The sequence below is a fragment of the Saliniramus fredricksonii genome, assembly GCF_900094735.1.
In the GTDB taxonomy this organism is placed as follows: Bacteria; Pseudomonadota; Alphaproteobacteria; order Rhizobiales; family Beijerinckiaceae; genus Saliniramus; species Saliniramus fredricksonii.
The window spans coordinates 170507-226729 of sequence record NZ_FMBM01000001.1; the positions used below are offsets into that span (position 1 = coordinate 170507).

Annotated in this window: 53 protein-coding genes and 1 tRNA gene (2 of these 54 only partly in view); 27 read left to right on the forward strand and 27 right to left on the reverse strand. The window is 64.5% G+C overall.

The features are described from left to right. From ftsH to serA, 7 genes are all read left to right on the forward strand, one after another. A protein-coding gene (gene ftsH, locus GA0071312_RS00815; RefSeq protein WP_074444079.1) for an ATP-dependent zinc metalloprotease FtsH crosses the window boundary here: on the forward strand, window positions 1–771 show its end. 1167 nt of this gene lie to the left of the window's left edge; only the last 771 of its 1938 coding nucleotides appear in the window; its start codon lies beyond the left edge, outside the window; it ends in the stop codon at window positions 769–771. A 243-nt stretch (window positions 772–1014) separates the two neighbouring features. After that, a complete protein-coding gene (gene glmM / locus GA0071312_RS00820; protein ID WP_074444080.1) occupies window positions 1015–2355 on the forward strand; it encodes a phosphoglucosamine mutase in 1341 nt (446 codons plus the stop codon). 199 nt (window positions 2356–2554) lie between these two features. After that, entirely contained in the window at window positions 2555–3448 is an 894-nt protein-coding gene (locus GA0071312_RS00825) for an outer membrane protein (RefSeq protein ID WP_165603928.1), read from the forward strand. A 214-nt stretch (window positions 3449–3662) separates the two neighbouring features. Then, window positions 3663–4397, forward strand: a complete 735-nt coding sequence (locus GA0071312_RS00830) for an outer membrane protein (protein ID WP_083204185.1) — start codon at window positions 3663–3665, stop codon at window positions 4395–4397. A gap of 110 nt (window positions 4398–4507) precedes the next feature. Then, window positions 4508–5338 (forward strand): outer membrane protein, encoded by an 831-nt coding sequence (locus tag GA0071312_RS00835; protein ID WP_074443231.1) that lies wholly within the window; start codon window positions 4508–4510, stop codon window positions 5336–5338. 178 nt (window positions 5339–5516) lie between these two features. Beyond that, window positions 5517–6695 carry a phosphoserine transaminase gene (locus GA0071312_RS00840; protein WP_074443232.1) on the forward strand — a complete coding sequence of 393 codons (1179 nt, stop codon included), beginning with the start codon at window positions 5517–5519 and terminating at the stop codon, window positions 6693–6695. 146 nt (window positions 6696–6841) lie between these two features. Beyond that, entirely contained in the window at window positions 6842–8434 is a 1593-nt protein-coding gene (gene serA, locus GA0071312_RS00845; RefSeq protein WP_083204189.1) for a phosphoglycerate dehydrogenase, read from the forward strand. Between the two features lie 83 nt (window positions 8435–8517). On the opposite strand, the gene argJ is transcribed toward serA, so the two are convergent. Continuing rightward, window positions 8518–9759 carry a bifunctional glutamate N-acetyltransferase/amino-acid acetyltransferase ArgJ gene (gene argJ / locus GA0071312_RS00850; protein ID WP_074443234.1) on the reverse strand — a complete coding sequence of 414 codons (1242 nt, stop codon included), beginning with the start codon at window positions 9757–9759 and terminating at the stop codon, window positions 8518–8520. A gap of 343 nt (window positions 9760–10102) precedes the next feature. Between argJ and GA0071312_RS00855 the strand changes: the two genes are divergently transcribed. From GA0071312_RS00855 to GA0071312_RS00880, 6 genes are all read left to right on the forward strand, one after another. Then, window positions 10103–10465, forward strand: a complete 363-nt coding sequence (locus GA0071312_RS00855; protein ID WP_238947041.1) for a carboxymuconolactone decarboxylase family protein — start codon at window positions 10103–10105, stop codon at window positions 10463–10465. Between the two features lie 118 nt (window positions 10466–10583). Beyond that, window positions 10584–12326: a cation:proton antiporter gene (locus GA0071312_RS00860; protein ID WP_238947042.1), complete on the forward strand. Its 1743-nt coding sequence runs from the start codon at window positions 10584–10586 to the stop codon at window positions 12324–12326. An 87-nt stretch (window positions 12327–12413) separates the two neighbouring features. Next, window positions 12414–13250 (forward strand): urease accessory protein UreD, encoded by an 837-nt coding sequence (locus GA0071312_RS00865; protein WP_083204190.1) that lies wholly within the window; start codon window positions 12414–12416, stop codon window positions 13248–13250. A gap of 11 nt (window positions 13251–13261) precedes the next feature. After that, entirely contained in the window at window positions 13262–13882 is a 621-nt protein-coding gene (locus tag GA0071312_RS00870; RefSeq protein ID WP_074443237.1) for an urease subunit gamma, read from the forward strand. A 115-nt stretch (window positions 13883–13997) separates the two neighbouring features. Beyond that, complete coding sequence (locus GA0071312_RS00875; protein WP_074443238.1) at window positions 13998–14759, forward strand: SDR family NAD(P)-dependent oxidoreductase; 762 nt, start codon at window positions 13998–14000, stop codon at window positions 14757–14759. A 19-nt stretch (window positions 14760–14778) separates the two neighbouring features. Then, window positions 14779–15987, forward strand: coding sequence for an acyl-CoA dehydrogenase family protein (locus GA0071312_RS00880; RefSeq protein ID WP_074443239.1), 1209 nt, complete (start codon window positions 14779–14781; stop codon window positions 15985–15987). A gap of 6 nt (window positions 15988–15993) precedes the next feature. Here the strand turns inward: GA0071312_RS00880 and GA0071312_RS00885 are convergent, their stop codons facing one another. Next, a complete protein-coding gene (locus GA0071312_RS00885) occupies window positions 15994–16584 on the reverse strand; it encodes a LysE family translocator (RefSeq protein ID WP_074444083.1) in 591 nt (196 codons plus the stop codon). 229 nt (window positions 16585–16813) lie between these two features. Continuing rightward, window positions 16814–17335, reverse strand: a complete 522-nt coding sequence (locus GA0071312_RS00890) for a DUF4760 domain-containing protein (protein ID WP_074443240.1) — start codon at window positions 17333–17335, stop codon at window positions 16814–16816. 385 nt (window positions 17336–17720) lie between these two features. Here GA0071312_RS00890 and GA0071312_RS00895 point away from each other — a divergent pair, with 385 nt between their 5' ends. Beyond that, complete coding sequence (locus GA0071312_RS00895) at window positions 17721–18653, forward strand: glycine--tRNA ligase subunit alpha (protein WP_074443241.1); 933 nt, start codon at window positions 17721–17723, stop codon at window positions 18651–18653. Window positions 18654–18785: 132 nt separating this feature from the next. On the opposite strand, the gene GA0071312_RS00900 is transcribed toward GA0071312_RS00895, so the two are convergent. The 6 genes from GA0071312_RS00900 to GA0071312_RS00925 all read right to left on the reverse strand — a co-directional run bounded on the left by GA0071312_RS00900 (window position 18786) and on the right by GA0071312_RS00925 (window position 24396). Then, window positions 18786–19211, reverse strand: a complete 426-nt coding sequence (locus GA0071312_RS00900) for a DUF3830 family protein (protein ID WP_074443242.1) — start codon at window positions 19209–19211, stop codon at window positions 18786–18788. Window positions 19212–19268: 57 nt separating this feature from the next. Beyond that, window positions 19269–20714 (reverse strand): dihydroorotase, encoded by a 1446-nt coding sequence (locus tag GA0071312_RS00905; RefSeq protein WP_074443243.1) that lies wholly within the window; start codon window positions 20712–20714, stop codon window positions 19269–19271. Window positions 20715–20793: 79 nt separating this feature from the next. Further along, window positions 20794–21573, reverse strand: coding sequence for an ABC transporter permease (locus GA0071312_RS00910; RefSeq protein ID WP_074443244.1), 780 nt, complete (start codon window positions 21571–21573; stop codon window positions 20794–20796). Between the two features lie 2 nt (window positions 21574–21575). Next, entirely contained in the window at window positions 21576–22493 is a 918-nt protein-coding gene (locus tag GA0071312_RS00915) for an ABC transporter ATP-binding protein (protein WP_083204192.1), read from the reverse strand. 58 nt (window positions 22494–22551) lie between these two features. Beyond that, entirely contained in the window at window positions 22552–23343 is a 792-nt protein-coding gene (locus tag GA0071312_RS00920) for an SDR family NAD(P)-dependent oxidoreductase (RefSeq protein WP_074443245.1), read from the reverse strand. A 9-nt stretch (window positions 23344–23352) separates the two neighbouring features. Further along, window positions 23353–24396, reverse strand: a complete 1044-nt coding sequence (locus GA0071312_RS00925) for an ABC transporter substrate-binding protein (protein WP_074443246.1) — start codon at window positions 24394–24396, stop codon at window positions 23353–23355. A 237-nt stretch (window positions 24397–24633) separates the two neighbouring features. On the opposite strand from GA0071312_RS00925, the gene GA0071312_RS00930 reads away from it, so the two are divergent. After that, window positions 24634–25554 carry a LysR family transcriptional regulator gene (locus GA0071312_RS00930; RefSeq protein WP_074443247.1) on the forward strand — a complete coding sequence of 307 codons (921 nt, stop codon included), beginning with the start codon at window positions 24634–24636 and terminating at the stop codon, window positions 25552–25554. A 277-nt stretch (window positions 25555–25831) separates the two neighbouring features. Beyond that, window positions 25832–26341, forward strand: a complete 510-nt coding sequence (locus GA0071312_RS00935; RefSeq protein WP_074443248.1) for a thioesterase family protein — start codon at window positions 25832–25834, stop codon at window positions 26339–26341. Window positions 26342–26372: 31 nt separating this feature from the next. On the opposite strand, the gene GA0071312_RS00940 is transcribed toward GA0071312_RS00935, so the two are convergent. The 4 genes from GA0071312_RS00940 to GA0071312_RS00955 all read right to left on the reverse strand — a co-directional run bounded on the left by GA0071312_RS00940 (window position 26373) and on the right by GA0071312_RS00955 (window position 31799). Beyond that, the gene (locus GA0071312_RS00940; RefSeq protein WP_074443249.1) at window positions 26373–27875 is read right to left on the reverse strand and encodes an MFS transporter; all 1503 of its coding nucleotides are present in this window, start codon (window positions 27873–27875) and stop codon (window positions 26373–26375) included. 104 nt (window positions 27876–27979) lie between these two features. Next, entirely contained in the window at window positions 27980–29677 is a 1698-nt protein-coding gene (locus tag GA0071312_RS00945) for a histidine kinase N-terminal 7TM domain-containing protein (RefSeq protein WP_074443250.1), read from the reverse strand. 71 nt (window positions 29678–29748) lie between these two features. Beyond that, window positions 29749–31116 carry a M23 family metallopeptidase gene (locus tag GA0071312_RS00950; RefSeq protein ID WP_074443251.1) on the reverse strand — a complete coding sequence of 456 codons (1368 nt, stop codon included), beginning with the start codon at window positions 31114–31116 and terminating at the stop codon, window positions 29749–29751. A gap of 218 nt (window positions 31117–31334) precedes the next feature. Continuing rightward, the gene (locus tag GA0071312_RS00955) at window positions 31335–31799 is read right to left on the reverse strand and encodes a peroxiredoxin (protein ID WP_074443252.1); all 465 of its coding nucleotides are present in this window, start codon (window positions 31797–31799) and stop codon (window positions 31335–31337) included. A gap of 194 nt (window positions 31800–31993) precedes the next feature. Between GA0071312_RS00955 and GA0071312_RS00960 the strand changes: the two genes are divergently transcribed. Further along, window positions 31994–35536: an AsmA-like C-terminal region-containing protein gene (locus GA0071312_RS00960; RefSeq protein ID WP_131817663.1), complete on the forward strand. Its 3543-nt coding sequence runs from the start codon at window positions 31994–31996 to the stop codon at window positions 35534–35536. A gap of 4 nt (window positions 35537–35540) precedes the next feature. Here GA0071312_RS00960 and pssA read toward each other — a convergent pair whose 3' ends face one another. Next, window positions 35541–36404, reverse strand: a complete 864-nt coding sequence (pssA, locus tag GA0071312_RS00965) for a CDP-diacylglycerol--serine O-phosphatidyltransferase (protein ID WP_074443254.1) — start codon at window positions 36402–36404, stop codon at window positions 35541–35543. A gap of 44 nt (window positions 36405–36448) precedes the next feature. Beyond that, complete coding sequence (locus GA0071312_RS00970) at window positions 36449–37459, reverse strand: phosphatidylserine decarboxylase (protein ID WP_338056780.1); 1011 nt, start codon at window positions 37457–37459, stop codon at window positions 36449–36451. 63 nt (window positions 37460–37522) lie between these two features. Between GA0071312_RS00970 and GA0071312_RS00975 the strand changes: the two genes are divergently transcribed. Beyond that, window positions 37523–38107 (forward strand): L,D-transpeptidase, encoded by a 585-nt coding sequence (locus GA0071312_RS00975; protein ID WP_074444085.1) that lies wholly within the window; start codon window positions 37523–37525, stop codon window positions 38105–38107. Between the two features lie 135 nt (window positions 38108–38242). Here GA0071312_RS00975 and GA0071312_RS00980 read toward each other — a convergent pair whose 3' ends face one another. From GA0071312_RS00980 to GA0071312_RS00995, 4 genes are all read right to left on the reverse strand, one after another. Continuing rightward, on the reverse strand, window positions 38243–39229 hold the full coding sequence (locus GA0071312_RS00980; RefSeq protein ID WP_074443256.1) for a PDDEXK family nuclease: 987 nt from the start codon (window positions 39227–39229) through the stop codon (window positions 38243–38245). Window positions 39230–39379: 150 nt separating this feature from the next. Then, window positions 39380–40282: a cation diffusion facilitator family transporter gene (locus tag GA0071312_RS00985; RefSeq protein WP_074443257.1), complete on the reverse strand. Its 903-nt coding sequence runs from the start codon at window positions 40280–40282 to the stop codon at window positions 39380–39382. Window positions 40283–40331: 49 nt separating this feature from the next. Beyond that, the gene (locus tag GA0071312_RS00990; RefSeq protein ID WP_074443258.1) at window positions 40332–40919 is read right to left on the reverse strand and encodes an NAD(P)H-dependent oxidoreductase; all 588 of its coding nucleotides are present in this window, start codon (window positions 40917–40919) and stop codon (window positions 40332–40334) included. 138 nt (window positions 40920–41057) lie between these two features. After that, window positions 41058–41142: transfer RNA gene (locus GA0071312_RS00995), tRNA-Leu, on the reverse strand. Between the two features lie 195 nt (window positions 41143–41337). On the opposite strand from GA0071312_RS00995, the gene GA0071312_RS01000 reads away from it, so the two are divergent. Genes GA0071312_RS01000 through GA0071312_RS01010 form a run of 3 tightly spaced genes read left to right on the forward strand, consistent with a single transcriptional unit; the run spans window position 41338 to window position 42819 of the window. Beyond that, the gene (locus GA0071312_RS01000; protein ID WP_074443259.1) at window positions 41338–41919 is read left to right on the forward strand and encodes a YqaA family protein; all 582 of its coding nucleotides are present in this window, start codon (window positions 41338–41340) and stop codon (window positions 41917–41919) included. Between the two features lie 10 nt (window positions 41920–41929). Then, the gene (locus tag GA0071312_RS01005; protein WP_238947044.1) at window positions 41930–42451 is read left to right on the forward strand and encodes a disulfide bond formation protein B; all 522 of its coding nucleotides are present in this window, start codon (window positions 41930–41932) and stop codon (window positions 42449–42451) included. A gap of 41 nt (window positions 42452–42492) precedes the next feature. Next, complete coding sequence (locus GA0071312_RS01010; protein WP_074443260.1) at window positions 42493–42819, forward strand: hypothetical protein; 327 nt, start codon at window positions 42493–42495, stop codon at window positions 42817–42819. Between the two features lie 20 nt (window positions 42820–42839). On the opposite strand, the gene GA0071312_RS01015 is transcribed toward GA0071312_RS01010, so the two are convergent. Continuing rightward, entirely contained in the window at window positions 42840–43298 is a 459-nt protein-coding gene (locus GA0071312_RS01015) for a hypothetical protein (protein WP_074443261.1), read from the reverse strand. Between the two features lie 156 nt (window positions 43299–43454). Between GA0071312_RS01015 and GA0071312_RS01020 the strand changes: the two genes are divergently transcribed. Next, a complete protein-coding gene (locus GA0071312_RS01020; RefSeq protein ID WP_074444087.1) occupies window positions 43455–44423 on the forward strand; it encodes an L-threonylcarbamoyladenylate synthase in 969 nt (322 codons plus the stop codon). A 7-nt stretch (window positions 44424–44430) separates the two neighbouring features. On the opposite strand, the gene wrbA is transcribed toward GA0071312_RS01020, so the two are convergent. Beyond that, the gene (gene wrbA / locus GA0071312_RS01025) at window positions 44431–45030 is read right to left on the reverse strand and encodes an NAD(P)H:quinone oxidoreductase (protein ID WP_074443262.1); all 600 of its coding nucleotides are present in this window, start codon (window positions 45028–45030) and stop codon (window positions 44431–44433) included. 102 nt (window positions 45031–45132) lie between these two features. Between wrbA and GA0071312_RS01030 the strand changes: the two genes are divergently transcribed. Beyond that, window positions 45133–46059, forward strand: coding sequence for a LysR family transcriptional regulator (locus tag GA0071312_RS01030; protein ID WP_074443263.1), 927 nt, complete (start codon window positions 45133–45135; stop codon window positions 46057–46059). An 80-nt stretch (window positions 46060–46139) separates the two neighbouring features. Here the strand turns inward: GA0071312_RS01030 and GA0071312_RS01035 are convergent, their stop codons facing one another. The 3 genes from GA0071312_RS01035 to GA0071312_RS01045 form a co-directional block, all read right to left on the reverse strand. Next, window positions 46140–46781: an N-carbamoylsarcosine amidohydrolase gene (locus GA0071312_RS01035; RefSeq protein ID WP_074443264.1), complete on the reverse strand. Its 642-nt coding sequence runs from the start codon at window positions 46779–46781 to the stop codon at window positions 46140–46142. Between the two features lie 52 nt (window positions 46782–46833). Continuing rightward, window positions 46834–47766 carry a hydroxymethylglutaryl-CoA lyase gene (locus GA0071312_RS01040; RefSeq protein ID WP_074443265.1) on the reverse strand — a complete coding sequence of 311 codons (933 nt, stop codon included), beginning with the start codon at window positions 47764–47766 and terminating at the stop codon, window positions 46834–46836. A 139-nt stretch (window positions 47767–47905) separates the two neighbouring features. Next, the gene (locus tag GA0071312_RS01045) at window positions 47906–49207 is read right to left on the reverse strand and encodes a UDP-glucose dehydrogenase family protein (protein WP_074443266.1); all 1302 of its coding nucleotides are present in this window, start codon (window positions 49205–49207) and stop codon (window positions 47906–47908) included. A 633-nt stretch (window positions 49208–49840) separates the two neighbouring features. Here GA0071312_RS01045 and GA0071312_RS01050 point away from each other — a divergent pair. Further along, entirely contained in the window at window positions 49841–50911 is a 1071-nt protein-coding gene (locus GA0071312_RS01050; protein WP_074443267.1) for a fatty acid desaturase, read from the forward strand. 23 nt (window positions 50912–50934) lie between these two features. Here GA0071312_RS01050 and GA0071312_RS01055 read toward each other — a convergent pair whose 3' ends face one another. Together GA0071312_RS01055 and GA0071312_RS01060 are read right to left on the reverse strand one after the other, a co-directional pair. Next, complete coding sequence (locus GA0071312_RS01055) at window positions 50935–51966, reverse strand: NADP-dependent oxidoreductase (protein WP_074443268.1); 1032 nt, start codon at window positions 51964–51966, stop codon at window positions 50935–50937. 152 nt (window positions 51967–52118) lie between these two features. After that, window positions 52119–52838, reverse strand: coding sequence for a FadR/GntR family transcriptional regulator (locus tag GA0071312_RS01060; protein WP_074443269.1), 720 nt, complete (start codon window positions 52836–52838; stop codon window positions 52119–52121). 352 nt (window positions 52839–53190) lie between these two features. Between GA0071312_RS01060 and GA0071312_RS01065 the strand changes: the two genes are divergently transcribed. Both GA0071312_RS01065 and GA0071312_RS01070 read left to right on the forward strand, forming a co-directional pair. Beyond that, window positions 53191–54213 carry a Gfo/Idh/MocA family protein gene (locus GA0071312_RS01065; RefSeq protein ID WP_074443270.1) on the forward strand — a complete coding sequence of 341 codons (1023 nt, stop codon included), beginning with the start codon at window positions 53191–53193 and terminating at the stop codon, window positions 54211–54213. Window positions 54214–54344: 131 nt separating this feature from the next. Further along, a complete protein-coding gene (locus GA0071312_RS01070; RefSeq protein WP_074443271.1) occupies window positions 54345–55178 on the forward strand; it encodes a hypothetical protein in 834 nt (277 codons plus the stop codon). A gap of 25 nt (window positions 55179–55203) precedes the next feature. Here the strand turns inward: GA0071312_RS01070 and GA0071312_RS01075 are convergent, their stop codons facing one another. Further along, a complete protein-coding gene (locus GA0071312_RS01075) occupies window positions 55204–55662 on the reverse strand; it encodes a hypothetical protein (protein WP_074443272.1) in 459 nt (152 codons plus the stop codon). Window positions 55663–55933: 271 nt separating this feature from the next. Here GA0071312_RS01075 and GA0071312_RS01080 point away from each other — a divergent pair, with 271 nt between their 5' ends. Beyond that, window positions 55934–56223: the 5' portion of a phytoene desaturase family protein gene (locus GA0071312_RS01080; protein ID WP_083204199.1), read on the forward strand. Its footprint extends 1339 nt past the window's final position; the window shows 290 of its 1629 coding nt (coding positions 1–290); the start codon lies at window positions 55934–55936; the stop codon falls past the right edge of the window.

The following is a 56223-nucleotide window of genomic DNA, read 5'->3' on the forward strand; positions in this document are numbered from 1 at the left end:
GAGGATGCCAAGGACAAGGTGATGATGGGCGCCGAGCGCAAATCCATGGCCATGTCCGAGGAAGAGAAGAAGCTGACCGCCTATCACGAGGCCGGGCACGCCATCGTCGGGCTCTATGTTCCTGCCGGCATCCCCGTCCACAAGGCGACGATCATTCCGCGCGGACGTGCGCTCGGCATGGTGAAGTTCCTGCCCGAGGGCGATCGGTATTCCATGAAATACAAGGAATACACCTCCCAGCTCGCAGTCGCCATGGGCGGTCGCGTGGCCGAGGAGCTGATCTTCGGCAAGGACAACATCACCTCCGGCGCCACCGGCGACATCCAGCAGGCGACGAAGATCGCCAAGGCAATGGTTACCCAGATGGGCTATTCCGACGAGCTCGGCCTCGTCGATTACGGCTCCGGGCAGGATGAGCCCTTCGTCGGCATGTCGATGGGCAAGCAGAACACCACCTCCGAGGAGACCGCGCGCAAGATCGACGCGGAGGTGCGCCGTCTCGTCGATACGGGCTATCACGATGCCAAGAAGGTTCTCACCGAGCATTACGACGAGTTCGTCACCATCGCGGAAGCGCTGCTCGAATTCGAAACGCTCAGCGGTGAGGAGCTGATCGGCCTGCGTGAGGGCAAGCGCCCGGTGCGTGAGGTTCCCGAAACGCCGCTCCCGGCACGTGGCTCGATCGTGCCCAGCGCTGGTGGCAAAAAGAAGCCGCGTCCACGCGGCGAGCCCGATACCGGCGATCCGGGCATCGAGCCGCAGCCGACCTGAGGCAGGACAGATTTCGGAAGCAGGACACATTGTGCTTCCACGAGAGACCGCCTTGCGACAATGCCCGCCATCGGCGGGCATTGTCATTTACGCTCGGTCAGTTCTTTGCGCGTAATATTTCAACAGACAATGTGAACGACCACGGACATCGTCACCGCCCGTGCAACTTGACGCTCCCCGAGGTGCGGGGTAGCTGCAACGAGCGGACGGAAACCGGCTTTGATCAATCGGGGGTATGTGACCTTGCGCCAGTATTTCGGAACGGACGGTATTCGCGGACGGGCAAACAGCACCATCACGCCCGAACTCGCCATGCGCGTCGGCCAGGCTGCGGGACTTGTTTTCAATCGCGGCGACTACCGCCATCGTGTGGTCATCGGCAAGGATACGCGTCTTTCCGGCTACATGATCGAGAACGCCCTCGTGGCCGGTTTCACCTCGGTCGGCATGGATACGCTGCTGCTCGGCCCGATGCCGACCCCGGCCGTGGCCATGCTGACGCGGTCCATGCGTGCCGATCTCGGCGTGATGATCTCGGCTTCGCACAATCCCTTCGAGGATAACGGCATCAAGCTGTTCGGTCCCGACGGTTTCAAGCTCTCCGATACGACCGAGAAGCGCATCGAGAAATTCATCAATGCCGATCTTGCCAAGCGCCTCGCCACGGCCTCGCAACTCGGGCGGGCGCGGCGCGTCGAGGGTGTACAGGCACGCTATGTCGAATTCGCCAAGCGCACCCTGCCGCGCGGACTCGATCTGGACGGGCTGCGCATCGTGCTCGATTGCGCCAACGGCGCTGCCTACAAGGTTGCGCCGGATGCGCTCTGGGAGCTCGGCGCGGAGGTCTTCGCCATCGGTGTCGAACCGGACGGCATGAATATCAACCGCGAAGTCGGCTCGACTGCGCCCGAAGCGCTCCAGGCCAAGGTGCGCGAATTGCGCGCCGATATCGGCATCGCCCTCGACGGGGATGCCGACCGGGTGATCATCGTCGACGAAAAAGGCCATCTGGTTGATGGCGACCAGCTGATGGCGGCGATCGCGCGCAGCTGGCGGGAGGACGAGCGGCTGTCGAAACCCGGTATCGTGGCGACCGTGATGTCCAATCTCGGGCTTGAGCGCTATCTCGCGGGGCTGGGCCTCGAGACGATCCGCACCGCCGTCGGTGATCGCTATGTGCTCGAACACATGCGGGCGCATGGCTACAATCTCGGCGGCGAGCAATCCGGGCACATCATCATGTCGGATTATGCGACGACGGGCGACGGCCTCGTCGCCGCATTGCAATTGCTGAGCGTGGTCAAGCGCAGCGAGAAGCCGGTATCCGAGGCCTGCCACTCTTTCGATCCCCTGCCGCAGGTCCTCAAGAACGTGCGCTATGCGGGCGGCGATCCGCTCGGTGACGCGCGCGTCAACAATGCGATCGAGGCCGGGCGCAAGAGCCTGGATGGCAATGGCCGTCTGGTCATCCGCGCCTCCGGCACGGAGCCGGTGATTCGGGTGATGGGGGAAGGCGACGACGCCGATCTCGTCACGCGTGTGGTCGATGATATCGTCGGGGTGATCAGCCGGGTCGCGGCCTGAAAAAGTTTACAACTTCAGAATGTTATACCCATGCATGTCTCGGAATAACACGGGCCGGTCGGTCGTCAAGAAAAGATTATTAGGCCTAAGATTTAACTTTAAGTCGTATTTAACAAATCGCGTTCATTCTTCGGGAAGTCTTACCAACGCGCGCTGCTTCGTGCTGCCTGCGTTCGATGCTCGAAGAGGACAGTCTGTCATGCGTGAAGTTCGGCTTTCAGCCTTTGCCGGAACCGCCCTTGCCGGGATCGCGCTCGCCGGAGCGACCCTGCTTGCCGGCGGATCAGCGACCCTTGCCGCCGATCTTCCGGCGCCTCCTCCGGTCTATGAGCCGCCACCCCCGCCCGTCGCCATCGGCGGTGGCTGGTATCTGCGCGGCGATGTCGGGGTGACGCAGCAACATCTGAAAGATCTCACCAACGAGGATCTGGATGCGCGTGTGATCAATGACGGCAACAAGATCGACTTTATCAAGCAATCCTTCAATCCGGCGGCAACGATCGGCGTCGGTGTCGGTTACCAGGTGAACAACTGGTTTCGTGCGGATGTGACCGGTGAATACCGTACGCGCTCACGCTACAGTGCCACCGAGCAGATCCTTCGTCCGGATGGCACCAGGGCTGCCGATGGCGTGAACTATTTCGACGCCTCCAAGACCGAATGGGTCGGCCTCGCCAATGCGTATCTCGACCTTGGAACCTGGGGCGGGCTGACACCTTATGTCGGAGCCGGTATCGGTTTTGCACGGGTGCGCGTCGGCGATTTCCGGGATGTGAACCTCACACCGGGGAATCCCACCGTTGCAACGGCCCCCGCCGGAGCGCGCACGAATTTCGCTTGGGCGTTGCATACCGGCTTTGCCTATCAGTTCAGCGACACCATGAAGATGGATGTCGGTTATCGCTACCTGAACATGGGCAAGGGCGAGACCGGGGGCCCGGCGCGCGACCAGAATGGCGGCGGCACGTCACAGACACCCTGGGTGTTCAACAACCTGCACGCGCACGACATCCGTGTCGGCCTGCGCTGGATGCTCGATGCGCCGCAGGCCCAGCCGGCTCATTGGGATGAGCCGGTTATTCGCAAACATTGATCGGCGGTGATCTTGGAGAACCGCATGATCATGATCACCATCCGCATTTTGCAAACGGCGCCTCAGGGCGCCGTTTTTCGTTTTCCGGTGCACAATTGAAAAATGCAATTTTCCGTTAAGCTTAATCATCACTTAACGATCGCCGGCGATAGTCGACATCAGAAATCGCGTGACCTGCGCGAATCGATTCGTTGTCACAGCCGAGGACTTCGTCATGTCGAGGGTAATGCCGATCGCGGCGGCCATCATGGTCGGTTTCGCCGCCAATACCGCACAGGCAGCTGATCTGCCGCCACTTCCCGATCTCGACCAACCGCTCATCAGCGACCGCCCGCTCGGCGCCGGCTGGTATCTGCGCGGCGATGTGGGGATCGGTTCGACCGGGCTGGGCTCTGCCGTCAGCAACGATGCGCCGGGCACGCGCGAACATACCAATCGGCGTATGGGAACAGGCATGAGCCTCGGGGCCGGTGCCGGCTACCAGTTCAACTCCTGGCTGCGGGCCGATCTCACCATCGATCACCGCTTCGATGCCCGCTATCGCGGGCAGACTCGCCGCGGCACGGCAGACTGGCATCATCAGGGCCAGATATCGGCCACGACGATGCTGGCCAATGCCTATCTCGATCTCGGCACCTGGCATGCTTTCACGCCGTATATCGGCGCTGGCCTCGGCTTCTCGGCCAAGCGCCTGAACCAGTACCAAATCACCTCCGGCGGCACCACGGTCGCAAGCTTGAAGAACCGCAACCGCAATGATTTCGCCTGGGCGCTGATGGCTGGGGTCGCGGTCGATACCGGGGCCAATACGAGCCTTGATCTCGGTTACCGCTATCTGAACCTGCGTCATGCCAATACCGGCATCACGTCGGGATTCGGCGGCGTCTCGCTGCGCAGCCTCGAATCGCATGAGTTCCGCGTCGGCCTGAGATGGCACTTCGGAGATTAATGCAATTTTCAGATGCTGGTAAGTGGATGTTAAGGTTAACAGACCAGTATCAAGTCAGAAATCAGCATGACACCGCGTATTCGACGTGGCGCCTTCAAAGAGGAAAGACGATGCGGGCCAGATACTACATCTCGACGGCACTCCTCGCCGCACTCATCGCCCCGGCGGCACCGGCCATGGCCGCCGATGTCTTCGGCCCGCTGCGCGGCACACAATATGGCGGCCCGGCGATGAAGCCGGTCGTTGCGTGGGAAGGCGCGTATTTCGGCGGCACCGCCGGCGCGACGACGGGCAACGCGTTGTTCAGTGGCTCATTGAGCGATTCTGTCGGCTTTATCCTACGCAATACGACGATCAATAACTTGCTGGGTGTTGATCAATGGCTTGCCCCTCGTACAGGAGCGATGAATTCCGGCAATTTCGGGCTGTTTGCGGGTTTCAACTATCAGATTGACGAAGCTGTCCTCGGATTCGAGGCCGACTATTCCCGCGTCAAGCTCTCGACCTCCGGTCGTGATGCCATGGGACGCAGCACGGAGAGCAACGGTATTCGATACATTGCACGCACAAACGGCGAAGTCTCCGTCGAGGTTCGCGATCTCATGACCTTGCGCGGCCGCGCGGGATATACGATGGGGAGCTTTCTGCCATTCGTAACCGGTGGCCTTGCATTGGCAAACTACACAACTTTTAGCAGCGCCACTGTCGATACGGAAGAGACCATTGTTGCAACGGGCGTCGTCATCGGCGATCTCGACGAAACCGAGACCCGCCGCAAGCGTCGAACCGGCATCGGCCTTGCCGGCGGTGCCGGTGTCGACGTCTCCGTTACGGAGAATCTGTTCCTTCGTGGTGAATGGCAGTATCTGCATTTCCCCGATCTGAACGGTGCAAACGTCAACCTGCACAATTTCCGCGCCGGCGCCGCCGTGAAATTCTGAAATTGCCGCAAAGCCTTATTGGTATTGCCTTCGCGGCGCGTCGCAACCCCGGCGCGCCGTATCGCTTGCCACCCTTCCCCAGCGCGAGGCTGTTGACGCAAGCTGGCAACGCCGTCATACCCGTTGGCGGGACACCTCCCCCCAACGGGAGGCGCCCATCTGAGAGGATGGAGTCACAATGACCAATCAGACCAAGCCGGCTGCGCCCGTGCGCGCGCCTTTCTTTTCATCCGGCCCCTGCGCCAAGCGCCCCGGATGGACCCCCGCAGCCCTTTCCGATGCCGCCCTCGGGCGCTCGCATCGCGCCAGGATCGGCAAGGCGAAGCTCGCCGAGGCGATCGCGCTGACCCGCGAGGTTTTGCAGGTTCCCGATGATTACCGCATCGGTATCGTCCCCGCTTCCGATACCGGCGCCGTCGAAATGGCCATGTGGACCATGCTCGGCGCCCGCGGCGTCGACATGGTCGCCTGGGAGAGCTTCGGCGAAGGCTGGGTGACGGATGCGATCAAGCAGCTCAAGCTGGACGACGCGCAGGTGATCAAGGCCGATTACGGCGATCTGCCGGATCTGGCGAAGCTCGATACGAAGAACCGCGACGTGGTCTTCACCTGGAACGGCACCACATCGGGCGTGCGCGTGCCGAATGCCGACTGGATCGCGGCAGATCGTGATGCCATCACCATCTGTGACGCGACCTCGGCGGCGTTTGCGCAGAAGCTCGACTGGGACAAGCTCGATGTCGTCACCTTCTCCTGGCAGAAGGTGCTCGGTGGGGAAGCCGCGCACGGCATGCTGATCCTGTCGCCCCGCGCCGTTGCGCGGCTGGAGAGCTACACGCCGGACCGCCCGCTGCCCAAGATTTTCCGCCTGACCAAGGGCGGCAAGCTGAATGAGGGCATCTTCAAGGGCGAGACCATCAACACGCCCTCCATGCTCGCCGTCGAGGATTATCTCGATGCGCTGGAATGGGCCAGGTCGCTCGGCGGTCTCGATGCCCTCGTGGCGCGCGCCGATGCCAATGCCCGGGTGATCCATGACTGGGTGGCGAAGACCCCGTGGGTCGCCAATCTCGCCCGCGACCCCGCCACCGCCTCCAATACCAGCGTCTGCCTCACCATCGCCGATCCGGACGTGCTTGCCGCCGGCGAGGAAGCCGTGACGAAGGTCGCCAAGGGTATCGTCTCCACGCTCGAATCCGAGGGCATGGCCTTCGATATCGGCGCCTATCGCGATGCGCCGGCGGGCCTGCGTATCTGGTGCGGCGCCACGGTGGAGACGAGCGATCTCGAAGCGCTCACACCCTGGCTCGACTGGGCCTTCGCGCTGGAAAAGGCGAAGCTCGCACAGGCTGCGTGAGTTTTTACGTTTTGCGCTTCGCGCGACACCCCGCCGCTACCCCTCCCCTTAGGGGAGGGATTAAGGGTGGGGTGACACGGCGCAAACGCCCGACATCTCCGAATTTCCGCGCATCACCGATGCGCCGCATCACAAGGACAACGCTCATGAGCAAGCCTCGCGTTCTCATTTCCGACGCCCTCTCTCCCGCCGCCGTGGAGATCTTCAAACAGCGCGGCATCGAGGTGGATTTCCAGCCCGATCTGGGCAAGGACAAGGACAAGCTCGCCGCCATCATCGGCGATTACGACGGTCTCGCCATTCGCTCTGCCACCAAGGTCACGCCGAAGATTCTCGAAAACGCCAGCCGGCTGAAGGTGGTTGGGCGCGCCGGGATCGGCGTCGACAATGTCGATCTCCCGGCAGCGACCGCGCGCGGCGTGATCGTGATGAACACGCCCTTCGGCAATTCCATCACCACTGCCGAGCACGCCATCGCCATGATGTTCGCGCTCGCCCGCCAGATCCCGCAGGCCGACGCCTCCACCCAGGCCGGCAAGTGGGAGAAGAACCGCTTCATGGGTACCGAGATCACCGCCAAGACGCTCGGCCTGATCGGCTGCGGCAATATCGGCGCGATCGTGGCCAACCGTGCCAACGGCCTGCACATGCATGTCGTGGCCTATGATCCGTTCCTGAGCGCGGACCGGGCGCGCGAGCTCAATGTTGAGAAGGTCGAGCTCGACGAATTGCTGACACGTGCCGATTTCATCACGCTGCACACGCCGCTGACCGACAAGACCCGCAACATCCTCTCCGGCGATGCGATCGCGAAGACGAAGCCGGGCGTGCGCATCATCAACTGCGCCCGCGGCGGTCTGGTGGACGAGGTGGCCCTGCGCGCCGCCCTCGATTCCGGCCACGTCGCCGGTGCCGCCTTCGATGTCTTCGTGGAGGAGCCGGCAAAGGAGAACCCGCTCTTCGGCCATCCCAATGTGGTCTGCACCCCGCATCTGGGTGCGGCGACGGCGGAAGCGCAGGAGAATGTCGCATTGCAGGTGGCTGAGCAGATGTCGAACTACCTGATCTCCGGCGCCATCGAGAACGCCATCAACTTCCCCTCGATCACCGCCGACGAAGCCCCGCGCCTGCGCCCCTTCGTGGCGCTTGCCGAGAAGCTCGGCTCCTTCCTCGGCCAGCTCACCGAAGCCGAGATCAGGGGCATCCGGATCGAATATGAGGGCGATGTCGCCGCCATGAACACCAAGGCGCTCACCTCCGCCGCCGTGACCGGGGCGCTGCGTCCGTTCCTGCCCGAGATCAACATGGTCTCCGCGCCGCTGGTGGCGCGCGAACGCGGCATCATGGTCGAGGAATTGAAGCGTGACAACGAGCAGAGCGATTACGACAGCTTCATCCGCATCACCATCGATGCGAAGGACATGCCACGGCATGCCGGCGGCACGGTCTTCCATGACGGCAAGCCGCGCGTGGTCGAGATCCGGGGCATCGACGTCGATGCGGAATTCGCCCCGCACATGCTCTATGTGCGCAATGCCGACCAGCCGGGCTTCATCGGCTCCTTCGGCTCGCTGCTGGGCGATTCGGGCGTGAACATCGCCACGTTCAGTCTCGGTCGCGACGCGCCGGGAGGGGACGCGATCTGCTTCGTCGCCATCGACCAGCCGGCGGGCAAGGATGTGCTCGACAAGATCGAGGCCCTGCCGCAGGTCAAGCGCGCCCGCGCGGTGAATTTCTGAGGCGCCTCAGCCCATCGGCGCAAACGAAAGCCCGGTCCCGCGACCGGGCTTTTTGCATTTCGCGATCCTGTGCGGGCCGCGCCTCAGGAGCGATAATCAGCGTTGATGGCGATGTATTCCTTGGTCAGATCGCAGGTCCAGACCCGGGCGCGGCCCTCACCGAGGCCGATATCGACACGGATGCCGATATCCTGCTCGCGCATCACCGCCGCAACCTTCTCCTCGATATAGGCCGGGTCGCGCTCGCCATCGGTGGCGACGCGGATATCACCGAAATGGATCGCCAGACGATCCCTGTCCGCCGGTTCGCCCGCCTTGCCGACAGCCATGACGATGCGGCCCCAATTGGCGTCCTCACCCGCGATCGCCGTCTTGACCAGAGGCGAATTGGCGATCGCCATGGCGATCCTGCGGGCCGAATCGTCGCTGATGGCACCTGCGACATCGATGGTGACGAATTTTGAGGCGCCCTCCCCGTCGCGGACAACCCATTGCGCCAGCTCGACCAGAAGATCCTCCAGCGCCTGCCGGAAGGCTGCGAGTTGGGGATCAGCTGCATCCGAGATCATCGGCGCGCCGCGTTTCGCCGCCTCGCCGGTGGCAAACAGCATCAGCGTGTCGGAGGTGGAGGTGTCGCCATCGACCGTGACGCAGTTGAAGGAGCGATCGGCGCCGTTGGCGATCAGTGCCTGGAGCGCTTCCTGCGCGATCGGCGCATCCGTGAAGACGAAGGCCAGCATCGTCGCCATGTCCGGAGCGATCATGCCCGAGCCCTTGGCGATGCCGTTGAGGGCCACCTCGCAATCGCCGATCATCACCTTGCGGGTGGCGTATTTCGGGAAGGTGTCGGTCGTCATGATGGCACGCGCCGCCGCATCCCAGGCATCTGGCACGGCGCGGGCGGCGCAATCCTGGAGCACGCCCTCGAACTTGTCGGCTGCGAGCGGCTCGCCGATGACTCCGGTGGAGGCGATGAACACGTCATGCGGTTCGCAGCCGGCGGCGCGGGCCGCGATATCGGCGGTCTGCGCCACGGCGGCGGCGCCCTTGACCCCCGTAAAGGCATTGGCATTGCCGGAATTCACCACGAGCGCCCGGGCCCCGCCGCGCCCGAGATTGGCACGGCACCATTCCACCGGCGCCGAGGGGCATTTCGAGCGCGTGAACACGCCTGCCGCCTGCGTACCTTCACACAAGCCGACAAAGAGCACATCCGTACGCCCGCGATACTTGATCCCGGCCTCAGCCGTCGCGAGAACGACACCGGGAACGCTCTCCATCAGGGGGTAGGATTGCGGTGCGAGGGGAGAAACCTTGTCGGACATGGCCTTGATCCGGATCTGTAAGCTGTGGTCATCGCGCGGACCGGGCGGCCCGCATACGCGCCTCATCGCATGCACGGCCCCACCTGCCTAGTGCGATTTGACGAAATCGCACGCGCATACGCGTTTCCATCCCCCTGCGGTGTAGAGACCGGGGAGAGGAGAGTATCGTCGCGGCCTTCATGAAAGGCCGCCTTCCCTCCCATCACGACGGCATCGAGATCGGGATGACCTCATCAGCCGGAATCATCGCAGTGCACCGATCCACGGACCTCTGGGCGCGCCTGCCTTGATCCAGATCAGGGCGCGATCCGGCTCGACCCTGCATTCATGAGACAACGATCACATGCAAGCAGCCAATGGAGCCCGCCCGATGGATTATCCCGCCTATATCAAGCAAACCCGCGACCGTTCGCGCAATCTCAACCGGGCCATCCCCGACACCATGAAGGGCTTCGGGGCGCTGTCGACGGCGGTGAAGGAGGGCGGTACGCTCGGAGTGAAGGAAAAGGAATTCGTGGCTTTGGGGATTTCGGTCGCCGTACGTTGCGAGGCCTGCATCGCCTTTCACGTCGATGCCCTGATGAAGGCCGGTGCGAGCCGCGAGGAACTCGCCGATGTGCTCGCCATGGCGATCCAGATGGGCGGCGGCCCTTCGGTCATGTATGCCGGCAAGGCGCTCGAATGCTGGGACCAGCTCGCCGGCTGAAATCCGGCTGGAAACGCGCTTCCGGTGATCACGGGACGCGCAACATGCGCGATCACGCGGCGATATCCGGCTTTCTCCGGCTTGACCCTGCGCCCTGCAAAGGCGACACGTCTTCCCGATGGCATTGTTTCGAGGGATCGTGATGGGCGAGGCGCATGCATTTTATGAATTTGCGATGGTTCTGGCCCTGGCCTCCGCCCTGGGGCTCATCGGCCTGCTCCTGAAGCAACCCCTGGTCGTCGCCTTCATCGCCACCGGCATCATCGTCGGCCCGGATGTGCTCAATCTCGTAACGGAAGCAGAGGCCGTCGATCTTCTGGCCGAGATCGGCATCGCGGCCCTGCTCTTCCTCGTCGGGCTCAAGCTCGACGTGCATATCGTGCGCAAGCTCGGCGCCGTCTCCGTGGCGACGGGGCTGGGCCAGGTGACCTTCACCGCCGTGTTCGGTTTCCTGATCTGCCTGATGCTGGGGCTCGATGTCATCACCAGCATCTATATCGGCGTGGCGCTGACCTTCTCCTCGACGATCATCATCGTGAAGCTGCTCAGTGACAAGCGCGAGGTCGATTCGCTGCACGGGCGCATCGCCATCGGCTTCCTGATCGTGCAGGACATTGTCGTGGTGCTGGCCATGATCACGCTCTCGACCATCGGGGTCGGGGTGGGCGGATCGCAGGCGGGGCTCGGCATCGGCGGCGTTCTCGGCGCCGGCCTGCTGCTGGTGGGCGCGGTCGCCCTGTTCATCCGCTACATCGCCGAGCCGCTGATGAGCCGGATCGCACGCATGCCGGAACTGCTCGTCACCTTCGCCATCGCCTGGGCCGTCCTGTTTGCCGCGATCTGCGACTGGATCGGCCTCGGCAAGGAACTCGGCGGGCTGCTCGCCGGTGTCTCGCTGGCCACCACCTCCTATCGCGAAGCGATTGCCTCACGGCTGTCGAGCATGCGCGATTTCCTCCTGCTCTTCTTCTTCATCAATCTCGGCATGGGACTGAGCCTGAATGCGCTCGGCGACCAGCTTCCGGCGGCGGTGGCGCTCTCGCTCTTCGTGCTGATCGGCAACCCGCTGATCGTGATGGCGATCATGGGCTATATGGGCTACCGCAAGCGCACCGGGGTTCTGGCCGGCGTGACCGTGGCGCAGATCAGTGAATTCTCGCTGATCTTCATGGCCATGGGCGTGACGCTCGGCCATGTCTTCGATGCGGCGGTCGGGCTCGTCACCCTGGTCGGCCTCGTGACCATCACGCTCTCCACCTACATGATCCTTTATTCCCAGACGATCTATGGCTGGATCGAGCCGTGGATCGGCATGTTCGAGCGCGCGAACCCGCATCGCGAGGATCACAGCGAAAGCAGCAAGAGCGCATCATACGACATCATCCTTTTTGGGCTGGGGCGCTACGGCACGCAATTGTCGCGCGTCATGCATGATGCGGGGGCAAAGGTGCTGGGCGTGGATTTCGACCCGGAAGCCGTTGCCGCATGGCGCAGGAATGGTCTGCCCGGCCTCTATGGCGATGCCGCCGACCCGGAATTCGTCATCGGCCTGCCGCTGACGCGGGCACGCTGGCTGATCATCGCCACGCCGCATATCGGCCCCTCGGTGACGCATGAGGATGCGCGGCTGATCCTGATGGAAGAGGCGCGCAAGGCCGGGTTCAGCGGCAAGGTCGCGATCCGCGGGCACGGCCCCGAAGACAAGGCCATGCTCGAGAAAGCCGGTGCCGATCTCGTGCTCGACCCCTTCGCCGATGCCGCCGTGCGGGCCGGCGAGATCGTCGGATTCTGCCGCGAGGAGGTTCGGCAGGGTGGTAATATCAAGGGCGATGAGGTGAAGGCACCTGAGGTCCCTGCCTGATCGACGGGCATCGCGCCTGTATTTTGAGCAGCCCTGCCGGCAAAACGCAGTTGCCGGGAGGGTGACGTAGCGCAATGCTCAAGCCCGATGCTGATGACCCGTCCACCCTCCTCCCCGCGCCTGCCGCGCATGATTCGCGCCAATGGCGGCGTACGCCTCGCGATCGGCGCCGATCCGCGCCGGGGCGGGACGCCGATGCGCATCGCCGAGAGCGGTGGCTACCGGGTTCGCTTCCCGCGCGGGCGCATCTGCGAGGGTGTGTTCATCAATACCGGCGGCGGCATGACCGGCGGCGACCGGCTCGGCATAGGCGTCACGCTCGCTGACGGCGCCGAGGCGACACTGACCACACAGGCCGCCGAAAAGATCTATCGCAGCGATCACGACGATACCGAAATCACCGTCTCCCTCGATCTCGCCCCCGGGGCCGGCCTCGCCTGGCTGCCGCAGGAGCAGATCCTCTTCGACGAGGCGCGTCTGCGCCGGCGTTTCGAGGTTGCCATGGCCGCAGATGCGCGGCTGATCCTGCTCGAATCGACGATCTTCGGACGCACCGCCATGGGCGAGAGCGTCAAGGCCGGGCGGTTTCGCGATTCCTGGCGGGTACGGCGGGCGGGCCGGCTGATCTTCGCCGAGGAGGTGCGGCTGGAAGATCCGATCACGCAGACGCTCACCCGCGGCGCGGTGGCCGGCGGTGCGCATGCCTTCGCCAGCTGCCTGATCGTCACCCCCGATGCCGAGGCCCGGCTGGAGGAGGCCCGCGCCTGCCTCGCGGAGGCACCCTGCCCCTGCGGTGTGAGCGCGCTCGACGGTTTTCTCGTGGCCCGTTTTCTCAGCCATGACGCGCAGGCCCTGCGCGGGGCGCTGATCCGTTTCGTCGAAGCCATGCGCGGGCAGATAATGCCGCGCAGCTGGATGATCTGAGGAGAAGATCGATGCAATTGTCACCGCGCGAGAAGGACAAGCTCCTCGTCTCGATGGCCGCCATGGTAGCGCGTCGGCGGCTGGAGCGGGGGGTGAAGCTGAACTATCCGGAAGCGATCGCGCTGATCACGGATTACGTGGTCGAGGGCGCGCGCGACGGGCGCTCGGTGGCCGATCTGATGGAGGCGGGCGCACATGTGATCAGCGCCGATCAGGTCATGGACGGCATCGCCGGGATGATCCACGACGTGCAGGTCGAGGCGACCTTCCCCGACGGCACAAAGCTCGTCACCGTGCACGACCCGATCCGGGGCGCGAGCGGCGCACTCCAGCCCGGCGCGGTGACCACGCCGGAGGGTGATATCGAACTCAATGCCGGGCGCGAGACGGTGATGCTCAGCGTCTCCAATACCGGTGACCGACCGATCCAGGTCGGCTCGCATTACCATTTCTACGAGACCAATCCCGGCCTCTCCTTCGCGCGCGAGAAAGCACGCGGCATGCGCCTCGACATCCCCGCCGGCTCCGCCGTGCGTTTCGAGCCGGGCCAGACCCGCAAGGTGACGCTGATCCCGGTCGCGGGCGATCGCAAGATCTACGGCTTCCGCCAGGAGGTGATGGGCGATCTGTGATTCCTCGACCGGCGCCAATGCCAAAGCCGCCTCGTCGCCTTGCGCCCTTGACCAAGGGGCATCGGGCGTCAACTCTGCCGCGACGATCAACGGGTGAACGGCTGGGGAGGACGGCATGGATCTGGGCGCGCGGCTTGCGGGCAAGCATATCCTGATCACGGGAGCCTCATCCGGACTCGGCGCGCATTTCGCCATGCTCTGCGCCCGCCACGGCGCCCGTGTGACGGTGGGCGCGCGGCGCAAGGAGAAGCTCGACAGCCTCGTCGCCGAACTGGCATCCGCCGGTGCGGCATCGGCGCGCGCCGTCTCCCTCGACGTCACCGACGAAGCCTCCGTGAAAGCCTGCTTCGACGCGCTCGACGCGCCTCTCGACACGCTCGTCAACAATGCCGGCATCGCGCTCTCCTCCATGGCGATCGACACGCCGCTCGCCGATTTCGATGCGGTGATGGCGACCAATGTCCGCGGCGTCTTCGCCATGGCGCAGGAGGCCGGGCGGCGCTGGCGCGATGCAAGGCAGCCGGGCAACATCGTCAACATCGCCTCGATCCTCGGCCAGCGCGTTGCCGGCGGGGTGACCCCCTATGCGATCTCGAAAGCCGCCGTGAAACAGGCAACCCATGCGCTCGCCCTGGAATGGGCGCGGTTCGGCATCCGCGTCAACGCGCTGGCACCCGGCTATATCGAGACCGAGATCAACGCCGCATTCTTCGCCACGCCACCGGGCGAGGCGATGATCAAGCGCATTCCGATGCGTCGCCTGGGCAAGCCCGAGGATCTCGACGCCGCCTTTCTTCTGCTCGCCACCGATGCCTCGCCCTGGATGACGGGGACCTACCTCCCCGTTGATGGCGGGCATCTGTGTTCGGGCCTGTGACCGACCAGGGAAACGCAAGATGGACTTTCAGATTTCACCGCGGATCGAGGATTTCCGTGCCCGCATCGCCGCCTTCGTCGAGGAGGAACTGATCCCGCTCGAAGCGCGCGAAGACAGCTACGATGATCACGAGAATATCCGCCTCGATCTCCTCGACCGTATGCGCGAGAAGGCGCGCGCGCAGGGCCTGTGGTGCCTCCAGCTCAAGCAGGAGACCGGCGGGCAGGATCTCGGCAGGATGGGCATGGCCGTGTGCTACGAGGCCATGAACCGCTCGATCTTCGGGCCCTGCGTGTTCAACTCCGCCGCCCCTGATGACGGCAACATGATGGTGCTTGAGCAGGTCGGCACCGATGATCAGAAGGAGCGCTGGCTCCAGCCGATCGTACAGGGCAAGGTGCGCTCGGCCTTCTCGATGACCGAACCCCATCCCGGCGGCGGCTCGGACCCCTCGATGATCCGCACCCGCGCGGAGAAACATGGCGACACCTACCGCATCTACGGCCATAAATGGTACATCACCGGCGCGGGCGTGGCCGATCACTTCATCCTGATGGCGCGCACCTCCGATGATCCCCGCTACGGCCTCACCGCCTTCCTGCACCACAAGGATGCGCCCGGCTGGGAGATCAGGCGCCGCATCCCGATCATGGGGCCGGAGGAGCATGGCGGGCATTGCGAGATCATCTATGACGGGCTCGAAATCCCGGCCAGGGACGTGCTGATGGAAGAGGGCCAGGGACTCAAGGTCACGCAGATTCGTCTCGGCCCGGCGCGCCTCACCCATTGCATGCGCTGGCTCGGCCTCGCCAAGCGCTGCGTCGAGATCGCGCGTGAATACGCCGCCGAGCGCGAGGGGTTCGGCATCAAGCTGAAGGATCGCGAGAGCGTGCAGCTGATGCTCGGCGGTCTCGCCATGAAGATCGAGATCGGCAGGCTTCTCGTCATGAAGGCCGCCTGGGCGCTGGATCAGGGCTCGTTCGCCCGCCAGGAAGTCTCGATGGCCAAGATCCAGGTCGCGAACGTCCTGCACGAAGCCGCCGATATCGCCATCCAGATCAACGGCGCGCGCGGCTATTCCAAGGATACCGTGCTCGAATGGATCTACCGCTACGCCCGCCAGGCGCGGCTGGTGGATGGCGCGGACGAAGTCCACCGCATGGTGCTCAACCGCTTCCTCGACAAGGAGGGCAGCGATTTCTGGAAGTGGCAGGTCGCTGATGGCTGAGCCTTTTTACAAGGCCGCGTAGGCCGCAAGCGCCACCACGGCGAGCATCGCGGCGGCCATGACGCCATTGATGGCGAATTGCACCCGGCGCGAGAGATCGAGCCGTCGCAGGGCGACGCCGGCCCAGAGCCAGCCGAAATGGATCGGGATCCAGATCGCGTTGATGATCAGGAATTTCAGCGCGATTTCGAGCCCCGTATGGCCCGGCAGGAAGGCGAAGCCGGAGAAGAAGGCGGTGTTGACCGCATAGGCCTTCGGATTGATCACCTGCAAGGCGATCCCCCCGAAGAATCCGGGCGCCTTCTGCGTCTCGATGAAGGCCACCTGCGCTCCCGCGAAGGCGATCCGCAGCGCGATATAGAGCAGATAGGCCACCGAGGCGACGAACAGCAACTGGCGGATTCGCGGCTCGGCCAGGACCAGCGCCGCGAGCCCGCTCACCACCGCGAGTGCGACGAGATTGGTTCCCACGAACAATCCCGCCAGATAACGCGTTCCTGCGCGATAGCCGTAGCCGGACCCTACTCCGGCGATTGAGAGCACGCCCGGACCCGGCGTGACGATCAGGAAGAATACGGCGGCGGCAAAGGTCAGCATCTGGTTCCGTTTCTGCGGGCCGCTTTCCCGCGAGCACATGTTCGATGTCGCTGATGGCGCGCCTGCACGCGCCCATCCACCATCATGCCTCGGCATGCCGCCTCGCAGAAGCCCCGTTACCGCCATGTCGCGTATGTGCCCATGCCCATCCCCGCCCGTGCTGCCTCGGAACGGCGTAACCGGTCTCGGGCCGGATGACGTGACGGATGCTCAGCCGTCGCGGGAGGTTTCAGCGTCTGCGTTCGAGCCCGCCATAGAAGGGGCGCCCACGCAGGAATTCGATACTGCGTTGGAATAAGCCCGGCGGCGCCTTCTCCCAGCGCTGATGCAGCCATTCGAGATGCTCGTAGATCGTCATCCGTTCGCGACCGTTGCGCAGCTGCCAGATATATTCTTCGCAACGCGCGAACAGCCGGACGAAAGTCGACCGCTCACTGTCCTTGAGGAGCTTCTCGTCGAAATCTCCATTGCGCAAACCGGCGGCGACGAACTCATAATGATTGAGGACATCGCGAAGCGCATCACGCAGCTGGTCGTGATTGCCGTTGAGCCAAAGCGTCGGGCACTGGCCATTCTTGAGATGGGGTGCGATCAGATCACGCTGTCTGATAAAGCGTTCGTTGCTGCTGGCGTTGAGGATCACGGTAATCGTATATTGCTTGCGCGATAGTATATGTGCGCGCCGCGCCGTATAGATCCAGCCGATCGTGGCGGCGCAAGCTCCGATAAGGATCGCGGTGGTTGGTTGCATATCGTTCAGGGCTGGTATTTCAGATCGGGACGTATTAAGCTATAAACTGCTTTTCAGCGTCCAATCAACAGGAGATTGCCATGCGCCGTGAAAACGATCCTGGTTTCGGCATCAGATATCCGCTCTGACGGGCGTGCCGGCCCGCTTTGGCGGGCTTACACATTCCGCTGCGATGGGAGACGCGCCGCGTCCGGCTTCCCGGTAGGCGGCAATCAGCGCAGCGTCCTGTCATCGCCTTCCCTCCCTTCCCTGAACAGGGTGCAGATTACTCGCGCTGACACCATTGCGGGACCACGGCCCGCCGCGCCTTTCGGCACGGCTTGACTTGTTTCACGGGCGATTTAAGGGTGCCGGCGTCGAATTCGCACGCGAGAGAGGCCCCGTCATGGCTGCCGATATGGACCCGAAACGCTCCTTCCAGGGGCTGATCCTGACATTGCAGCGTTTCTGGGCGGAGCGCGGCTGCGTCATTCTCCAGCCCTACGACATGGAAGTGGGTGCGGGCACCTTCCATCCGGCCACGACCCTGCGCTCGCTCGGGCCGAAGGCGTGGAACGCGGCCTATGTGCAGCCCTCGCGCCGCCCCACGGACGGGCGCTATGGCGAGAATCCCAACCGGCTGCAGCACTATTACCAGTTCCAGACGATTCTCAAGCCGAGCCCGCCCGACATTCAGGATCTCTATCTGGAGAGCCTGCGCGCCATCGGCATCGACACCGATCTGCATGATGTGCGTTTCGTCGAGGATGACTGGGAGAGCCCGACGCTCGGCGCCTGGGGGCTCGGCTGGGAATGCTGGTGCGACGGGATGGAGGTCTCGCAATTCACCTATTTCCAGCAGATGCTCGGCTTCGAATGTTCACCTGTCGCAGGCGAGCTGACCTACGGGCTGGAGCGGCTGGCCATGTATGTGCAGGGCGTCGAGAATGTCTACGACCTGAATTTCAATGGCGGCGAGGGTGAAAGCCGCGTCTCTTACGGCGATGTCTTCCTCCAGGCAGAGAAGGAATATTCGCGCTACAATTTCGAGCATGCCGATGTCGAGGCGCTGTTTCGCCATTTCCGCGACGCGGAAGAAGCCTGCCGCGCCATCCTCGCTGCGGGCGACGAGGGCGATCATCACGCGATGGTGCTGCCTGCCTATGATCATTGCCTCAAGGCCAGCCACGTCTTCAACCTGCTGGACGCGCGTGGTGTGATCTCGGTGACGGAGCGCCAGAGCTACATCCTGCGCGTGCGCGATCTCGCCAAGGCCTGCGGCGTGGCCTGGCTGCGCACGGAGGCCGGAGGCGGCGCTGCGCAGGAAAAGGTGGCGTAAGCGCCGCAGGCATGGAGGCAAGCGCCGCAGGCATGGAGGCAAGCGCCGCAGGCATGGAGGCAAGCGCCGCAGGCATGATGTGATTTGACAGTCGCCGACTTTCACTGCCGGCGACGCCGCTCGCAGCGTACCTCACCCTTCCTCGAAGCGGATCGGCTGGGCGCCTTCCCAGAGCACCTTGTTGCCGAGTGTGGCGAGATTTTCGAGCCCCCCGGTGAGGGTGATGAAATGGTTGCCGGCGAGCTGGCCCATCTTCGACGAGAAGGCCACACCCCCATAGGCGAGCAGGATCTCGGTCTCGCTGATGCCGCCGGGATAGAGGATGACATGGCCGGGTGCCGGGTGGCTGGTATGGTTTTCGTAGCCGACGCCGAAATCCGTCTCGCCGAGCGGTATCCAGACGCCCTCCCCGCTCCAGCGCACATGCACGAGTTGCCCCGTATAGGGCATCTTCCGGCGAAAGGCCGCCACGGTCTGCGGCGCGCGGGCCGTCTCGAAATGCCCGGTGAAAACGAAGCCGCCGGCATGGACGACGAGGGGATCTGTGGGCTTGCTCATGGTTTTTCCTCTGGATTGGTGATTCGGGCATTGCTTGTAGCGCAGGTTCTTCACCGTTCAGAACGGATCGCCGAACGGCGCCTGCATGGATGTGGTCAGGCTGTGCAGGCTCGTCGCCACATTGCACGGGCGCGGCGCGGACATGTGCGGACGCAGCATGCGGCCATGGCCGGATGCGGTCGCGACCGGTTCGCCGTCGCGCGCGACGATGCGCCCGCGCACCAGCGTCATCACCGGCACCCCTTGCACCTGCAGGCCTTCATAGGCGCTGACCTTGCCCTTGCTGTGCAGGACCCGGGCCGAGAGCGTTGCGGTTTTCTCCATGTCGACAATGACGATATCCGCATCCATGCCTGGATGCAGGCCGCCCTTGCGGTCCTGGAGACCGAAGGCGCGGGCCGGCGCGCCGGCCATGGCGCGCACCACCTGCTGCAGGGTCAGCCGCCCCTGCGCGACCGCATTCAGCATCAGCGGCAACGACGTCTCCACACCGGGAAAGCCGCAGGCGACGTCCCAGATCGTATCGGCCTCCTTCTCATCCGGCGCATGCGGCGCATGATCGGTGGCGATCATGTCGATGGTGCCGTCGATCAGGCCCTCCCAGAGCGGCTGCTGATGCGCGGCCTCGCGGATCGGCGGATTCATGCGCAGGACATGCCCGCCCGGCTGCGCCATCTGCTCGGCGCTCAGATAGAGATATTGCGGCAGCGTCTCGACGGTGATGTCGGTGCCGCGTTCCTTCCAGAAGCGGATGAAGGGCAGAGAACGCGCACAGCTCTCATGGACGATATGAATGCGCGCGCCGGTCCAGTCCGCAAGCGTCGCGGAGCGGTTGAGTGCCTCCAGTGCGACGACATCGGTACGCGCGGCCAGATGCGCCAGCGGATCATTGCGCCCGGCCTGCTGCAGCCTGTTCTGGCGCCAGAACAGAATCGGCGAATTCTCCGCATGGATCGAGCAGCGCAGGCCGAGACCGGCAAGGATCTCGAACCCCTCCAGCACCGCCCCGTCATTCGGGCAGGGCAGATTGCCCGTGGTATTGCCCAGAAACAGCTTGTAGCCGATCGCCCCGGCCTCGGCCAGCGGCGCAAGCTGGTCGAGATTGTGCTCGCCGAGCAGGCCGTAGAGCCCGAAATCCACGAGCGAATCCGCTTCGGCCAGTTCCCGCTTGCGCGCGAGATCATCCGGCGTGGCCGTGGCCGGATCGGTATTGGGCATGTCGAAGACAGTGGTGACGCCGCCCACGGCGGCCGCCGCCGAGCCGGTCGCCCAGTCTTCCTTGTGGGACATGCCGGGGCTGCGGAAATGCACATGCACGTCGATGCAGCCGGGCATCACCACGCGCCCGCGCGCGTCGATCTCCTCGCGCGCCTGCTGCCCGGCCCCAGGCGCCGTCACCGCCATGATGACACCGTCCGAGATGGCGATATCGCCGGGAAAGACGCGCTCCTGCGTGGCGATCAGGCCGTTGCGGATGACTGTATCGGCGGGGTTGCCTGACATTGCGATAACTCCGGAAAGAGGCAGAGGACCAGGCATCCCGACCGCCCGTGGGGCGCGGCCGGGATGCCGTGCATCGGGATCAGCCGGCGGCGATGTCGTTCTTGCGCATCGACCAGCCGGCGACGCGGCGCTCGATCAGGGAGAACAGCACGTAGAGGCTGACACCGAGAAAGGCGAGCACCATCAGCCCCGCGAAGACGAGGGGGACGTTGAACGAGGACGAGGCGATCATCATCATGTTGCCCACGCCCCGGTTCGACGCCACCGTCTCGGCCACGACCGAGCCGACGAAGGCGAGGGTCACCGAGACCTTGAGCGATGCGAAGAAATACGGCATGGCGCGCGGCAGGCCGACATTCCACAGGATCTCGGTCTTCGAGGCCTTGAGGGTCTTCATCACATCCTCGAGCTCGGGCTCGACCGTGGCGATGCCGGTCGCGACATTCACCACGATCGGGAAGATGCAGATGATCATCGCGGTGAGGATCGCCGGCACGGTGCCTGCGCCGAACCAGAGCACGAAGATCGGCACGACCGCCACTTTCGGGATCGAGGAAATACCGACGAGCAGCGGATAGGCCGTGTCGAAAGCAAGCCGGGAGGACCCGATCAGCACCCCCAGCGACAGGCCGATACACACACCCAGCGAGAAGCCGACGAGGGTGGTATAGAGCGTCTGATAGGCATGCGGCCAGATTCCCGGCGCAGATCGAACCAGCGTCTCGATGACCTGGCTGGGGCGCGGCAGCACCAGGTCGGAGATGTTGAAGATTACACAGGCGGCTTCCCAGAACAGGAATATGCCCACGATCAGCGAGATCGAAGCGGCGCGGCGGCGCAAAGTGGCGGCAATCGACATGCTCAGGCTCCTTCCGGGGCGTGTTGCGGCGCGACAATGCCGGAACCGGTTTCAGCCCGCGCCTCCATGATCAGGCTGCGCAGATGCTGGGTGAGGCCGACGAAATCGGCGTCATAGGTCTGATCGATGCTGCGCGGATGCGCGAAAGGCACCTTGCGATCCTCGATGATCCGCCCGGGGCGGGCGCTCATCACGCAGATCCGGTTGGCGAGAAAAGCCGATTCGCGCAGATCATGGGTGACGAGCAGTACCGTCGTCTTCGTCGCCATCCACAGATCCTGCATCACCCCCCACAATTCCTCGCGGGTAAACTGGTCGAGCGCACCGAAGGGCTCGTCGAGCAGAAGCAGGTTGGGCTCATGGATCAGCGCCCGGCTGAGATTGGCCCGCTGCATCATGCCGCCAGAGAGCTGCCAGGGGTATTTCTCGGCAAAGCCCGCGAGACCGACCTGTTCGAGCAGCGCGTCCACCCGGTCGCGGAACTCGCCCTTGCGGGCGGAGCGGTAGCGCGCGCGGAAGGGAGGCACGATCTTGAGCGGCAGCATAACGTTGTCGCGGATGTTGAGCCAGGGCAGCAAAGTGGCGTTCTGATAGGCCATACCGATACGGATCGGCTCCGCACCGACTTCGCGGCCCGCGACGAAGATATTGCCGCTTGTGGGTTTCAGGAGTTCCGCCACGAGTTTGAGCAGGGTCGACTTGCCGCAGCCCGAGGGACCGACCAGGGCGACGAAATCGCCCTTCTCGATGGCGAGCGTGGTCGGTGCCAGCGCCGTGGTGGCACTCTCGCCGCGCCCATAGGTGACCGTGACATGGTCGAAGCCGATGAAGGCGCGGGCTGGCGAGATCGCGGCGGGCGCATCCGGGGCCGCCAGCGGGGTGTCGGCGACGGCCTGCAGACGGGGAGCGGGCTTTGTCATGATCAATGATCCTCTGGCTGATGCGGCGGGGCGCCTCGGGGAGCCGGATGAAGGCAGCTCACAACATGGCCCAGCCGCCATCCACGGGCAGGTCGATACCGGTGATCTGGCGCGAGGCGTCGGAGGCCAGGAACAGGCAGGCCTGCGCGACATCCTCCCCGGTCGAAACGCGCCCGAGGGCGTAATCGGAGGCGTGCCGGGCAATCGCTTCCTCTTCGGTAATGCCGAGCCGCGCGGCCATTTCCGGGATCACCTTGGTGCGAAAGCGCGGCCCGTCGACCATGCCGGGGGCGACGCAATTGACGTTGATATTGTGGGCCCCCGCCTCGATGGCGAAGCTCTTGGTGATGCCGCGCAGCCCCCATTTCGAGGCGGAATAGGCCATGCGTCCGGCCTTGCCGCGCATGCCGAAAGTACCGCCGACATTGACGATCTTGCCCGCACGCCGCGCCATCATGCCGGGCAGGACGGCGCGCATCATGTTGAAGGGGCCGCGCATGTTGAGCACGACGATGTCGTCGAATTCCTCCGGCGTCGTCTCCACCCCGGTCTTGCCGATCGGCCCGGAGCCGCCGGCCACGTTCACGAGGATATCGACGGGGCCGAGCGCCTCGGTGGTGATGCTGACCGCGGTTTCACATGCGCTTGCATCCGTCATGTCGCAGGCGATGACGAGCGCCTCGCCGCCATCATCGCGGATCTGGCGGGCCAGCGGCTCGATCGCCGCAATATCGCGCCCCGCCAGTGCCAGCTTGCAGCCCTCCCGGGCAAAGGCGAGGCTGACCGCCGCGCCCATGCCCTTGACCGGGCCGGTGATCAGCGCCACGCGCCCTTTCAGTCCCAGTTCCATGGCAAGTCCTCAGCCCAGATCCCGCACGCGCTCGTCTTCCGGCGGCAGGAAGTCGCGCGAGAAGACCTCCCCGACATCCGGGCTGCGCGGCAGATCATTGGCTGCAACGACGATGTCGATGGCTTCCGCGAAACGCTGCGGCGAAATATCGCCGATACCGATATCAGCGATTTCCGGGTGACTCATCTCGTCACGCAGGGTCGCCATCAGGCGCATCTTCTCGACCTCGCGGTCGATCAGCGGCTCGCGCTGCGCCACGGCGGCGATGCCCGCATCGGGATCGGCCAGCGTGTCGATCAGACCGCGATTGACGGCGCGTACGAGGCCGCGCACGGCTTCCGGGTGATCGTTGATCAGGGCCCGCGAGGCGATCAGCGCGTTGGAATACAGATCCATGCCGTAATCCCCGTAGCGAATGAAGCGGATATCCTCATCCGGATTCATGCCCGAGAGCAGCGCCGAGAAGCGGATCGTGTTGACGAAGCCGAACACGCCATCGACCTGGCCGGAGCGCAGCATCTGCTCGCGCAGATTGGGCTGGAAATTGGTGATGTCGATCGTGGAGGTATCGAGTTCGGTGATGCTGGCAAAGGCCGGGAACAGGCGCAGCGCCCCGTCATTGGGCGCACCACCCAGAAGCCGACCTTCGAGGTCCTGCGGCGTGTGGATGTCGCTGGAGGAGAGCACGCCCACGGTGAAGGGCGGGCGGTTGTAGAGCATGTAGACACCCAGCGGCGTATCCTCGTCGCGCTGGGCGCGCAGCTGGGTGAGAGCGTTGATGTCACCGAAACCGACATCATAGGCGCCGCCCGCCACCTGCGTCACCGCAGCGCCGGAACCGGAGCCCTGGTCCATGGTGACGGCGATGCCCTCCTCTTCGAAATAGCCGCGATCCTGCGCGAGGAAGAACCATGATTGCGGGCCCTGATAGCGCCAGTTCAGGATCATGTTGATCGGCGTGCGCGCCTTGACGATGGCGGGCGCGGCGAGACCCGTTGCGAGGACGGCGCCGAAAGTGAGCTTGGTGAAATCGCGGCGATTGATTCCGGCCATGGTGGGGACCTTCCATCTGCTGTAGCGACCGTTGCGGGTCGCGGTTGAACGGCTGTGGCGGACGCAAAACCCTTGGCGCTGTCGGAAGGACCTGATCGATCAGGCCTCGTCCCGGAATGTCTTGAACCGACCCTAGCGCTGACCCGGACGATAGGAGGCTGCCAGTGACGCTGTCGTCTGCTATTTTCTGATCTCACCGCTGCATTTTCTGCAGCGGTAGTCGAAAAGGCTATTGCGATGCGCTACTTACGGATCCTGCATTATATCGACACGGTTGCGCGGATCGGTTCGATCCGCAAGGCCGCCGAAGACCTGTCGCTCACCGCATCGGCGCTGAACCGGCGGATACAGGATTTCGAGGCGGAATTCGGAACACCGATCTTCGAGCGCCTGCCACGCGGGGTGCGGCTCAACGCCGCCGGTGAATTGCTGGTGCGGCAGGCGCGCATGCAGATGGCGGAGATGGAGCGCGTACGCTCGCAGGTCGCCGATCTCTCCGGCATACGCCGCGGCCATGTCCGCATCGCCTGTTCGCAGGCCGTGGCCTATACCTTCCTTCCGGAGATGGTGGCTTCCTACAAGTCCGCCTTTCCCGATGTTTCCTTCGACGTATTGGTGCGCGATCATCTGAGCGCGCAGCAGGCCCTGATGGATTACTCGGCCGATCTCGCGCTGATCATCGAACCCTCCTTCCAGAGCGCCATGCAGCCGCTATGCATCGTCGAGCAGCCGCTCTACGCGGTGATCGGGCATGATCACCCGCTCGCGGGCAAGCCGACCCTGCGCCTGCGCGAGTTGCTGCGCCACCCGCTGGCCCTGCCCGAGCGCAGCTTCGGCGGGCGCCAGATGCTCGAACAGGCCCTGGCGCGGCGCTCGCTGACGGCCAATATCGTGCTCGAATCGAATTCCTTCGAATTCCTGCGCGCCTTCGTGCGGCGCGAACCCGCGATCACCATCCAGCTCGCCATCGGGGCGCCGGATGATCCGGCGAGCCATGCGGAGGCTCGCGGGCTCGCAGCCATCGTGATCGATCCGCGCGACATTCCGCCGGGTCGGTTGATGCTCGCCCAGATGCGCGAACGCACGCTTCCCGTGGCCTCGGCCAAGTTCGCCGACATGCTGACGCGCAAGCTCGAACTGGCGAACGGGCGGGTTTGAACCGTGATGAACGCGCAAGACAGGCACCTGTCCGGCCCTGCATGCCGGTGGCGTCGTGGCCTGCCCCGGCGCGTTGCCCGTTGATCGCGCAGACTGAACGCGCCACGGCCCGCGCCGCCGATCAATTCAACCGGGCAACATGACCAGATCCGCGATAATCGCTTGACTTTCGAAGCGGCAATTCGAACGCTGTCTGCTCAAGAAACCAGCGGAGGCGACATTGCCGGCGAAAAAGCCCGGAGCAATCTTTTTCTTTGCCCCTTTCGTGTCCTCGACGATGCATATCGAGCCGGACTGGATCGATTACAACGGCCACCTCAACCTGGCCTATTACCACGTCCTGTTCGATCGCAGCCTCGACGAGGCCTTTGCGATGGTCGGGCTCGGGCCTGATTATGTCGAGGCGCGGCGTGCCTCCTATTTCATCGCCGAAACGCATGTGCTCTATGCACGCGAATTGCACTACGAGCACCCGGTGCGGGTGACGCTGCAATTGCTCGATTGCGATGAAAAACGCATGCATCTCTATCTCGAACTGCGCCACGCCACTGAAGGCTGGCTCTCGGCCTCCTGCGAAATGCTCGGGCTGCATGTCGATATGGGCAAGCGCAAGGTCACGCCGTTTCCCGAGGAGATCCGGCGCAATCTCGAGATCATGCGTGCGGCCCATGCCGGCCTGCCGCGTCCCGACAATGCCGGTCGGCGGATCTCGCTGAGAGGTGACGGCGAGAGCCGCACTCCGGATGACGGCGGAAGCGCAGAACAACCCCGGCGCACGCGTCACTGATCCGTGGCGGGCGCTCCGCGAGAGACGGGAATCACACCGTCCGGCGCGGGATCGTCCAGGACAGGGCGCAACCGATCATCGAGAAGACGAAGATGGTCAGGAACACACTGCGGAATCCGGTGGCTACCGCCTCACGGATTGCGGCCTCCGTCGCCGCATCGATGCCCGACAGCGCCGTCTCGCTGCCTTGCAGCACCGCTTCCAGCGGGCCGGAAATCGCGATACCCGTCGCGCCCACGGCGGCAAACAGCACCGCCCCGACGATAGCCGTTCCCAGTGCCGCCCCGAATGAGCGGGCCACCGCGACAGAGGCGGCGGCGGCGCCGAGCATGCGCTTGCCGGCTTCCGACTGCACCGTCACCTGAACCACCCCCATCACCGTGCCGAGAAAGACCGAGAGCACGCCAAGAAACCACGCGAATTGCAGCATGCTCATCGCCGGCGCGAAAAAGGCGAGGAAGAGCAGCATCGCACCCACGATCATCAATCCGAGTGAGGGGAAGATCGCCGTGCGCCCCGTACGGCTGATCACCTGTCCGACGGCGAAGCCGCCGAAACCGACGCCTGCGGTCATCGGCAGCATCATCAGCCCGATCTCCGCCGCCGATGCACCGTAGACCGCGCGCAGATAGATCGGCACGAAGGCGATCAGCGAAACGAACAAGGCACCATGCGACATGGCCAGCGCGTCGGCGCGCCAGATCGAGGGATTTTGCAAAAGCGTGACCGGCAGGAGCGGCTGCGCCACGCGCTTTTCGCGGAAATAGAGCAGGATCGCCGCAGCCACGGCGAGCCCGGCCAGCGCGAGCGCCGGCCCCATCGCCGCAAGCGCGCCTCCGCGCAGGGCCTCGACGAGGATCAGCGTGCTCCATACGAAGGTCGCGAAGAAAACGAGCCCCATCCAGTCGAAACGGAACGGCTCCTTCTCACCCGTACCGGGCGGCAGCCGCAGGAGCAGGAGAATGGCCAGCAATCCGAAGGGAATGTTGAAGAAGAAGATCGCCCGCCAGCCGAAGAACTCGGTCAGCAACCCACCGATCACCGGCCCGACAGTGCTCGCGATCACCGCCACGGCGGCGATATAGCCCTGATATTGTGCGCGCTCGCGCGGTGGCACCGATTGTCCGATCAGCGCCTGCGACAGCGAGATCAGACCACCGCCGCCAAGCCCCTGCAGCACGCGCGCAGCCACCAACATTTCCGTCGATACGGCAAAGGCGCACAGCGTGCTGCCACTCATCGCCACGATCAGGGAGACGATCAGGAGCTTGCGCCGACCGAAGGCGTCACCGAGGCGGCCATAGACGGGCGCCGCCGTGGCCGTCGCGATCAGATAGGCGACGACGATCCAGGCGATGCGCTCGACATTGCCGAGATCGGCGGCGATGGCGGGAAGCGCCGTGGCGACGATGGTCTGATCGAGAATACCGAGAAACATCGGCAGCATGATCGAGGGAAACAGGGCGAGGAAGGAGGCTCTCGCACTCCCCGGCCTGACGGGCGGCTCGGCTGCTGGCGGTGGCGACGCGGACAAGACAGGTTTCTCAACGGTTGAATCGGCCAGCCGAGCATAACCGGATATCGGCTGCAGGCGAGCATGCGCGATGCACGCGCGTTTTGCGTTTTCCCGCAAGCGCCTCAGGCGACGCGTCCCGAAGGCCGCCCGGCTGAAACGGCTGGCGCGATCTCCGCGCCGGGATCATCGGCCACGACACGGTCGCGCCCGGTGCGCTTGGCCGCATAGAGCCGGCGATCGGCACGGATCAGCAGGGTATCGAGGTCCTCGCCATCGGCTTCGAGTCCCACGAGGCCCGCAGAAAAGGTCACATTGATCGCTCCGGAACGGGTCATCATCGGCGCGGCGTTGCGCCGGCGCAGATCCGCGAGCAGGCCGACGGCTTCCGGTTTGCCCGCGCCCGGCATGGCCAGCAGAAATTCCTCGCCGCCGATCCGGAACGCTTCCCCACGCGTGCCACCGGCAAGCCGCAACCGATCGGCGAAAGCCTTGAGCAGGTCATCGCCGACGAGATGGCCATGCCTGTCGTTGACCGCCTTGAAGTGATCGATGTCGATCAGCGCCAGTGCGAAATGCGTACCGTTTCCGCGCGCATATGCGACCGCTTCCCCGAAATAGGCGTCGAGATGGCGGCGATTATAGAGCTGGGTCAGGGGATCGCGTACAGCCTGGCGTGCCAGTTGCGTGTGCAGATCGGTGATGGTGGAAAGACGCGCCTGGCTGGTCTCCAGCGCCACACGCATCGCTTCCGCGACCTGCTCGCGGCGGGTCACGTCGCGCAGATAGAGCATGCGCCCGAGCCGCATCCCGTTACGCTCGGCGCCGGGGGCAACATGGACGACCTGGATCTCGAACCAGCGCGGCTCCGTACCGATGGCGGCGGGGCGATCATCCCCGCCTTCCGCCTCCGCTTCGAGATGGCGCGCGAGTGTCGGGCCGCAGCCCGGCCATTCGGCCAGCGGCAGCCCCTCTTGCAACTGCGCCAGCCCCGTCAGAGCCAGCGCTGCCGGGTTGGCCTGCACCGTGCGTCCGGCATCATCGACGACGATGACCGGGTCCGGCAGGCGGTCGATCAGCAACCGGTTGGCCACGGGAACCAGATCGAACAATCCCTTGCCGGCGATCAGCCAGGTAAAGACGCCCAGAGTCACGGCGAAGCTGAACGGGGTGGGATCGAAGCCGAAAACGGTGATACCAAAAAGGATATAGCCGAGATTGGCGCCGATATTGATCAGCGTGAAGACCAGAAAGCCCAGATAATGTCTTCGCGCGAAACCGCGCACCGTCACCAGCGCGCGGGCAATCGACCACAATCCGAAGACCAGAAAGACGTAGAGATAGATCGCAAAGAACCAGAAAACCGGCCCGTGATCATAGATCATCGGTGCGCGCGGCGTATCATGGGCGGGCGCCGTAGCGACACCGTAGAGCAGTTGATGGTGATCATTGGTGAAGGCGATGATCCCGGCCAGGACCGGCATGATCATCAACAAGGCAAGCCGCCCTGCGCCCAGATGCTCTGTCGATGAATTTGCGTATTGCCAGAGAAAGGCCGCCCAGAAAGTCGGAACCACCATCACGCCCGGCCAGGCCAGTTGCGCAAAAACCTGCTTGCAGGTCCCCGTGGGCGCCGCGACTTCCAGCATGGCGGCCAGGAGCCACCAGCCCATACCGAGATGCGCGACGACGAAAGCATCGCGTCCGGGAAATTCGTGCTGGCGGGCCACCCATAGCGACAGCATCAGCACGCCCAGGCAGATCCCGCCCAGAAGCGCTGCCTGAGGGCTCAGGGCCCAGACCGCCTCGCCACAATTCCCCAATGTCCACCTCGGATCTTCGATGGTTGGGGAATATGACGCCGCAAAGCTTAATATGCGCTATATTCGCATGATTATTCCTGCATCTTCGTCAGGATGCGCCCGGCTCGCAGGAAGCGGTTGGGATCGACCGGTTCGTCGGCGATGCGGGTCTCGTAATGCAGATGCGGCCCGGTGGAGCGCCCCGTCGATCCCGCACGACCGAGGTGATCACCCGTATTGACGATCTGCCCGCGCTCCACCGCGATCGAGGAGAGATGGGCATAGCGCGTGCTCACACCGTTGCCGTGATCGATCTCGACGAGATTCCCGTATCCGCCAGAACGTCCCGCAGCCACGACACGCCCCGATCCGGCCGCGCGAATCGGGGTGCCGCGCGGTGTGCGGAAATCGATCCCGGCATGCAGGGCGGGCCGTTTTGTGAAGGGATCACGGCGCACACCGAAACTGCTGCTGACACTGAACTCTGTCGCCGCCGGGCGCGCCAGGGGCAACAGCTCGGTGGCGCGACGAAGGCGCTCGCGCTCGGTCAGATTTTCCTGGAGCATCCACACCATGGCCTCGAACGGCCCGCCTTCCGGGTCGATGCCGACGGGGAGATAGGGGCCGCCGATGCCGGTCTCCGCCCCATCGGATTCCGACGCGTCGAGGGCATCCGGGTCGAGCCCGGTCTGCACGATGACGTCGCGAAGCTTCTTCGTCGCGCCGGCGAGACTCTGGTTGACCGCGTCGAGGCGCATGAACTGATCGGCCTCGACCTGCGCCAGAGACGCCTCGACGGCGCGCAGCCGCGCGGCCAGCTCGGCCGTCACAGGGCCATTTGCATCGCCATGGCTTTCCGACCGTGAGGTCGACGACCGGGGATCAACGGAGGGCGACAGGCGTGATTCGCGCAGACGCAGCGAGAACGCATCATCTTCCGGTGCGGGCGGCAGCGTTTCGGGGGAAAGCGGGCGCGGCTCTTGCGCCTCATCGGACCGACGCGTGTCGGAAGCGACGGGAGCAGGACGGGTGCGCTGCGACAGGATCGGTGAAGGCCGGCGCACCGGATGCTGCGAGAGCGACCCGGTTGCGCGGACATCGTCATCGGAATCGGCGAGATCGGCGAGCGGGGTCGGCGCAAACCCCTCCTGTGATTCGAGATCCGGCAGGTCGAGCCCGGCAATATCGATATGCGTGCCCAGATTGAACAGCATCGCCTGGCGCGTCTCGAGTTCGACCTGCCGCCCGACCAGCGCCGCGACACGGTCTTCCAGGCTGTCTTGCTCGAGCAGCTTCTGGCTGGTGATGCGGTCGAGCCGCGAGCGCAGGACCGCGATACTCTCCTCGTATCCGGCCTTGAGCCGCGCCTCGCGGCGCAGCAGTTCCGCCGCGACGTCATCGCTGGAGACCACATACCAGGTGACGGCGCTGGCCCAGGCCGTGACGAGCGCGAAGCTCAATGCAGCGATCGCCAGGGTCAGGGGGCGCAGTGTCAGAATGCGCCTGGGAGGCTGCTGCGGTGGGTACGGCAGGCCCCGCCCGGGAGAGGGCATGCGGTGCGGCATTTGCGCAGTCGAATCATACATCACGTCAACCCGCTTCGTTTCGACGTGATTTAGGCTCCGTTAGGGTTAAGAATCGACAAACGCCGGACAATGATCAGTGGTCCGAAGCCGATTCAGAGGCTCTCCACCGCTGCAAGCACCTCTTCGGCATGGCCGGGCACCTTCACCCTGGGCCAGATTCGCGCGATGCGTCCTTCGCGATCGATCAGGAAGGTCGTGCGCTCGACCCCCATGTATTTGCGGCCATACATGCTCTTTTCGACCCAAACCCCATAGGCTTCGAGCACCCCCTTCTCCTCATCGGCGACAAGAGGGAAGGCAAGCTCGTATTTTGCCTTGAACTTTTCGTGCTTCTTCAACGGATCGGGCGACATGCCCAGAATGACCGCATCGCGGGCAGAAAAGGAATCCTTCAGGCCGTTGAAGGCCTGAGCCTCCTTCGTGCAGCCACTGGTGTCGTCCTTCGGGTAGAAATACAAAACCACGATGCGCCCGCGCAGGGATGAGAGCGTGACACTGCCCTCCTCGGTGGCGGGCAGGGTGAAATCGGGGGCGGGATCGCCGACTTGAAGCGCCATGACGCCTTCCTTTCGTCCTATTGCTGTCACCTGATCGGAATGACCGGTCGCGCACATCGCCGTGAAGGCATGGCACGCCGATGATACGCGGCAAGCCGTCGCAAGGATCATCGGTAGGCGCTAGTGTAGGCGCCGCGCAAGCGATTCGCGTGGTATCCCCGTTCAGGCGCTGAAATCCGGCGGGGTGTGAGAGGGTGTCGAAGAGCGGTTTGGGCGAAGCGGATGATCTCAGAGCGCTGGAGCCGGCAACGCTGCGCCGTCGCGGACGGGCGTCCGGCGCGCGCGGGCGCGCGCGCTGGCGCCGGATTGGCCGGCGCGTTGTCATCGCCAAGGGGATCCTGGTCCTGATCGTCGCCGTTGCCTTCGGCGCATTCTACTGGCGCGTGTCCAGCGAGCCGCTGCGCTTCGCCGGACTGACGGGTCAGATCACAACCACGCTCGAAGCCCAGCTCGGCGAGGGCTGGCGCATTGAGATCGGCGATGCGGCGCTCGACATGCATGACGGTCGGCTGGCGCTGGCGGTGGCCGACGTCACCGTCCGCGATGCGCGCGGCGGGCGCGTGGCCAGCGCCCCTGCAGCCCTCATTCCGGTCTCGACCTGGTCACTCGTCGCGGGCGCCCCCCGCGCCCACGGGCTCGAACTGGTCGGTGTCGAATTACGGTTGCAGGTGTCCGAAACCGGCGCCCTGTCACTGACGACGCCGGATGCCGATATCCTCCTGATCCCGGATTTCGAGGCCGATCCCGAGATGGCGGATCCGGGCCTGCTCGGGCCGGAACCCGCAGAGGGTAGCGATCCGGCTGCGCTTGCGGCCCTCGCCTCTGCCCTCGGCGGTTTCATCGGCACGCTGATCGATCCGCAGAGCCCGATCGGTGCGATGGCCGAGGCGGGACTCGTCGATGCACGGCTGACGCTGGTCGATGCCGAAGGCCGGGAGCGCGTCGGCTTCAGCCGTGTCGATGCCCGGTTCGAGCGGATTGGCGAAGGCCGGCGGATCACTGCCAGCCTGACGGGCAGCGGCACGACCTGGCATGTCGAAGGCGCCGCAAGACCAGATGAGGGCGGCGCCGAGGCGGCTCTCCGGGTGACCGGTTTTCCTGCCAGCGACGCGCTGATGATGGCTGGTCTGTCACGGCGATTCGCCACGCACGATCTGCAGCTCGGCATCGAATTGAACCTGTCCACCGATGCGCAGAACCGCCTCGATGTCGTATCGGCGCGTGTGGAAACCACGCCCGGACGCTTCTTCTTCGATGATCCCGAAGCGCCCACCCTCGGCTTTGGACGCTTGGTCGCCTCCTTGCGCTATGATCGCGCACAGGAATTGATCACGATTCCCGAGTTCCGCTATACCAGCGACGGCACGCAACTCCTGCTGCGCGGCACTGCCCGTCCCGACCCCGAAAGTGCCGATTGGCAGGTCTATCTCGCAGGGCGCGACGGGGTACTCTCGGCGCTGGAGCCGGGCGAGCCGGAAATGGCTGTGCCCGTCATCGACCTCTTCGCCCGGGTCGGGCCGTCAGGGGTGCTGATCGAGGAGCTCTCCCTGTCGGGCGAGGGGCTCGATGTCGCGATGACGCTCTCGACCGCATCCGACGCGGATGCCGGCGGTCTGCGGGCGGGTCTCGAGGTGCGCGACATCGCCGTCCGCGACGCGCTGCGGATCTGGCCCCCCTTTGTCGCGCACAAACCGCGGGAATTTCTGGTCGGCGCCCTGCGTGACGGTCGGCTCGCGCACCTGTCCGTCGCCGCAACATTGACCGGCGATGATTTCGCCAATATGCGCAACCCCGCACAAGCGAGGTTGATGGGCCCGCTACCGGGGCAAAGGCGCGATTCCGTCGCCGGGCTGCAGCGTGAAGGCCTGCCGCCGGAGGCGATCGATCTCAGCTTCGCCATCACCGATGCAACCTTCCAGGCAAGTCCGGGGCTGCCGCCGCTGCAGAACGTCCATGTCAGCGGTCGGCTGGATGGCCGCAGCGCGACGCTCACGGACGGACGCGCCAAGGTCGCCATGGATGATGGGCGTCGCCTCGACATGTCGGGCACCGAATTCGACTTCGATGACTTCTGGATGGCAGGGAACACCGCCGCCGTCACCTTCAGGCTGGAGGGCGGCGCCGATGCGCTGGCATCACTGATACGCACCCCGCAGATCGCGCGCGATACGCCCACGACCCTCGATCCGGATGCAGTTTCCGGCAATGTCGTGCTCGATGTGGCCCTCGCCCCGCAATTCTCCAATGCCCCGGATGCACCCGAGACCTCCGTCGCCGTGAGCGGGCGGCTGTCCGACGTGACCCTGCGCGGTGCATTCGGGGAGGACGATCTGCGTGGCGGGGAATTCACCCTCGGTTTTCGCAACGGCGCCCTTGATCTCGCGGGCGAGGCGCAACTCGGTGAGGATGTCATGACGCTGGCCGCATCACGCCCGCGCGATGCGCCGCTCGCCCTGCGGATCGATACCGTGCTCGATGCTGAAGCGCGCGCACGCCGGGGGCTCGATCTCGGCGACGCGGTCAGTGGCAGCCTGCCCCTCGGCATCACGACCGAACTGGTGCCCGGCGAGCCGCAACCCTACCGGATCGAAGCCGATCTGACGGAGATCGCCCTCGCGGAGCCCTTCCCCGGCCTCGTCAAACCCGCCGGCCGCCCGGGCCGCCTGTCCTTCATGCTGTCGCAAGACGATGGCTGGGTCATCTCCGACCTCGATCTCGAAGCCGGACCGACCCGGATCGGCGGCAGCGCCAGGCTCGATTCACAAGGCCGCCTCGTGAATGCGCAACTGAGCCCGTTCCGGCTCGCCAGCGGCGACGAAGCACGGCTCGAAGCCAATGCGTCCGAAATGGCGCTACGGATTGATCTGCGCGCCGAAACGCTGGATGCCCGCAGCTTGCTGGACAAGGTCACCGGCGACGGAACCCCGGCAGCCGGTGGCGCCATGAATGGCGCCTGGCGGGAAATCGCGCTCGATCTGCGCGCCGATATCCTCAGCGGCCATAACGGCGAAGCGCTGACAAATGCGCGATTGGGCCTGCTGATCGCCGGTGACGAGGTCAGGCAATTCGAACTCGACGGACGCTTTCCGGGTGCACCGGTCTCGGGCCGGATGGGGCTGACGCCGCAGGGGCGTGCCATGCTGTCGATCGGAGCCGAGGATGCCGGTGTGACATTGCGCTTCATCGATCTCTATACGCGCATGATCGGGGGGGCACTCGACTTCCAGATCGCGGCAGGCGGAGATGAGCGCCCCGGGCGCCTGGTCATTCGCGATTTCGTGCTGCGTGACGAACCGGCCTTGCGCAACATCGCTTCACAGGCCGCACGCGGCCAGGCGGAGCTGGATGTGGCCGAGACCGCCTTCGCGCAGGCGCGCATCGACTTCCTGCGCACCGGTGGCCGCATCACTTTCGAAGAAGCGGCCATGTGGGGTACACAGATCGGCTTCCGGCTCGACGGTTTCGTCGATATGGCCGACCGCGTGATGGATCTGCGCGGCACCTTCGTTCCCGCCTATGCCGTCAACAATGCCTTTGCGCAGGTTCCGCTCTTCGGCCCGCTGCTCGGGGGCGGGCGACGCGAGGGGCTGCTCGGGGTGAATTTCCGCGTCTCCGGTCCGATGAGCGAGCCGACGCTCTCGGTGAACCCGCTCTCGGCGATCGCGCCCGGCTTTCTGCGCCGTCTGTTCGAGGCCGGCGGACCGGGTGCCTACGGCACGCCGGGGCAGGCACGGTGACGCCTCAGGATGGCGAAGACGGCCTGTGATCGACCGGTTCGTCCTTCCGGGATTCGCGCGCCTCGCGCGCCCTGGCCTGATGCTCCCGCTCGAGCCGGCGATAGCGTGCGAAGGTCAGCGGGATCATCGCGAGATAGAGCAGCGTACATGCCGCCAGCATCTCGAAGGTGAAGGTCAGAAGCAGGGCCACGAAGGCGACGCTGGCGACGAAGATCGGCAGGACCCAGGAGCGCGGGACACGCTTGCCGATCGACTTGCCGGCATAGGTCGGCAGGCTCGACACCATCAGAAAGGCGATGGCGAGCATGTAGAGCGCGACCGGGAAGGCCATGTAGGCATCCATCGGCAGGCCGAGGAAATGCAGGTAGACCGGCAGGAAACCGGCAACCGCCCCTGCCGGTGCCGGCATGCCGACGAAGAAATCCTTCTTCCAGTCGGCCCGGCCCGGATCCTCCGCCATCACATTGAACCGCGCCAGCCGCAGGCAGGAGGCGATGGCGAAGACGAGCGCGATCACCCAGCCGAACCCGCCCAGCCCGTTCAGGGTGAAACTGTAGATGATCAGCGCCGGCGCAACGCCGAAATTGACGAAATCAGCGAGCGAATCGAGTTCGGCGCCGAAACGCGAGGTCCCCTTCAGAAGCCGCGCCACACGCCCGTCGATCCCATCGAGAAAAGCGGCGACGAGAATCGCGTAGACGGCGAGTTCCAGACGGTCCTCATGGGCCATGCGGATCGCGGTCAGCCCGAGGCACAGCGCGAACAGCGTGATCAGGTTGGGCGCGAGCACCCGCAGCGGGACGGGCCGGAAACGCCGGCGGCGCGGCTCGTTCGGATCGGGCGCGAAGGGCGGAAATAGTGGCTTCATGCTTTCACTCCCGTATCGGGCTGCGCCCCCGGTCTTCCCCGCGCTCAGCTGCCGCGAAACAGTCGCTGCGGCTCTTGCGATCGCAGATCGGCAAGCACCGTCTCACCGGCGACCGCCGTCTGGCCGACATCGACGAGCGCCACCGTATCCGCCGGCAGGTAAATGTCGAGCCGCGATCCGAAACGGATCAGCCCGAAGCGATCACCGGCGCCCAGCGTCTCGCCCTCCTTGACGAAGCTGACGATGCGCCGCGCCACCAGCCCCGCGATCTGCACCACGCCGATCGTGGCGGCGGGGGTCTCGATCACGAGCCCGTTGCGCTCGTTGTCGTCACTGGCCTTGTCGAGTTCGGCATTGAGGAAGAGGCCCGGCGTGTAGACCTGCTTCACGATACGCCCGGTGACCGGCGAGCGGTTCACATGGCAATCGAAGACGTTCATGAAGACCGAGATCCGCAGCATCTGCTGCGGCGCCAGAGAGAGTTCCGGCGGCGGCTCGGCGACGGTGACCATGCTGACCGTCCCGTCGGCGGGCGACACCACGAGACCGTCGCGGATCGGTGTGACGCGCGGCGGGTCGCGGAAGAAATAGCACACCCAGGCCGTGATGATCGCCGCGATCCAGCCCAGCGGCTGCCAGATGAATGCCAGGATCAGGGTCGCCAATGCGGCGATGGCGATATAGGGGTAGCCCTCCTTGTGGATGGGCACCAGAACCTTGCGGGCGGAATCGATCAGCGACATCGCTTCATCCTGAACAGGAGCCTCTCCGGCAATGGCGCAAAAGATGCGCGCCTCCGGCAGACATGGCGGCAGACACGGCGGCGGATACGGCGGCGCGGACCGGCCTGCGCCACGACAGGGCCGTTGCATAACCGGTTTCGGCCGATCCTCAAACCCCTCCCCGCGAATCGCGGCGCGCCGCCCCCTGCAAACGAAGGGGGCGATCGCCGGCCCGGGCCCGGGAATGTGGCGGGAAAGCCACATTGTGGCCGAAACATGATGGCAGGCGCACACAAACCATTCGCGCTTCCGCCTCACAGCAGTAACAGTCATGCTTGGTTAACGGTGATTCCCGCATGCTGGCGGGAGTTCGTTCCTTCTCGAGGCATGTCGCGTATGCAGCTCTTTCGCTTTCTGGCGGTGATCGCCCTTTCGCTCGGCCTGGCCGGTTGTTTCCAGACCGTGCCGGATCCCGATGTCTCGGCGCGCGACGCGCAATTCATGGCGCTCGTGCCGGATACGCCGCTGGAGCCGAAATTCCAGCGCTACAAGGTCGATTATCGCGGCAAGGAAGAGCCCGGCACCATCGTCGTCGATACCCGCGCGCGCCTGCTCTACCTTGTCCTCGAGGAAGACAAGGCCATCCGCTACGGTGTCGCCGTCGGCGACGAAGCCTATGGCTGGACCGGCACCGCCCGCATCGCGCGGCGCGCCGAATGGCCGAGCTGGAGTCCGACCCAATCCATGCGCGAGCGCTGGCCCCATGTCCGCGCCATGCAGGGCGGCCCGATGAATCCCATGGGCGCCCGCGCGCTCTACCTCTATGAAGGCAACCGCGACACCCTCTACCGCATCCACGGCACCAACGAACCCGAAAGCATAGGCCGCGCCGCCTCCTCCGGCTGCATCCGCATGCGGAATATCGATGTGATCGATTTGTATAACCGGGTGCAGGTGGGGGCGCGGGTGGTTGTGCGGTGAGGGGTGGGGGGGCGAAATAAAAAGGGTTTGATGCTCGCCCGGGACATCGCTGTCGCGAGGTGCAGCTATGCTGGACGGAGCGGACGTTCGTTGCGCGTCGACATATGTCAGCTTTCAGAATACGAAATACGGAACCTAAAAGGGAATTTCGTCGTCTAAGCCAGACGAGTAAGAGGCGTCGGGAAGCGCGCCAGACGGCAATGGTTGATTGGTTACGGTAAAAAGATTGAGAATATCGTCCTGATCCATGAACATGATCTGACTTCGCTTGGTAGCATCAAGTTTTTGACCTAACCAGTTCTTAGCCTGCTTTGTTATTTCGCCTCCCGAAACAATGAAAGCGTGATCCACTAGGGCCTTCTTACTTGTCTCAGGATCAAAAATTTCGTGCCCCAACATCATTAGTGCCTGTTGATAAATTTCCGAGATATTTCTGTTTCTGCCTTTGCTTACCCCTGCCGCGTCAAGCTTTCCTTTCTTAACTTGGACACCAAAGTAGAGAACGTGTTGCGTCGGCAGAATGTATCGCATCCAAATATCTTTACCGTATTCTAGAACCTTGTCCCTGTGACCTGCTGCTTGAATGCGATGAAAGCCTAGCTGCCTAAATAGTGGCAGTAGCACTTCTTCAATAAGTTCGTCTTCAGAGCATTTGCTGAGGTATCTGCTCATATTCTCGCGTCGCTCCAATTCTGTGGGTGTAAATGGTCGATGGGGATTTGCAGCATGAGAGACTGTTTTTGTACCGATGTGCCTGATGTAGAGGAGGTTATCTTCCCCGAAGTAGGCTTCAAATCCTTCGCGAGAGAACGGCTTATTGATATGCTCGAGTGCAAGGAGGCGATCGGGATCATCTTCTTCGGCGTCAGCCTTATGCATGAGAACACGGAAAACATGCACAAATCGATCAGGTAGAACGTATGGCCCTGACGCTGGTTCTGCCAAAAGTTCAGCAAGTACACCGGAAACCCACGCCCACCGCGTCGAGCCATCGTGTACATAATCCATATCACACTCTTCGAAAAAATATGTAATGTAGCTACTAGAACGGTATGGAAAGTATTTAGCATCGCCGATTATAGCTTCCGCTAGAATTCTCAGGTTCCTTTCCTTGAATTTCATTTTTCATGCCTTCCGTAATCGAGCAAACTTCTCAAGAGGCCCGGTTTGTAGCGGTTGGTGCTATGCTGTCGAAAAACAAGCTTTCATACAAGTTGCAGCATCCGGGAGTATGGGCTCGAAGCGATCAAAGGGCATTTTCTGCCAGATCCATCACCCACCCCCATCCGCAATCGGAATACACGGCGCCTCCTCCACCTTCGGGTCCGGCTCCACATGGATCGTGATCATCGCGCCTTCGATCTCGCGGCGGATGGCGCGTTCGATGCGGTCGCAGATGTCGTGGGATTCTTCCACGGTCATGGCGCGGGGGACGACGAGGTGGAATTCGATGAAGGTGGCGCTGCCGGCGTGGCGGGTTTTCAGGTCGTGGGCTTCCAGCGCGCCCTCCCCGTTCGCGGTGACGATGGCGCTGATCTGCGCGCGCTCGGCGTCGGAGACGGCGCGGTCCATCAGCCCGTCGGCGGATTGGTGCAACAGCTTCCAGCCGCTCCACAGGATATTGAGCGCGACCGCGATGGCGACAAGCGGATCGAGGATCAGCCAGCCGGTCACGGCCACCAGCGCGAAACCGGCGACGACGCCGATCGAGGTCCAGACATCGGTCATCAGATGGCCGCTCTCGGCCAGCAGCGCGGGCGAGCGCAAGGCCCGGCCCCGCTTGCGCAGCATGAGCGCCCAGCCGCCATTGAGAATGGTCGCCACGATGGCGAGGGCGAGGCCGCCCAAAGGCGCCTGCAAGGGCTGCGGATCCATCAGCCCCCTGATCGCCGCATGCAGGATCGCGAGCGCGGCGAGGATGATGAAGACGCCGGAGAGAATCGCCGAGAAATATTCCGCCTTGTGATGGCCGTAAGGGTGCTCGGCATCGGGCGGCTTGGTGGCAATGCGCAGCGCGACCAGCGCCACGCTCCCGCCGACGATGTTGACAATGCTTTCCAGCGCATCGGAAAACAGCGCCACGCTGCCCGTCAGCCACCAGGCGAGGAGCTTGATCGCGAAGACGATGACGGCGACCGCAATGGTCAGCCATGCCATGTTGACGCTGTTGATCATCAAAACGACCGCTCCCCGCGCCGTATTACCGGCGCGTCTGCGCCTTGCCTCACGCCGCCCCGGCCCCGAGGCTGCGCATCTGCGCCAGCCAGGCCTCGCGCTGCGCCGCGCGCCCTTCCCCCTCGACACGCCCCATCAATGTCGTGCGCACCGGCTTCATTCCGGCGAATCTGAGAATGTTGCGCTCCAGACTCTTGAGCGAATGCGACAGGAAATACAACCGGTAGACCAGGGCCGGCATGCCCATCGTCACCACCACCCGGGCCGATTTGCCCTTCAGCTTCTGCTGCCAGTGCCCGTCCGCGTCGATCGCCATGACGAAACCGCCGCAGGAGAGGTGTTCGAGCGCCGATTTGAGGATGGCCGGCATGTCGCCCAGCCAGAGCGGGTAGATGATCACCAGATGATCGGCTGCGCCGACAATGGCCTGCATGCGCAGGACCGCCTCGTCCGTCGGCGGCGCCTTCCATTGCGCCTGGTTGCGGATATGGGGCAGGTCCATCGCGGCGGTGTCGATGATGTTCGCCACATGCCCCGCGGCTGAAGCGCCCGCGCGATAGGATTCCGCCAGCGCATGGCAGAAATGCCCGCCTTGCGGATCCGGATGCCCCTGCATGATCGCGATGCGTTTCGTCATGACGATGCCCCCAAGCGTTCTTGCAGGACGGTATCATACGAAGCGGGTCGCGCTCCGACAGAGCGGGGAATTGCGGAGTTCCGGTTGCGCGGAGGATCTTGCGCGGAAGAAGGCGCAGAGCACCTGCTGCGCAAAGAATGGTGCCCCTGGCCCGAGTCGAACGGGCACTCCTTGCGGAACTCGATTTTGAGTCGAGCGCGTCTACCAATTCCGCCACAGGGGCAACGCGTCACCCGGTTAGCACGTCCACAACCGGCGAATCAACGAATTTTACCGGCATGGCACCGAACCTTCAGGTTTCGCTTACGATTTTCGCGCAGATCACTTAAGACAAGCCTCCGGGCCCGGAGGCTGGCTCACAGAGGAACCTTCGCGCGGCGATTCCGGCCGGCGCGAACGGCACCAGCGGGGACGGATCATGCTCAGACGTCTGTATTACTGGACCCTGTCACTCGCCGCGCGACCATGGGCGCCGTGGGGTCTCGGCGCGGTCTCGTTCACGGAGAGCTCCGTCTTTCCGATCCCGCCGGATGCCATGCTGGTTCCGATGGCACTGGCGCGGCCCGATCAGGCCTTCTTCTATGCCTTTATCACGACCATCACCTCCGTTGCAGGCGGCCTGTTCGGTTATCTCATCGGCGCCCTGCTCTACGAATCGGTCGGGCTCTGGGTGATCGAACTCTACGGGCTGGAGAACAAGGCCGAGAACTTCCGGATGCTGTTTGCCGAGCACGGCCACTGGACCATCATGATCGCCGGCTTCACGCCGATCCCCTACAAGCTGATCACCATCACCTCCGGCTTTGCCGCCTACGATATCTGGATGTTCATCCTGCTTTCGCTGTTGACGCGCGGCGCGCGCTTCTTTCTGCTGGCGACGCTGCTCTACAATTTCGGCGACTGGATCCGCGGTTTCATCGATCGCCATTTCGCCTTGTTGACGACGCTCGTGGCCGTCGTCGGCGTGCTCGGCTTCGTTCTCGTGCGCTATCTGATCTGAAGGTGATCTCGTGCAGATTATCGGCCTCCTCGCCATCCATCGCGGCATCGCGCTCGCCATCGCGCTGATGGGCATTGCGACGATCGCCGCAGCTTTGTGGTTCGAGCATGTGGTGGAGCTGCAGCCCTGTCTGTTGTGCCTGTATCAGCGCTGGCCGTATTACGCCGCGATCCCGCTTGCCCTCGCCATCACCCTGCTTGCGCGGGAGCCCGGCCCCGCCCGCGCCGGCCTCGCATTGATCGGGCTGATCTTTCTCGCCGGAACGGGGCTCGCGCTCTATCACGTCGGTGTCGAGATGGGTGTCTTTCTCGGCCCCACCGGCTGCGGCGGCGAGGCGGCGGCACGCGCCACCGACATGGACGATTTCAGACGCCAGCTCGAAACGGTGCGCGTGATCGACTGCTCGCAGCCCGCCTGGATCTTCCTCGGCATCTCCATGGCCGGCTGGAATGCCGTGATCTCCTTCACCATCGCGCTCATCGCTTTCGCAAGCGCCGCAACCTCATCCGGCAAGATCGCGTTGACTGACTGAAATCATCCCATCAACCGCGCAGGATCAACAAGGAGCAAGACATGGCCCGCTCACGCAGAACCGAAGAACGTGCCCTCGACAAGGACGAACTCGCCTTCGTCGAGAAGAGCCACCATCCCGCGATCAAGGAACTCGCCGACAAGGATCTCGCCGATCTGATCCGGCAACTGCGCGATCGCCGCGACAAGGCACGCGACGTCGCCAACCGCCAGCGTCGCGAGATGCGCGGCAAGGCGGCCCCGGCCGGGGCGAAGGGCGCCTCCGACAATACCGGCACGAAAGAGAAGCTCGCCATCCTCGCCGCCGCCCTCAAGCGGGCCAACAAGGAGCGCGATCGCCGGGGCGAAGGCGCTGTCGAAGCCGCGTGAAACCCGTGTTGCGGGTGGCGTCAGTCGATGCCGCCCGCCGCACGTCGCGTGAACCGGCGCAACGCGTCGGATGCCGACTCGGCGGCTTGCGCCAGATCACGTGCGGCCACGGCGAGCGTCTCCATCGCATCCCGGGACGGGCCAGCGGTCAAGGCCTGCGCGACGCGCTCGGCCTGTTGCGAAACGCACGCGAGCCGGTAATCGATGTCATTGGCGGCGATCTCGAGCGGCGTGCCCGCGACGACTTCCTCGAAACGGGCGTCGACATCCGGATCGGTGATGCCGCAATCGCGCAGGCGCATGCAGGCGAGATCGACGAGGTGCCGGCACCAGCCCTCGGCGGCATAGCGGCGGCAGCTGCACGTCATGCTGACCGCACCTTGCGCGTCAGCGCGCACCGAGACCGTCTCGGTGCCGCCATCATCATCGGTGATCGTCAGGCTGAGCGGCCGATTCGCCAGATCGTGGGTCGTGAGCATCGAATCACTCCTCGTGACGATCGTAACCGGTGACGCGCATGCTTCAAACAGGAAGCCGGAAACGAACATACAGCCCAGAGGATGAACAGCACTTTGACGACGCCGAACCGCTTCGCGACGACCGAACCGTCAGCCCCGGCCACCTTTACGACCGAGATGCTCTTCGGCGATGATGCCGGCATCGCGCGGGCGGCGACTCTCGTGCGCGCCGGGGCCTGCGTCGCACTGCCGACGGAAACGGTCTACGGGCTTGCCGCCGATGCCACGGATGCACGTGCCGTGGCCGGGATCTACGAGGCGAAGGGGCGCCCGCGCTTCAATCCGCTGATCGCCCATTGCGCCGATTTCGCCGGCGCCGTCCGCGAGGGCGTGTTCGACGCACATGCCCGCCGCCTCGCCGAGGCCTTCTGGCCGGGCCCGCTGACCCTGGTGGTGCCGCTGGCCGAGACCGCCCGCGTCAGCGATCTCGCCCGCGCCGGCCTGCCGAGCATCGCCTTGCGCGTTCCCGATCATCCGGTGGCGACGGCACTCCTGCGCGCCGTCGACAGGCCGCTTGCCGCCCCCTCCGCCAACCCGTCCGGGCGGATCAGCCCAACCGAAGCGGCCCATGTGGCGCATGATATGGCCGGCAGGATCGCCGCGATTCTCGATGGCGGCGAGACGCGGGTCGGGCTCGAATCCACCATCATTGCCTGCCTCGGCGGGGCGCCGCGCCTGTTGCGGCCCGGCGGTGTGTCGCGCGAGGCGCTCGAGGCGGTACTCGGATTTGCCTTGGCCGATGATTCATCTGCATCCGGCGCGCCGTCTGCGCCGGTCGCGCCGGGCATGCTGACGAGCCATTACGCCCCGCGCGCGCGGGTACGGCTGAACGCAGAGACGATCGAACCGGACGAGGCGGCGCTGCTCTTTGGAACGGTCTCCCCGCGCGGCATCGACGAAGCGGTCGCGGCGAGAAATCTGAGCGAAAGCGGCGATCTGCGCGAGGCTGCGGCCAATCTCTTCGGCGCCATGCGCGCGCTTGACGAAACGGGGGCCGCCGGCATCGCCGTGACCCCCATTCCGGAGCATGGTCTTGGCGCGGCGATCATGGATCGCCTGCGCCGCGCCGCCGCCGATCGCGGTTGAACCAGCCTCAACCCGCGAGTTTCGCTGCGATTTCCGCCACATGCCGGCCCTGAAAACGCGCACCGTCGAGCTCGACCTGCGAAGGCTGACGCGAGCCGTCGCCGCCGGCGATGGTCGAGGCACCATAGGGCGAATTGCCCATCACTTCGTCATAGCCCATCTGACCGGTAAAGCTGTAGGGCAGGCCGACGATGACGAAGCCGAGATGCAGGAGAACGGTATGGAAGCTCAGGATGGTCGATTCCTGGCCGCCATGCTGCGTCGCGGTCGAGGTGAAGACCGCGCCGACCTTGCCGATCAGCTTGCCCTGCGCCCAGAGCCCGCCGGCCTGGTCGATGAAGTTCTTCATCTGCGCGGTCATGTTGCCGAAACGCGTCCCGGTGCCGAAGATCACCGCGTCGTAATCGGCGAGTTCTTCCACGGTCGCGATCGGCGCCGCCTGGTCGAGCTTGTAACCGCTTTGCTGCGCAACCTCCTGCGGCACCAGCTCCGGGACACGCTTGATGGTGACCTCGGCCCCGGCTTCGCGGGCGCCCTCCGCCACGGCGCCAGCCATCGTTTCGATATGGCCATAGGAAGAATAATAGAGAACGAGAACGCGTGCCATTGGCTGGCTCCTGTGATGTGGGTTTGTCACTCCTCATTTAATCTTTCCACACCGCAATAAAATAGCTATCCTGGTAAGACTCAAATTGCATGGATGCAAGAAATGACACTTCCCCAGCAGATCCCCTGGGATGAATTCCGCCTCGTGCGCATCATCGCCGAATCACGCGGTCTGACCGGCGCGGCAGAAGTGCTTGGCGTCAATCATTCGACGGTCTTCCGCCGCCTTGGCCAGCTCGAAGACACCTTGCAGGTCAAGCTGTTCGAGCGTCACCGCACCGGCTATGTCCTGACCACGGCGGGTGAGGAGATGGCGGCGCTGGCCGAGCGCATGGACGAGGATGTCGCCGCTTTCACGCGCCGGCTCGCCGGCCAGTCGATCGCACCGGCAGGCGAATTGCGGGTCACGACCAATGATTCGCTCCTGGTGCATCTGCTGACGCCGATCTTTGCCGCGTTCACGCGCGCCTATCCCGAGATTCGCCTCGACGTGGTGCTCGCCAACCAGGCGCTGAACCTGTCGAAGCGCGATGCCGATGTCGCCATTCGCGCCACCGACAACCCGCCGGAAACGCTGGTCGGACGGCGCGTCGCGACAATTGCCTGGGCGCTCTATGCGCATCGCGCGGATGTACCCGACCCTTCTGCTGTCGATCTGATCGATCTGTTCGCGAAGCGCTGGGTCTCGCTGGGCGACAATCTCGCCGGACTCAAGGTGACGCGCTACATCGCCGAACACGTTGCCCCGGAGCATATTGTCTACCGGGTGAACACGGTGCTCGGCCTCGCCGAGGCCATCGGCGCGCGGGCCGGGCTCGGCCCCCTGCCCTGCTTCATCGCCGGGCAGAACCCCGATCTGGTGCGCCTTGCCCCGCCACGGGAGGATTTCTCCGCCGGGTTATGGGTGCTCACCCATCCCGATCTGCGCCACGCCGCCCGGGTGCGCGCCTTCCTGGATTTCGTCAATGCCGCCATCGTCGCGCAACGCCCCATGATCGAGGGGCGCGATGATCCCGATGGCAGCACCTGAGGCCGCGCATTCCCGGCGGGCGCGAATGAGGCGGGCATGACTTCGCGCATGCGCAATGCCCGTCCGGCTTCGTCCCCGGATCAGGCGTCGCCTGCAAAGCGCTGTGCGAGGTATGACAGCACCTCGGCCTTGTCGACCACATCACCATACTTTGCGTTGATATCGAAGAGGTTGGCCTCATGCGGCCCGTCATGGCGATCGCCGACGCATTCGCGTGGCACGATCGGGCGGAACCCGTGCTGGATCGCGTCGATGGCGGTGGCGCGGATGCAGCCGCTGGTCGAGCAGCCGATCAGGATGGCGGTGTCGATGCCCGCCGCCGTGAGCGTTGCGGCGAGGCTCGTGCCGAAGAACGCGCTTGCATAATTCTTGACGATGACCAACTCGTCTTCCTGCGGCGCAACGCGCGGGTCGAATTCCGCCAGTGGCTCCCCTGGCACAAGGCTGCGCAGAACCGGGACCTTGCGCGCGAACAGGCCGCCATCCAGACCGGAAGCATGGAAGAGCACGCGGGTATGGATGACCGGAAGCCCGGCCACGCGCGCAGCCGCGATCAGCGCCACGCTCTCATCGACCGCGCGCACGACGCCTTCGGCAAAGAGCGGAGCGCCGGGGCTGGTGTAGCCCTGCAGGAAATCGATCACGATCAGCGCCGGTCGTGCCCCGAAGCCGAGGCGGTTGTCGAATACGCCGGCGTAATTGCGCTCACGGCTGTCGTTCATGACCGGACTCCGCTATCAGATTCCATCGAGATTGTATCCAATTTGTGCCCGATCAGGCAGCCTTGCCGAGATTTCCGGGGAAGGTGCCGGCGCGACCGAGCAGGGCGGGCGGCTGCTTGCCGAGCTGCTCGCCGAGCCAGTTGCCCGTGGCGATCAGCGCGTCGAGATCGATGCCGCCCAGATGCCCCATGCGCTGCAGCATGTAGGTGAGATCCTCACTCGGCACGTTGCCGGTCGCCGCCGGCGCGAAGGGGCAGCCGCCGAAACCGCCGACGGAGGCGTCGAGCGCCGTGACGCCGGATGCGATTGCAGTCACGGCATTGGCGAGACCGGTATTACGGGTATTGTGGAAATGCGCGCGCAGGGGCAGGTCCGGCAAAGCCTCCCGCAGCAGGGCGAAGCGGGTGGTCACGTCGCCGGGCGCGGCGACGCCGATCGTATCGGCCAGCGCGATCTCGTCCGGCAGCGCATCCGCCGCCGCGAGTTCGGCGGCGATGGCGGCCGGGCGGCCCGGATCGACCTCGCCCTCGAAGGGACAGCCGAAAGCGGCGGCAATGGTGAGGCTCGTCATGCAGCCGGCCTCGCGAGCCGCCGCGCGGACATCGCGCCATTGCGCCAGTGTCTCGGCGATCGGGACGCCCTGGTTGCGCTGGTTGAAGGTCTCACTGGCAACGACGACATAGGTCACCTCGTCCACACCCGCCGCGATGGCTTCACGCGCACCGCGCAGGTTGAGCGCGAGCGCTGAAAGGGACGGTTTCGCGACAGCCATGGCGGGATCATCACGCAAAGCCGAAACGAGGTCGCCGGCGCCAGCCATTTGCGGGACGCGTTTGGGATTGACGAAGCTCGTTACCTCGATGCGGCGCAGCCCGGCGGCCACGAGCTTGCCGATCAGGGCCTGTTTCATCGCACGATCAAGGATTGTCGGTTCGTTCTGGATGCCGTCGCGCGGGGCGACCTCGACGAGCGTGACTTCTGCCATGGGGCGCTCCCTGCCTGCCTGATCGACGCCATATCGCATCAGCGTCCTCACAATTCAGGGCTTTGTATACAATGACGCAGGCAATCCGTCGAGTGCGCGGGTGCGGATACGCGTTCCGACAAGCGCGGCGCTGGCCGTCTCAGCGCCCGACGCTCGTATAGCTGAAACCGAGCGCCGCGACGTCGTCGGCGCGGTAGATATTGCGCAGATCGACCAGGACCGGCGCCTTCATGAGCGCCTTCATGCGCCCGAGATCGAGGGCACGGAAGGCGTCCCATTCGGTGACGATGACGAGCGCATCGGCGCCCTCGGTGCAGGAATAGGGATCGTCGGCGTAAGTGACATCATCAAGCACCTGTCTTGCCTGTTCGATCCCCTCAGGATCATAGGCCGTCACCCTTGCGCCCATATCCTGAAGCGTGCGGATGATGGCGATGGCGGGCGAATCGCGCATGTCGTCGGTATTGGGCTTGAAGGTCAGGCCGAGAATGGCAATACGCTTGCCGTGGACGTCGCCGCCGCAGGCCTTGACGACCTTGCGGCCCATGGCGCGTTTGCGCGTATCGTTGACCGCCGCGACCGTCTCGACGATGCGGATCGGCGCGTCATTGTCCTGCGCGGTCTTGATCAGGGCCAGCGTATCCTTGGGGAAGCAGGAGCCGCCGAAGCCGGGACCGGCATGCAGGAATTTCGAGCCGATGCGGTTATCGAGGCCGATGCCGCGGGCGACATCCTGGACATTCGCGCCGACCTTCTCGCACAGATCCGCGATCTCGTTGATGAAGGTGATCTTGGTGGCGAGAAAGGCGTTGCCGGCATATTTCGTCAGCTCGGCCGTGCGCCGCCCGGTGAAGAGCATCGGCGAATGGTTGAGATGCAGCGGGCGATAGGCCTGGATCATTGGTTCGCGGGCGCGCTCATCCTCGATGCCGATGACGATGCGGTCGGGCCGCTTGAAATCGCTGATCGCGGCGCCTTCACGCAGGAATTCCGGGTTGGAGACCACCGCGAAATCCGCATCCGGACGCTCCTCGCGGATGATGCGCTCGACCTCGTCGCCGGTGCCGACGGGTACGGTGGATTTGGTCACGATCACCGTAAAACCCTCCATCGCATGGGCGATCTCGCGGGCGGCGGCGTAGACATAGGTCAGATCGGCATGGCCGTCGCCCCGGCGCGAGGGCGTGCCCACGCCGATGAAGACCGCTTCGGCCTGCGCCACGGCGGGCGCAAGCTCGGTGGTGAAGGAAAGCCGTTTCTGGGCGACGTTGCGTGCCACGAGCTCCGCGAGCCCCGGCTCGTAGATCGGCATCTCGCCCGCCTGCAGCATGGCAATCTTGCGCTCATCCTTGTCGACACAGACCACTTCGTGCCCAAAATCGGCGAAGCAGGCCCCAGAGACGAGCCCGACATAGCCCGTACCGATCATCGTGATGCGCATGGAAATTCTCCGTCACCGCGCGTGCTGCAAAAGCCTCGACCGCAAACGGGATAGCCGATCGGGCCGTGAAAGCAACCCCATCTGATGCAATGACTTCTGTCGGTCGCCGATGCGCCGCGCAGGGCACGCACAACTCCCGTTCTACCAGCTAAGCAGGCCAGAGCGGACGCCTCATGAAGCGCGCGCTTTCCCTCCCCTAAGGCGCGGGATCAAGGGTGGGGTCAACCCGGATCATGAAATCCGCGTCGTCGACGCTTTTCATTCACCGCCCTCCCCACCCTCATTCCCTCCCCGCTGGGGAGGGAGGCCAGGGCGTGTGCTCTGCGTCGGTCCAAACCGGCAAGATGGGTGACGTTTTGGACCATCAGAATAAATCACGGCGGTGATGAAGCGGGCGGACGTCATCGACGTTGGAGAATTACCACGACCGCCCCTCACCCCCGGCACCTCTCCACGAGGGAGAGGGGAGAGCGCGCTGCATTGACGGCCCGGAGCAGACGCAAGCGCTGGTGCGTTGCCCGCATATCGGGGCCGGGGGACGATTATGGCATTTACCTTTGCGCAAATTAGGCTAGATGGAAGTGAACATCGGCCTTTCTGCGCCAGCGGCCTGCCCCTGGGATTGGATATTTCTTGTCGAACGACGATACTGCCCGCGGGACCACTGCGACCCCGCGCTCCTGGAACGTGGCGCTCGCCCGCTACCGCCAGCCCGACAACCGCCGTGGCGCGTTTGAAATCCTCGTCACCGCCGTGCCGTTCGTGGCGTTGTGGAGCGTCGCGGCGCTGTTGGTGACGAACGGGTATTGGTGGGCCGGGCCGATCCTGGCCGTGCCGGCGGCGGGGCTGCTCGTGCGCATGTTCATGCTGCAGCATGATTGCGGGCACGGAGCGCTGTTCTCGCGGCGCGCACTGAATGACTGGATCGGGCGCGCCATCGGGGTGTTGACCTTCACGCCCTATGATTACTGGCGCCGCACGCATGCGGTCCACCACGCCAGCGCCGGCAATCTCGACCAGCGCGGCATCGGCGATGTCGACACACTGACCGTCGCGGAATACCGCGCGCGCTCGCGTGCAGGGCGGCTGCGCTACTGGCTGTACCGGAATCCGCTGGTGATGTTCGGCCTCGGGCCGGCCTGGCTGTTCATCTGCCAGTACCGGTTGCCTGTCGGCCTGATGCGCAGCGGCTGGGAGCCCTGGATCTCGACGCTGGCCACAAATGCCTGCATCGGGGGCATGGCCGCCCTGCTGATCTGGCTGGTCGGCCTCGGCCCGTTCCTGCTGGTCCAGGGCCCGATCATCCTGATCGCGGCCACGGCGGGGGTATGGCTGTTCTATATCCAGCACCAGTTCGAGGAGACCCACTGGTCACAAGGCCGGGAGTGGAACCACCAGAACGCCGCCCTGCACGGCAGTTCGCATTATGACCTGCCGCCGATCATGCAATGGTTCACCGGCAATATCGGTATCCACCACGTGCATCATCTGTCGAGCAAGGTGCCGTTCTACCGCCTGCCGGAGGTGCTGCGCGATTTTCCGGCCTTGCAGGATACCAACCGGATCGGCTTTCGCGAAAGCCTTGGATGCGTGAAGCTCGTGCTCTGGGACGAGGAATCACGCCGGCTGATCTCCTTCCGGGAGGCACGGGAGGCAAGGGGCGCAAGGGGCGCAAGGGGCACGCCGCCGGCAGCGGCGGCCTGAGCGACCGCCTCCCGGTCATCGCCTCAGCCGCCAAGGCGCACGAGCTGCTTGCCGAAATTCCGGCCCTCCATCAGGCGCATGAAGGCCTCGGGCATGGATTCGATGCCGTCGAGCACATCCTCGCGCGTGGCGATGCCGCCCTCCCGGGCCAGGGCCGCGAGGCGGGTCAGGGCCTCGTCGCGGCGGTGCCACCAGTCGAAGACGAGAAAGCCGTGGATGCTGGCGCGGGTGACGATGAGATGCCCCATGAAGCGCTCGCCCATATCCGGCTGACCGGCCTTGTCGGCCAGCGCGATGCGACCGCACTGGATGACGCGGGCATGGTTGGCGAGGTTCTTCATCACCGCATCGTGGATCGGGCCGGCGGTGTTGTCGAAGAAGATATCGACACCTTGCGGGCAGGCTTTCGCCACGGCGCCGGTGAGATCCTGCTCACTGCGATGGTTGATCACCGCATCGAAGCCGATCTCGCTGCACCAGGCCAGCTTGTCGTCGCGCCCGGCAATGCCGACGACGCGGCAGCCGGCCTGTTTCGCCAGCTGGCCGACGAGCTGACCCACGGCGCCGGAAGCCGCCGAGACCACCAAAGTGTCGCCGGGACGCGGGCGCCCGACATCATAGAGCCCGAAATAGGCCGTCATGCCCGGCATGCCGAGCCAGGACAGCGAACTCTGGATCGGCGCCAAAGCCGGGTCGATGCGGTTGACCCCGCCGCGCCCGTCACTGTCGGGGGTGAGCACCGCATATTCCTGCCAGCCCACGCCCATGGATTCGGCGATATCACCCGGCTTCCAGTCGGGATGGTTGGAGGTGACGACTTCGCCGACACCGCCGCCCTGCATCAGCTCGCCGATCTCCACGCCCTTGGTATAACCCCTGGCCGGGCTGATGCGCCCGCGCATATAGGGATCGACGGAGAGATACCTGACCCTGATCAGGATCTGCCCCGGCCCCGGCTCGGGACGCGGCGCCTCTTCCATGCGCCAGGTCTGCGTGCTCGGCATGCCCTGCGGATATTCCGCCAGCAGCCAGCGGCGGTTTACGTCTTGCGCCATAACGGGTTTCCTCGTCTCGTCGCTTGTTGTTGCGCGAAGGCGTGCGAGCACCTTCACTGACCGTTCCTGTCAGCAAATCATCGCAGCCGCGCAGCCGCAAGATGCAGGTCTTCATAGGCGGATCGGCACCTTGCCGGAGCATTTCGCCCGGATCACAACATATCGGCTTCGTCGATGATGGCGATGATGTTTTCGACATGGCTGCGCATGGCCGCGCGCGCCTCGCCGCGATGGCGTCTCTCCAGCGCGGCGAGGATCGTCTCATGCTCCTCGCGCCAGCGGACCTGCCGCTCGCCCGATTGCAGAAGCAGCCGAAGCTTTTCCCATTCCGGATGGGCCCTTGCCGCCTGCCAGATGCTCAGCATCAGGCCGTGGGCAAACGGGTTGTGCGTGGCGCGGGCGATGGCGAGATGAAAATCGCGATAGAGGCGCGCGGCCACGTCGCAGGTATGGATTTCGGACGTGATCGCACGATGGCGCAGTTGCAGCGCGTGAATGTCGTCCTGCGTCGCGTTGAGTGCGGCAACGGCGCACATTTCCGGCTGGAACATCAGGCGTGCATTGAGGATATCGGCGACACGCGGTTCCGCCGCATCAGCCGCGAAAGGCGTCGCCATCGGCGCGGCGCGTTCGCTGACATAAACGCCGGAGCCGACACGGATGTTCACGAGATCCTGGATCTCCAGCGCCAGCAAGGCCTCGCGCACGCAAGACCGCGACACGGTGAATTGCTGGGCCAGTTCCCGTTCCGTAGGCAGGCGGTCGCCGGGGCGATACTCACCGGAGAGTATGGCTTCACGCAACGTATCGGCAATATGGCGATAACGTCTCTGCTTGGCGATCCATGCGCCTGAGCCGGTATTGTCTGTCATCGTGATGCATTTCGCTGGCTGCTGATATGTGCTGATACGCCGGGGGCAGCAAACAGATCAAGTATCAGCCAATTGATCATTAAATTTTATCAAAAATTGTGTAAACCCATATCCGAGGATTCGTGAATCTCTGAACGTAAGCAGAGACTTGAACGTATCCCAACGCTGCGGGAGCGCGCGTGGCGAAAGCAGGGGCCCGGTGCTGCCTGCAGGATCGCGCGCCGCAGGCCGGCGCGCGGGGCGTCGGCGCCGCATCCGCAGATGGTTGAATTTTTCCGCATCAGGGCGCATGAAGACGCCGCTCGCGCGGTTTTGCGCGTGACGCGAACAATTACCGGAACGAAAGTCAGTCATGTCGTTTGAGAGCACAAACGGGCCGCGCGCCGACCAGCCACGTGTGGCCGTGATCGGATGCGGCGCCTGGGGGCGCAACATCGTGCGCTGCTTCGCGCAACTCGGCGCGCTGGAAGCGGTTGTCGACAACAATGCCGATACCATCGAATCGCTGGTGGCCCTGTTCGGTTGCCGCGCCATGTCCGTCGAGCAGGCTCTCGCCGCCCCCGACATCGACGCCATCGTGATCGCGACACCACCTTCGGGGCACAAGGATCTGGCCCTCGCAGCGATCGCCCGGGGCAAGCATGTCTTCATCGAGAAACCGGTGACGCTCGATCACGGTGAAGCCGTCGCGATCGTCGCAGCGGCGCGTGATGCGTCGCGGGTGATGATGACCGGCCATATCCTGCAATTCCACCCGGCCTATCGCAAGCTGAAGGAGCTCGTGGGCGCGGGCGCGCTCGGCCGCCTGCAGCGCATCAATGCCAACCGGCTCAATCTCGGCGCCGTGCGACGCGAGGAAGATGCGCTGTGGTGCCTCGCTCCACACGATGTTTCGATGACGCTCGGCCTCGTCGGCGCGGCGCCGGACCATATCGACGCCCATGGGGAGGGGCATCTGCGCGACGCGATCGCCGATGCGGTGACGCTGCGGCTGGGCTTCGCCGGTGGTGAGATGGCGCTGATCCACGTGTCCTGGCTGCATCCCTACAAGGAGCACCGCCTCAGCGTGATCGGCTCGCAGGCAATGGCCGTGTTCGACGACACCCTGCCCTGGGAACGCAAACTCCAGATCTATCCGCATCAGGTCTGCCTCGACGGCGCCAGTCCGCAGGTCGTGCGCGCCGAGCCGGTCCCGGTCGAAATCACGCAGAACGAACCGCTTCTGGCCGAATGCGCCCATTTCCTCGATTGTATCCGCGACGGCTCCGAGCCGATGACCGGCCCCACCGAGGCGCTGGCGGTGATGGACGTGCTCGAGCGCGCGCAGCAATCGATGCGGGGGCGCAATCGCCCCGTCGCCAGCGCCGGGGCATGAGCGCGATCTGAACCATTTCCCGCGACAATGGTTGACTGGGCGCAATTCGAAACAGCGCCGCTTCGCCATTCGTCCCGACACGCTGAATGCATGAGGGATGCGTGGGCCGTCGGCAGACGAGGAGATGCCGGATGAGGATCGCACGTCAAATCGCAGGCCAAATCGCACTCTTTCCCCTGCTTGCCGCCATGCCCGGCACGGCCATGGCCCAGCCTGACGCAACGTCAGACGCCGAGATCGCCGTGACGGGGCTCACACTGTCGCGGCCGATTGCCGCCGATGCCATGCTCCCGGCGCGGACGCAGATGAGCATCCGTATCGCGGTGCCGCCGGCGCATGTGGTCGGGCTCGGTCGCGACTCGCGCATGACCCGACTCGAAGACGATACGGGACATTCGCTGCTCGTCGAACACGGGCCCGCAGAAGAGGACCAGACCGAGCCGTTTCGCGCCCCGCCGGGCCTGACCTGGCGTGACCCCTCGCCTCCCGGTGCCGCATTCGGCTTCCTGCGCCGTGACGATTTCAGCATTGGCGGTCGCGACGGCTGGATCGAGATCACCGTCGACGCGCCGGAGCTTCCCGCAGAGGATGCGACGCAGTTGACGGTCGCGGGCACGATCGACGTGCTCGTCGCCGGCGAGGGCGAAAGCCGCCACCGCATCGACAATGTCGATCTGTCGAACGGCGAGGCACGTTTCGAGATCGCCGACGAGACCATTACCTGCATGCAGGACCGCAGCCTGACGCGGGGTGATCGCGATGTGCGCGAATTCTATTGCTGGTCGCAGTCTCTGCAACCACGCTCCATCGCCGTCGCTGATCAGGACGACGCCCCGCCGCCGCCGATGGACCGGTCCAACCTCGTCGTCATCGGCGAGACGGACGACCTCTCCCTCGAAGTCACCTTCCCGATCGGTGAGACGAAGCGGATCATCTTCGAGGAGCGTGTCGGCCTCGGATTGTGAGTTTCCGGCCAGGATGCCGCGCGCGTCAGTGCCCGCCTTGCGAGAGGCGGGCATCGCGCGGGGCGGAAAGGATTTCGCCGAGACTTTCAGCGATGTGCCGCGCCTCGTCATCGCGCAGGCGCAGGAGAAACGGGGGCAGTTGTCCCGCCTGAAGACCGATCACGGCATGGCCGTCCTCGTCGAGACCGATATCGATGGAGGGAGAGGTGACGTCGACGACTTCCCCCTCGATCGTCTCGTCGTCATCCGACAATTGCCGCATGAGTTCTTCGGTCAGAGCCTCGTCATCTTCCTCGTCGCCGTCGCCCTCATCCACTTCGAGCGCCTCGAGCATGTCGTCGTCGAGCGCGTCGAGCAGTTGGTTGAGCGCCGAGGCGAGCGTGCGCGCCGCCCCGGCATCCATCAGGACGGCGGTCGCCTGATCGTCCTTCTGGAAGGACAGTTGAATCTTGTTGCCCTCGACGGACAGTGAAATACCAGCCATACCTGTCTTTCGCATGAATATGCCCATATGGGAATGCGCTCGGAAGTTTGAAACCCCGCCGGTTCATGCCGGATCGCGAAACACCGCGCGCATTCCGATCGCGCCTTGCGCCACAGATAACGCGCCCGCGCCCGCGGCGAAAGCACGGAGAACGCTCAATGACACACTATTTGCGGTGTAACGCGGTGATCCTGATGCAGGATATGCACGTAGAGTGCAATAATCTGCAAAGCTTGCCCTCCGCACAGCACCAGCGCAACGGTTGATCATAATGAAGAACCCGGACGGAGAACCGCCTCCCGCCTCGAACCAGCCCCGCCCGGGCCTCGGCAATCTCGGGGATCTGGAAACCGGTCGCGGCGAGCATGTCGTCGTTGTCGGCGCCGGTCCCGGCGGCCTGGCATCGGCCATGCTGCTGGCCCGGCAGGGGATGCGCGTGACCGTGTTCGAGCGCGACGCCGTCGTGGGCGGGCGGACGCGCACCATCACCGCGCCGGGCGGATACAAATTCGATATCGGCCCCACCTTCTTTCTCTATCCGCGCGTTCTGGACGAGATCTT

What these genes read in the sequence shown, in the direction of transcription:
- GA0071312_RS00825 (WP_165603928.1), top strand. Translation starts at nt 2,555, where the DNA reads ATGCGTGAAGTTCGGCTTTCAGCCTTTGCCGGAACCGCCCTTGCCGGG.
- GA0071312_RS00830 (WP_083204185.1), top strand. Translation starts at nt 3,663, where the DNA reads ATGTCGAGGGTAATGCCGATCGCGGCGGCCATCATGGTCGGTTTCGCC.
- GA0071312_RS00835 (WP_074443231.1), top strand. Translation starts at nt 4,508, where the DNA reads ATGCGGGCCAGATACTACATCTCGACGGCACTCCTCGCCGCACTCATC.
- GA0071312_RS00840 (WP_074443232.1), top strand. Translation starts at nt 5,517, where the DNA reads ATGACCAATCAGACCAAGCCGGCTGCGCCCGTGCGCGCGCCTTTCTTT.
- serA (WP_083204189.1), top strand. Translation starts at nt 6,842, where the DNA reads ATGAGCAAGCCTCGCGTTCTCATTTCCGACGCCCTCTCTCCCGCCGCC.
- argJ (WP_074443234.1), bottom strand. Translation starts at nt 9,759, where the DNA reads ATGTCCGACAAGGTTTCTCCCCTCGCACCGCAATCCTACCCCCTGATG.
- GA0071312_RS00855 (WP_238947041.1), top strand. Translation starts at nt 10,103, where the DNA reads ATGCAAGCAGCCAATGGAGCCCGCCCGATGGATTATCCCGCCTATATC.
- GA0071312_RS00860 (WP_238947042.1), top strand. Translation starts at nt 10,584, where the DNA reads ATGGCATTGTTTCGAGGGATCGTGATGGGCGAGGCGCATGCATTTTAT.
- GA0071312_RS00865 (WP_083204190.1), top strand. Translation starts at nt 12,414, where the DNA reads ATGCTGATGACCCGTCCACCCTCCTCCCCGCGCCTGCCGCGCATGATT.
- GA0071312_RS00870 (WP_074443237.1), top strand. Translation starts at nt 13,262, where the DNA reads ATGCAATTGTCACCGCGCGAGAAGGACAAGCTCCTCGTCTCGATGGCC.
- GA0071312_RS00875 (WP_074443238.1), top strand. Translation starts at nt 13,998, where the DNA reads ATGGATCTGGGCGCGCGGCTTGCGGGCAAGCATATCCTGATCACGGGA.
- GA0071312_RS00880 (WP_074443239.1), top strand. Translation starts at nt 14,779, where the DNA reads ATGGACTTTCAGATTTCACCGCGGATCGAGGATTTCCGTGCCCGCATC.
- GA0071312_RS00885 (WP_074444083.1), bottom strand. Translation starts at nt 16,584, where the DNA reads ATGCTGACCTTTGCCGCCGCCGTATTCTTCCTGATCGTCACGCCGGGT.
- GA0071312_RS00890 (WP_074443240.1), bottom strand. Translation starts at nt 17,335, where the DNA reads ATGCAACCAACCACCGCGATCCTTATCGGAGCTTGCGCCGCCACGATC.
- GA0071312_RS00895 (WP_074443241.1), top strand. Translation starts at nt 17,721, where the DNA reads ATGGCTGCCGATATGGACCCGAAACGCTCCTTCCAGGGGCTGATCCTG.
- GA0071312_RS00900 (WP_074443242.1), bottom strand. Translation starts at nt 19,211, where the DNA reads ATGAGCAAGCCCACAGATCCCCTCGTCGTCCATGCCGGCGGCTTCGTT.
- GA0071312_RS00905 (WP_074443243.1), bottom strand. Translation starts at nt 20,714, where the DNA reads ATGTCAGGCAACCCCGCCGATACAGTCATCCGCAACGGCCTGATCGCC.
- GA0071312_RS00910 (WP_074443244.1), bottom strand. Translation starts at nt 21,573, where the DNA reads ATGTCGATTGCCGCCACTTTGCGCCGCCGCGCCGCTTCGATCTCGCTG.
- GA0071312_RS00915 (WP_083204192.1), bottom strand. Translation starts at nt 22,493, where the DNA reads ATGACAAAGCCCGCTCCCCGTCTGCAGGCCGTCGCCGACACCCCGCTG.
- GA0071312_RS00920 (WP_074443245.1), bottom strand. Translation starts at nt 23,343, where the DNA reads ATGGAACTGGGACTGAAAGGGCGCGTGGCGCTGATCACCGGCCCGGTC.
- GA0071312_RS00925 (WP_074443246.1), bottom strand. Translation starts at nt 24,396, where the DNA reads ATGGCCGGAATCAATCGCCGCGATTTCACCAAGCTCACTTTCGGCGCC.
- GA0071312_RS00930 (WP_074443247.1), top strand. Translation starts at nt 24,634, where the DNA reads ATGCGCTACTTACGGATCCTGCATTATATCGACACGGTTGCGCGGATC.
- GA0071312_RS00935 (WP_074443248.1), top strand. Translation starts at nt 25,832, where the DNA reads ATGCATATCGAGCCGGACTGGATCGATTACAACGGCCACCTCAACCTG.
- GA0071312_RS00955 (WP_074443252.1), bottom strand. Translation starts at nt 31,799, where the DNA reads ATGGCGCTTCAAGTCGGCGATCCCGCCCCCGATTTCACCCTGCCCGCC.
- pssA (WP_074443254.1), bottom strand. Translation starts at nt 36,404, where the DNA reads ATGAAGCCACTATTTCCGCCCTTCGCGCCCGATCCGAACGAGCCGCGC.
- GA0071312_RS00970 (WP_338056780.1), bottom strand. Translation starts at nt 37,459, where the DNA reads ATGACTGTTACTGCTGTGAGGCGGAAGCGCGAATGGTTTGTGTGCGCC.
- GA0071312_RS00975 (WP_074444085.1), top strand. Translation starts at nt 37,523, where the DNA reads ATGCAGCTCTTTCGCTTTCTGGCGGTGATCGCCCTTTCGCTCGGCCTG.
- GA0071312_RS00980 (WP_074443256.1), bottom strand. Translation starts at nt 39,229, where the DNA reads ATGAAATTCAAGGAAAGGAACCTGAGAATTCTAGCGGAAGCTATAATC.
- GA0071312_RS00985 (WP_074443257.1), bottom strand. Translation starts at nt 40,282, where the DNA reads ATGATCAACAGCGTCAACATGGCATGGCTGACCATTGCGGTCGCCGTC.
- GA0071312_RS00990 (WP_074443258.1), bottom strand. Translation starts at nt 40,919, where the DNA reads ATGACGAAACGCATCGCGATCATGCAGGGGCATCCGGATCCGCAAGGC.
- GA0071312_RS01000 (WP_074443259.1), top strand. Translation starts at nt 41,338, where the DNA reads ATGCTCAGACGTCTGTATTACTGGACCCTGTCACTCGCCGCGCGACCA.
- GA0071312_RS01010 (WP_074443260.1), top strand. Translation starts at nt 42,493, where the DNA reads ATGGCCCGCTCACGCAGAACCGAAGAACGTGCCCTCGACAAGGACGAA.
- GA0071312_RS01015 (WP_074443261.1), bottom strand. Translation starts at nt 43,298, where the DNA reads ATGCTCACGACCCACGATCTGGCGAATCGGCCGCTCAGCCTGACGATC.
- GA0071312_RS01020 (WP_074444087.1), top strand. Translation starts at nt 43,455, where the DNA reads ATGCTCTTCGGCGATGATGCCGGCATCGCGCGGGCGGCGACTCTCGTG.
- wrbA (WP_074443262.1), bottom strand. Translation starts at nt 45,030, where the DNA reads ATGGCACGCGTTCTCGTTCTCTATTATTCTTCCTATGGCCATATCGAA.
- GA0071312_RS01030 (WP_074443263.1), top strand. Translation starts at nt 45,133, where the DNA reads ATGACACTTCCCCAGCAGATCCCCTGGGATGAATTCCGCCTCGTGCGC.
- GA0071312_RS01035 (WP_074443264.1), bottom strand. Translation starts at nt 46,781, where the DNA reads ATGAACGACAGCCGTGAGCGCAATTACGCCGGCGTATTCGACAACCGC.
- GA0071312_RS01040 (WP_074443265.1), bottom strand. Translation starts at nt 47,766, where the DNA reads ATGGCAGAAGTCACGCTCGTCGAGGTCGCCCCGCGCGACGGCATCCAG.
- GA0071312_RS01045 (WP_074443266.1), bottom strand. Translation starts at nt 49,207, where the DNA reads ATGCGCATCACGATGATCGGTACGGGCTATGTCGGGCTCGTCTCTGGG.
- GA0071312_RS01055 (WP_074443268.1), bottom strand. Translation starts at nt 51,966, where the DNA reads ATGGCGCAAGACGTAAACCGCCGCTGGCTGCTGGCGGAATATCCGCAG.
- GA0071312_RS01060 (WP_074443269.1), bottom strand. Translation starts at nt 52,838, where the DNA reads ATGACAGACAATACCGGCTCAGGCGCATGGATCGCCAAGCAGAGACGT.
- GA0071312_RS01065 (WP_074443270.1), top strand. Translation starts at nt 53,191, where the DNA reads ATGTCGTTTGAGAGCACAAACGGGCCGCGCGCCGACCAGCCACGTGTG.
- GA0071312_RS01070 (WP_074443271.1), top strand. Translation starts at nt 54,345, where the DNA reads ATGAGGATCGCACGTCAAATCGCAGGCCAAATCGCACTCTTTCCCCTG.
- GA0071312_RS01075 (WP_074443272.1), bottom strand. Translation starts at nt 55,662, where the DNA reads ATGGCTGGTATTTCACTGTCCGTCGAGGGCAACAAGATTCAACTGTCC.